Source organism: Bradyrhizobium sp. SEMIA (genome assembly GCF_014844175.1).
Taxonomy (GTDB): Bacteria; Pseudomonadota; Alphaproteobacteria; order Rhizobiales; family Xanthobacteraceae; genus Bradyrhizobium; species Bradyrhizobium arachidis.
The window spans coordinates 397,266-454,936 of the sequence record NZ_CP046601.1 but is presented as its reverse complement, the minus strand read 5'-3'; the positions used below and the strand labels follow the sequence as shown (position 1 = coordinate 454,936).

The 57,671-nt window shown below is 65.1% G+C and carries 42 protein-coding genes and 7 pseudogenes (2 of these 49 cut by a window edge); 19 read left to right on the top strand and 30 right to left on the bottom strand.

The window, feature by feature from the left end; all coding sequences use genetic code 11:
* Nucleotides 1-384, bottom strand: a pseudogene (locus tag FOM02_RS02185) (S1C family serine protease); it reaches 587 nt to the left of the window's first position.
* Between the two features lie 284 nt (nt 385-668).
* On the opposite strand from FOM02_RS02185, the gene FOM02_RS02180 reads away from it, so the two are divergent.
* From FOM02_RS02180 to FOM02_RS02155, 6 genes are all read left to right on the top strand, one after another.
* A complete protein-coding gene (locus FOM02_RS02180) occupies nt 669-2,087 on the top strand; it encodes a M20 family metallopeptidase (protein ID WP_027562123.1) in 1,419 nt (472 codons plus the stop codon).
* Nucleotides 2,088-2,349: 262 nt separating this feature from the next.
* Complete coding sequence (locus FOM02_RS02175) at nt 2,350-4,140, top strand: peptide ABC transporter substrate-binding protein (protein ID WP_027562124.1); 1,791 nt, start codon at nt 2,350-2,352, stop codon at nt 4,138-4,140.
* Between the two features lie 30 nt (nt 4,141-4,170).
* Nucleotides 4,171-5,130 carry an ABC transporter permease gene (locus FOM02_RS02170; RefSeq protein ID WP_027562125.1) on the top strand — a complete coding sequence of 320 codons (960 nt, stop codon included), beginning with the start codon at nt 4,171-4,173 and terminating at the stop codon, nt 5,128-5,130.
* Nucleotides 5,096-6,013: an ABC transporter permease gene (locus tag FOM02_RS02165; RefSeq protein WP_027562126.1), complete on the top strand. Its 918-nt coding sequence runs from the start codon at nt 5,096-5,098 to the stop codon at nt 6,011-6,013. The genes FOM02_RS02170 and FOM02_RS02165 overlap by 35 nt, the downstream gene beginning before the upstream one ends.
* Entirely contained in the window at nt 6,013-7,008 is a 996-nt protein-coding gene (locus FOM02_RS02160; protein WP_027562127.1) for an ABC transporter ATP-binding protein, read from the top strand. The genes FOM02_RS02165 and FOM02_RS02160 overlap by 1 nt, the downstream gene beginning before the upstream one ends.
* The gene (locus tag FOM02_RS02155) at nt 7,005-7,973 is read left to right on the top strand and encodes an ABC transporter ATP-binding protein (protein WP_027562128.1); all 969 of its coding nucleotides are present in this window, start codon (nt 7,005-7,007) and stop codon (nt 7,971-7,973) included. The genes FOM02_RS02160 and FOM02_RS02155 overlap by 4 nt, the downstream gene beginning before the upstream one ends.
* Before the next feature lie 59 nt (nt 7,974-8,032).
* Here FOM02_RS02155 and FOM02_RS02150 read toward each other — a convergent pair whose 3' ends face one another.
* On the bottom strand, nt 8,033-8,680 hold the full coding sequence (locus tag FOM02_RS02150; RefSeq protein ID WP_027562129.1) for an HAD family hydrolase: 648 nt from the start codon (nt 8,678-8,680) through the stop codon (nt 8,033-8,035).
* A 57-nt stretch (nt 8,681-8,737) separates the two neighbouring features.
* Nucleotides 8,738-9,769, bottom strand: a complete 1,032-nt coding sequence (locus FOM02_RS02145) for a helix-turn-helix domain-containing protein (RefSeq protein ID WP_027562130.1) — start codon at nt 9,767-9,769, stop codon at nt 8,738-8,740.
* Between the two features lie 311 nt (nt 9,770-10,080).
* On the opposite strand from FOM02_RS02145, the gene FOM02_RS02140 reads away from it, so the two are divergent.
* Complete coding sequence (locus tag FOM02_RS02140; protein ID WP_159073948.1) at nt 10,081-13,329, top strand: autotransporter domain-containing protein; 3,249 nt, start codon at nt 10,081-10,083, stop codon at nt 13,327-13,329.
* A 13-nt stretch (nt 13,330-13,342) separates the two neighbouring features.
* On the opposite strand, the gene FOM02_RS02135 is transcribed toward FOM02_RS02140, so the two are convergent.
* Both FOM02_RS02135 and FOM02_RS02130 read right to left on the bottom strand, forming a co-directional pair.
* The gene (locus FOM02_RS02135) at nt 13,343-15,247 is read right to left on the bottom strand and encodes a sensor domain-containing diguanylate cyclase (RefSeq protein ID WP_027562131.1); all 1,905 of its coding nucleotides are present in this window, start codon (nt 15,245-15,247) and stop codon (nt 13,343-13,345) included.
* A gap of 178 nt (nt 15,248-15,425) precedes the next feature.
* Nucleotides 15,426-15,647 carry a dodecin gene (locus FOM02_RS02130; RefSeq protein WP_027562132.1) on the bottom strand — a complete coding sequence of 74 codons (222 nt, stop codon included), beginning with the start codon at nt 15,645-15,647 and terminating at the stop codon, nt 15,426-15,428.
* A 171-nt stretch (nt 15,648-15,818) separates the two neighbouring features.
* Here FOM02_RS02130 and FOM02_RS02125 point away from each other — a divergent pair, with 171 nt between their 5' ends.
* The 3 genes from FOM02_RS02125 to FOM02_RS02115 all read left to right on the top strand — a co-directional run bounded on the left by FOM02_RS02125 (nt 15,819) and on the right by FOM02_RS02115 (nt 19,311).
* A complete protein-coding gene (locus FOM02_RS02125; RefSeq protein WP_027562133.1) occupies nt 15,819-16,700 on the top strand; it encodes a DMT family transporter in 882 nt (293 codons plus the stop codon).
* A gap of 167 nt (nt 16,701-16,867) precedes the next feature.
* Complete coding sequence (locus FOM02_RS02120; protein ID WP_027562134.1) at nt 16,868-17,869, top strand: family 16 glycosylhydrolase; 1,002 nt, start codon at nt 16,868-16,870, stop codon at nt 17,867-17,869.
* Nucleotides 17,870-17,871: 2 nt separating this feature from the next.
* Nucleotides 17,872-19,311, top strand: a complete 1,440-nt coding sequence (locus FOM02_RS02115; RefSeq protein WP_265441424.1) for a GH1 family beta-glucosidase — start codon at nt 17,872-17,874, stop codon at nt 19,309-19,311.
* 3 nt (nt 19,312-19,314) lie between these two features.
* Here FOM02_RS02115 and FOM02_RS02110 read toward each other — a convergent pair whose 3' ends face one another.
* The 6 genes and pseudogenes from FOM02_RS02110 to FOM02_RS02085 form a co-directional block, all read right to left on the bottom strand.
* The gene (locus tag FOM02_RS02110; RefSeq protein ID WP_231164152.1) at nt 19,315-19,503 is read right to left on the bottom strand and encodes a hypothetical protein; all 189 of its coding nucleotides are present in this window, start codon (nt 19,501-19,503) and stop codon (nt 19,315-19,317) included.
* Between the two features lie 440 nt (nt 19,504-19,943).
* Entirely contained in the window at nt 19,944-20,501 is a 558-nt protein-coding gene (locus FOM02_RS02105) for an HNH endonuclease (RefSeq protein WP_008543309.1), read from the bottom strand.
* A gap of 205 nt (nt 20,502-20,706) precedes the next feature.
* Nucleotides 20,707-21,683: pseudogene (locus FOM02_RS02100) on the bottom strand (peptidyl-alpha-hydroxyglycine alpha-amidating lyase family protein).
* Nucleotides 21,684-21,807: 124 nt separating this feature from the next.
* Nucleotides 21,808-23,571: an NAD(P)/FAD-dependent oxidoreductase gene (locus FOM02_RS02095; RefSeq protein WP_027562137.1), complete on the bottom strand. Its 1,764-nt coding sequence runs from the start codon at nt 23,569-23,571 to the stop codon at nt 21,808-21,810.
* Between the two features lie 78 nt (nt 23,572-23,649).
* A complete protein-coding gene (locus FOM02_RS02090; protein WP_027562138.1) occupies nt 23,650-24,735 on the bottom strand; it encodes a DUF2855 family protein in 1,086 nt (361 codons plus the stop codon).
* Between the two features lie 93 nt (nt 24,736-24,828).
* Nucleotides 24,829-25,475: pseudogene (locus tag FOM02_RS02085) on the bottom strand (DNA-3-methyladenine glycosylase family protein).
* Nucleotides 25,476-25,602: 127 nt separating this feature from the next.
* Between FOM02_RS02085 and FOM02_RS02080 the strand changes: the two are divergent.
* Nucleotides 25,603-25,869 (top strand): annotated as a pseudogene (locus tag FOM02_RS02080) (glutamate--tRNA ligase family protein); the annotation flags it as partial.
* Nucleotides 25,870-25,888: 19 nt separating this feature from the next.
* Entirely contained in the window at nt 25,889-27,499 is a 1,611-nt protein-coding gene (locus FOM02_RS02075) for a Na+/H+ antiporter (protein WP_092211937.1), read from the top strand.
* A 25-nt stretch (nt 27,500-27,524) separates the two neighbouring features.
* Here FOM02_RS02075 and FOM02_RS02070 read toward each other — a convergent pair whose 3' ends face one another.
* Nucleotides 27,525-28,340, bottom strand: coding sequence for an N-acetylmuramoyl-L-alanine amidase (locus FOM02_RS02070; RefSeq protein ID WP_027563266.1), 816 nt, complete (start codon nt 28,338-28,340; stop codon nt 27,525-27,527).
* Nucleotides 28,341-28,650: 310 nt separating this feature from the next.
* Here FOM02_RS02070 and FOM02_RS02065 point away from each other — a divergent pair, with 310 nt between their 5' ends.
* A complete protein-coding gene (locus tag FOM02_RS02065) occupies nt 28,651-29,490 on the top strand; it encodes an outer membrane protein (RefSeq protein WP_027563267.1) in 840 nt (279 codons plus the stop codon).
* A gap of 86 nt (nt 29,491-29,576) precedes the next feature.
* Here FOM02_RS02065 and FOM02_RS02060 read toward each other — a convergent pair whose 3' ends face one another.
* From FOM02_RS02060 to FOM02_RS02045, 4 genes are all read right to left on the bottom strand, one after another.
* Entirely contained in the window at nt 29,577-30,473 is an 897-nt protein-coding gene (locus tag FOM02_RS02060) for a TauD/TfdA dioxygenase family protein (RefSeq protein ID WP_027563268.1), read from the bottom strand.
* Nucleotides 30,474-30,717: 244 nt separating this feature from the next.
* Entirely contained in the window at nt 30,718-32,001 is a 1,284-nt protein-coding gene (ispG, locus tag FOM02_RS02055) for a flavodoxin-dependent (E)-4-hydroxy-3-methylbut-2-enyl-diphosphate synthase (protein ID WP_027563269.1), read from the bottom strand.
* A 12-nt stretch (nt 32,002-32,013) separates the two neighbouring features.
* Nucleotides 32,014-32,967 carry a DMT family transporter gene (locus FOM02_RS02050; RefSeq protein WP_027563270.1) on the bottom strand — a complete coding sequence of 318 codons (954 nt, stop codon included), beginning with the start codon at nt 32,965-32,967 and terminating at the stop codon, nt 32,014-32,016.
* A gap of 34 nt (nt 32,968-33,001) precedes the next feature.
* Nucleotides 33,002-33,496 (bottom strand): Fur family transcriptional regulator, encoded by a 495-nt coding sequence (locus tag FOM02_RS02045; RefSeq protein ID WP_027563271.1) that lies wholly within the window; start codon nt 33,494-33,496, stop codon nt 33,002-33,004.
* Nucleotides 33,497-33,653: 157 nt separating this feature from the next.
* Here FOM02_RS02045 and FOM02_RS02040 point away from each other — a divergent pair, with 157 nt between their 5' ends.
* Genes FOM02_RS02040 through FOM02_RS02030 form a run of 3 tightly spaced genes read left to right on the top strand, consistent with a single transcriptional unit; the run spans nt 33,654 to nt 36,865 of the window.
* Nucleotides 33,654-34,136: a MarR family winged helix-turn-helix transcriptional regulator gene (locus tag FOM02_RS02040; RefSeq protein WP_027563272.1), complete on the top strand. Its 483-nt coding sequence runs from the start codon at nt 33,654-33,656 to the stop codon at nt 34,134-34,136.
* The gene (locus FOM02_RS02035) at nt 34,129-35,304 is read left to right on the top strand and encodes an HlyD family secretion protein (protein WP_027563273.1); all 1,176 of its coding nucleotides are present in this window, start codon (nt 34,129-34,131) and stop codon (nt 35,302-35,304) included. Before FOM02_RS02040 ends, FOM02_RS02035 begins: the two co-directional genes overlap by 8 nt.
* Nucleotides 35,305-35,308: 4 nt before the next feature.
* Nucleotides 35,309-36,865: an MDR family MFS transporter gene (locus FOM02_RS02030; RefSeq protein WP_027563274.1), complete on the top strand. Its 1,557-nt coding sequence runs from the start codon at nt 35,309-35,311 to the stop codon at nt 36,863-36,865.
* 189 nt (nt 36,866-37,054) lie between these two features.
* On the opposite strand, the gene FOM02_RS02025 is transcribed toward FOM02_RS02030, so the two are convergent.
* The 6 genes and pseudogenes from FOM02_RS02025 to pcaF all read right to left on the bottom strand — a co-directional run bounded on the left by FOM02_RS02025 (nt 37,055) and on the right by pcaF (nt 43,797).
* Nucleotides 37,055-38,143: a phosphotransferase gene (locus FOM02_RS02025; RefSeq protein ID WP_265442286.1), complete on the bottom strand. Its 1,089-nt coding sequence runs from the start codon at nt 38,141-38,143 to the stop codon at nt 37,055-37,057.
* A 49-nt stretch (nt 38,144-38,192) separates the two neighbouring features.
* Nucleotides 38,193-39,881, bottom strand: a complete 1,689-nt coding sequence (locus FOM02_RS02020) for a methyl-accepting chemotaxis protein (RefSeq protein ID WP_027563276.1) — start codon at nt 39,879-39,881, stop codon at nt 38,193-38,195.
* Between the two features lie 229 nt (nt 39,882-40,110).
* A complete protein-coding gene (gene pcaG, locus FOM02_RS02015; RefSeq protein WP_027563277.1) occupies nt 40,111-40,713 on the bottom strand; it encodes a protocatechuate 3,4-dioxygenase subunit alpha in 603 nt (200 codons plus the stop codon).
* 1 nt (nt 40,714) lies between these two features.
* Nucleotides 40,715-41,416, bottom strand: a complete 702-nt coding sequence (gene pcaH, locus FOM02_RS02010; RefSeq protein WP_027563278.1) for a protocatechuate 3,4-dioxygenase subunit beta — start codon at nt 41,414-41,416, stop codon at nt 40,715-40,717.
* Nucleotides 41,417-41,543: 127 nt separating this feature from the next.
* A pseudogene (locus FOM02_RS02005) lies at nt 41,544-42,436 on the bottom strand (dioxygenase).
* 154 nt (nt 42,437-42,590) lie between these two features.
* Nucleotides 42,591-43,797, bottom strand: a pseudogene (gene pcaF, locus FOM02_RS02000) (3-oxoadipyl-CoA thiolase).
* Nucleotides 43,798-44,012: 215 nt separating this feature from the next.
* Between pcaF and mutS the strand changes: the two are divergent.
* The gene (gene mutS / locus FOM02_RS01995) at nt 44,013-46,751 is read left to right on the top strand and encodes a DNA mismatch repair protein MutS (protein WP_027563281.1); all 2,739 of its coding nucleotides are present in this window, start codon (nt 44,013-44,015) and stop codon (nt 46,749-46,751) included.
* Between the two features lie 98 nt (nt 46,752-46,849).
* On the opposite strand, the gene FOM02_RS01990 is transcribed toward mutS, so the two are convergent.
* The 7 genes from FOM02_RS01990 to FOM02_RS01960 form a co-directional block, all read right to left on the bottom strand.
* On the bottom strand, nt 46,850-48,526 hold the full coding sequence (locus FOM02_RS01990) for a PAS domain-containing protein (RefSeq protein ID WP_027563282.1): 1,677 nt from the start codon (nt 48,524-48,526) through the stop codon (nt 46,850-46,852).
* Between the two features lie 166 nt (nt 48,527-48,692).
* Nucleotides 48,693-48,896 (bottom strand): hypothetical protein, encoded by a 204-nt coding sequence (locus tag FOM02_RS01985; protein ID WP_141263456.1) that lies wholly within the window; start codon nt 48,894-48,896, stop codon nt 48,693-48,695.
* A gap of 14 nt (nt 48,897-48,910) precedes the next feature.
* A complete protein-coding gene (locus FOM02_RS01980; protein WP_027563283.1) occupies nt 48,911-49,720 on the bottom strand; it encodes a hypothetical protein in 810 nt (269 codons plus the stop codon).
* 187 nt (nt 49,721-49,907) lie between these two features.
* Nucleotides 49,908-50,417 carry an OsmC family protein gene (locus FOM02_RS01975; RefSeq protein ID WP_027563284.1) on the bottom strand — a complete coding sequence of 170 codons (510 nt, stop codon included), beginning with the start codon at nt 50,415-50,417 and terminating at the stop codon, nt 49,908-49,910.
* 54 nt (nt 50,418-50,471) lie between these two features.
* Entirely contained in the window at nt 50,472-51,257 is a 786-nt protein-coding gene (locus FOM02_RS01970) for an ABC transporter ATP-binding protein (protein WP_027563285.1), read from the bottom strand.
* Between the two features lie 4 nt (nt 51,258-51,261).
* Entirely contained in the window at nt 51,262-52,107 is an 846-nt protein-coding gene (locus tag FOM02_RS01965) for an ABC transporter permease (RefSeq protein WP_027563286.1), read from the bottom strand.
* A gap of 254 nt (nt 52,108-52,361) precedes the next feature.
* Nucleotides 52,362-53,324, bottom strand: coding sequence for an aliphatic sulfonate ABC transporter substrate-binding protein (locus FOM02_RS01960; RefSeq protein WP_416207806.1), 963 nt, complete (start codon nt 53,322-53,324; stop codon nt 52,362-52,364).
* A 213-nt stretch (nt 53,325-53,537) separates the two neighbouring features.
* Between FOM02_RS01960 and FOM02_RS01955 the strand changes: the two are divergent.
* Nucleotides 53,538-56,326 (top strand): annotated as a pseudogene (locus FOM02_RS01955) ([protein-PII] uridylyltransferase).
* A 48-nt stretch (nt 56,327-56,374) separates the two neighbouring features.
* Here the strand turns inward: FOM02_RS01955 and FOM02_RS01950 are convergent.
* A complete protein-coding gene (locus tag FOM02_RS01950) occupies nt 56,375-57,277 on the bottom strand; it encodes a LysR family transcriptional regulator (protein WP_027563289.1) in 903 nt (300 codons plus the stop codon).
* A 165-nt stretch (nt 57,278-57,442) separates the two neighbouring features.
* Here FOM02_RS01950 and FOM02_RS01945 point away from each other — a divergent pair, with 165 nt between their 5' ends.
* Nucleotides 57,443-57,671: the 5' portion of a nuclear transport factor 2 family protein gene (locus tag FOM02_RS01945; protein WP_027563290.1), read on the top strand. The gene runs 140 nt beyond the window's last position; only the first 229 of its 369 coding nucleotides appear in the window; the start codon lies at nt 57,443-57,445; the stop codon falls past the right edge of the window.

Sequence of the window (57,671 nt, the reverse complement as noted above, 5' to 3'; positions counted from 1 at the left end):
GACGCGGTCGCCGATGCGGGTGTCGGCCGAGCTGCCGAGCGGCAGGGGCTCGATATCGAGCTTGCCGAGCGCCTGCACGAGGCCGAAGCCGGTGACGGTATCGAAGCCGAGTACATGCCCTTCGACGACGCGCCCGTCGGCAAGATGCAGCCACACCGATTCCGCCTCGGTGATGAGATAGCCGATGGTCAGCACCAACCCGTCGTCGATCACGACGCCGTTGCCGGCGCGTTCGGTGCCCAATGTTTCGGCGCTGAAAGCGTCCGGCGGGATGATGGCGTGCAGGCCGACGACGGAGCCGAGCGTGCGGTCGAGATCGAAACCGTAATCGCTCGCACGCGGCTGGTTGGCCGGCGGCACTCTCCATTCGGTTAGAACGGCCATGGAGGTCTCCTGATCTGCGAGCGCGGTCCCGTCGCCGCCAAGCGAGGGCGCGCGAAGTACCGGTAATCTAGGCCGACGATGGTCATCTTAAAAGACTTGACCTCAACTATTCCGGAAAACGCGGCGTGAATTCTTCGAAAGGCACGGAAACACGGCTTGCACGCGACCGGTGGTGCGCTCCGGCACCGGCCGCATGGCTGCTGTCCGACGAGGTGCTAGGCGGCCTGCAATGAAGCTGATAACCATTGCCGCTTCGTTTGACCAAGGGATCACGGACCGAAGCAATGGACAACCGCAGCGACATCTGGCGTGGCATCGACACGATCAAGGGGCGTTTCATCGACCTCAGCGACAAGGTCTGGGGCATGCCCGAAGTCTGCTACACCGAGGCGCGGTCCGCCGCCGAGCATCTCGCCGAGCTGCGTCACCAGGGTTTCCGCATCACCGAGAACGTTGCGGGCATTCCGACCGCGCTGATGGGCGAATGGGGCGAGGGCGGTCCCGTCATCGCCTTCATGGGCGAATATGACGCGCTGCCCGGCCTCAGCCAGGAGGCGGGCGTTGCGGAACACCGTCCGATCGAAACCGGCGGCCATGGTCACGGTTGCGGACATAATCTGCTCGGCTCCGCCGCGCTGCTCGCCGCGACCGCGGTCAAGGACTGGCTCGCCGAGAACAAGGTGCCGGGCCGCGTGCGCTATTACGGCTGCCCGGCGGAAGAGGGCGGCGCGGCCAAGGCCTTCATGGTGCGCTCCGGCGCGTTCGAGGATGCCGACATCGCCATCACCTGGCATCCGCACAGCTTCTGGGAAGTCGCGGTGACGCCGTCGCTCGCAAACACCCGCGCCGACTTCATCTTCACCGGCCGCACCTCGCATGCTGCGGCTTCGCCCCATCTCGGCCGCTCCGCGCTCGATGCGGTGGAATTGATGAATGTCGGTGTGAACTACATGCGCGAACACATGCCGAGCGATGCGCGCGTGCATTACGCGCTGCTCGACACCGGCGGCATCGCGCCCAACGTGGTGCAGGCCCACGCACGCGTGCGCTATTCGATTCGCGCCCGCGATCTGCCCGGCATGAACGAGCTGGTCGGGCGCGTGAACAAGATTGCCCAGGGCGCAGCGCTGATGACCGAGACCAAGGTCGAGATGAAGATCATCTCGGCGGTCTCCAACATCCTGCCGAACGCACCGCTGGAGCAGGCGCTGCATCGGGTGATGGAGGAGCTCGGGCCTCCGCATTTCGACGATACGGACAAGGGCTTTGCCAGCCAGATCCGCGCGACGCTGAGCGACAAGGACATCGCTTCGGTCTATTACGCGATCGGCATGGACCCGACAGATCGGCCGCTGGCCGATTTCCTGGTGCCGCTCGATGCCAAGCGCAACCCGCTTGTCGGCTCGACTGACGTCGGCGATGTGAGCTGGGTGGTGCCGACCGTGCAGGTTCACGCACCGACGGTTGCAATCGGCACCCCGTTCCACACCTGGCAAGTCGTGGCGCAGGGCAAGAGCCCGCACGCGCACAAGGCCATGGTGCAGGCGGCCAAGGCGATGGCGGGCCTCGGCATCAAGGCGTTGACGGAGCCGGAGCTGATCAAGGCCGCGAAAGCGGACCTCACCAAGCGGACCACCAAGACGCCCTATGTCTGCCCGCTGCCGGACCACGTCGCGCCGCCGCTCGATATGTCCGTGGTGTAGAAAATTTCGTCTCGATACTTCGTCTGATCCGGCGAACAAATTTTTCGCAGTGCAACGTGGAATCCGGCGTATTTTGACGCCGGTTTGCCGAACGCCTGGGCTGTGGAACGCAGTTTTGCCCAACAGACAGCCAGAACACCGTTCGCATACACACAGTCGGAGTTGACGCGCAGCCTATTCGGTGTGCCATCTACCGCCAGCCAAACCCGGCGGCCGCTCGCGGTCGCCTGCATCCATACCGGGAACCAGACGGGGGACAACCATGCTGGATAAAGAACTGCGTTCGATGATCGGCGATGTGAAGGACGGGCGGATGGATCGCCGCGCCTTCATCAAGCGCATGGCTGCGGTCGGCCTCACCGCGCCCCTCGCCAACCAGATCCTCGCGCTCGGCGGTGTCGCCATGGCGGAAGGCCCGCAGGTCTACAAGCCGACCAAGCGCGGCGGCGGCGGAGCGCTGAAGCTGCTGTGGTGGCAGGGCCCGACCTTGCTCAATCCGCATTTTGCCACCGGCACCAAGGACCAGGATGGCTCGCGCCTGTTCTATGAGCCGCTCGCCTGCTGGGATCCGGACGGCAACATGAAGCTGGTTCTCGCAGCCGAGATCCCGTCGATCCAGAACGGCGGGCTGGCCGCTGACGGCAAATCGGTAACCTGGAAGCTCAAGCCCGGCGTCAAGTGGCACGACGGCAAGCCGTTCACCGCCGACGACGTCGTGTTCAACTGGGAATATGCCAAGGACCCGGCGACCTCCGCGCTGACGATCGGAACCTATCGCGACATCACCGTCGAGAAGGTGGACGATCTCACGGTCCGGATCCTCTTCAACAAGCCGACGCCGTTCTGGGCCGACGCCTTCGTCGGTGCTCCCAACACCATCATCCCGAAGCATCTTTTCGCCGACTACAAGGGAGCCAAGTCGCGCGAGGCGCCGACCAACCTCTCGCCGGTCGGCACCGGCCCCTACAAGTTCGTCGAGTTCAAGCCGGGCGATCTCGTCCGCGGCCAGCTCAATCCCGATTACCACATGCCGACCCGGCCTTATTTCGACACGGTCGAGATGAAGGGCGGCGGCGACGCCGTCTCGGCGGCGCGCGCGGTGATCCAGACCGGCGAATATGACTTCGGATGGAACATCCAGGTCGAGGACGACGTGCTGCTGCGGTTGGAGAAGGGCGGCAAGGGCAAGACCATCTACGCCGTGGGCGGCGATACCGAGTTCATCGCGCTCAACTTCACCGATCCGAACACCGAGGTCGACGGCGAGCGCTCGTCGATGAAGACCAAGCATCCGCTGCTGTCCGACCCTGCGGTGCGCAAGGCGCTGTCGCTGCTGGTCGATCGCGAGTCCGTCAAAAAGGCGATCTACGGCCGCGCCGGCCGCACCACCGCCAACTTCCTCAACGGTCCCGAGAAGTTCGTTTCCAAGAACACCACCTGGGAGTTCAGCATCGAGAAGGCCTCGAAGCTGCTCGACGATGCCGGCTGGAAGCCCGGCGCGGATGGCATCCGCGAGAAGGACGGCAAGAAGCTGAAGCTTTTGTACCAGACCTCGATCAACGGCCCGCGCCAGAAGACCCAGGCGATCGTCAAGCAGGCCTGCCAGAAGGCCGGCATCGACGTCGAGCTGAAATCGGTTGTCGCGTCCGTGTTCTTCTCCTCCGACGTCGCCAATCCCGATACCTATGCGCATTTCTACGCCGACCTCGAGATGTTCCAGATCCCGCTGAGCCAGCCGGATCCGGCGCAGCACATGCGCCGCTATCTGTCGACCCTTGTCGCTACCAAGGAAAACAAGTGGCAGGGCACGAACTTCCCGCGGTGGGTCAACAAGGACTACGACGCGACCATCGATGCCGCCGAAAGCGAGATGGATCCGGTCAAGCGCGCGGCGCTCTACATCAAGGCCAACGATCTCATGTACCAGGACACCGTGTTCATCCCGGTGCAGCATCGGCTGAAGGTGGAGGCGGCGGCGAACAATCTGCGTCCGATCATCAGCGGATGGGCCAACGAAACCGACAATCTGCACGACTGGTACCGCGAGGAATGATCACGCGCAGCTAGGCGGGGTCCTTCTTTCATGAGTCAGTATGTCCTGCGTCGCCTCCTGATCGCGATTCCGAGCCTGCTCGGAATCTCGGTCGTCCTGTTCGTGGTGCTGGCGCTGGCGCCGGGAGATCCCTTCTCGGAGCTGGCGACGAACCCGAACGTGCCGCCCGAAGTGCAGGCCGCGCTTCGGGCCAAGTTCGGCCTCGACGATCCGATCTACCTTCGTTACCTGAGCTGGCTCTCCGCCATGCTGCATGGCGACTGGGGTTTCTCCTTCGTCAGCCGGATGAACGTCGATCAGCTCATCCTCCAGCGCCTGCCGGCGACGCTCTACGTGATCGGCTCGGCGCAGATCTTGGCGCTGCTGATCGCGATCCCCGTCGGCGTCTACGCCGCGACCAAGCCCTATTCGCTGTTCGACCAGATCGCCAACACGCTCGCCTTCGTCGGCTTCTCGCTGCCGACCTTCTTCACCGGCATCCTGTTCATCCTGATCTTCTCGGTCACGCTGGACTGGCTGCCTTTCGTCTACACCACCGACATCAAGGCGACCGGCATCCACTGGGTGCTGGAGATGATCCGCCAGGCGATCATGCCGGTGGCGGTGCTCGGCCTGTTCCAGGCGGCATCGATGACGCGCTTCGTGCGCTCGGCGATGCTCGACGTCATCCGCCTCGACTACGTCACCACGGCGCGCGCCAAGGGCCTCGGCCAGACCAAGGTCATCGTCAAGCACGTGATGCGCAACGCCATGATCCCGGTCGTGACGCTGATCGCGTTGCAGATGCCGGCGGTGTTCGGCGGCGCCATCGTCACCGAGCAGATCTTCCGGATTCCCGGCATTGGCTCGCTGCTGATCTCCTCCATCCTTTCCAACGACACGCCGGTGGTGATGGCCGTCACCTTCGTCTTCGCGTGCCTCGTGGTGCTGTTCAACCTCATCGCGGACGTCCTGTATGGCTGGCTTGACCCTCGCATCTCCCTCCGCTGAGCGGGGCGTCTACTCGCCCTGGCGCGAGACGTGGCGGCGCTACAGCCGCCACAAGCTCGCCGTGGTCAGCGCCTTCCTGCTCCTCATCCTGATCCTGGCTGTCGTCGTCGGCCCCTTCATCTGGCGTATCAAGATCAACGAGATCGACATCGTGGCGGGTTTGCAGGGGCCCTCGCTCGCGCATCCCTTCGGCACCGACGATCTCGGCCAGGACATCCTCGCCCGCATGATCTATGGCGGGCGGATCTCGCTCGCGGTCGGGCTCGCCGCGATGCTGGTCTCGGTGGTCATCGGCACGCTGATCGGCGCGCTCGCCGGCATGTCCCGCGGTGCGCTCGGGCACGGGTTGATGTGGCTCACCGACCTGTTCCTGTCGCTGCCGCAGCTGCCCTTGCTGCTGCTGCTCATCTATCTCTTCCGCGACGGGCTGAAGTCGATGTTCGGTCCCGAGGGCGGTATCTTCATCCTGATCGTGCTCGTCATCGGCGGCCTGCGCTGGATGCCGGTCGCCCGCCTCGTGCGCGCGCAGTTCCTGTCGATCCGCGAGAAGGAGTTCGTGGAGGCGGCGCGCGCGCTCGGCGCGAGCCCGGTGCGGCAGGTGGTGCGACACATCCTGCCCAATGCGGTCGGGCCCGTGATCATCGCCGGCACGATCGACGTTGCGGCCGCCATCATCGCCGAATCGACGCTGTCCTTCCTTGGCCTCGGCTTCCCGCCGGACACCCCGACCTGGGGCCGGCTATTGTTCGACGCCAAGGATTTTCTCGACATCGGCCCGCACTGGGCGCTGTTTCCGGGCGGCGCGATCTTCATCGCCGTGGTCGCCATCAACTTCATCGGCGACGGTCTGCGTGACGCGCTCGATGCGCGACGGGTGATCTGATGGCGCCGCTGCTCGAAATCAAAGGGCTCAAAACTCATTTCTCCACCGACGACGGCATCCTCCAGGCCGTCGACGGCGTCGACATCTCGATCAACCGCGGCGAGACCCTCTGCGTCGTCGGCGAGTCCGGCTGCGGCAAGACCGTGACCGCGATGTCGATCCTGAAGCTGATCGCGATGCCGCCGGGCCGTATCGCGGCGGGCCAGATCATCTTCGAGGGCCGCGACCTGGTGCCGCTGACGAGCAGCCAGCTCGACGAGATCCGCGCCAAGGAGATCGGCTTCATCTTCCAGGAGCCGATGACCTCGCTCAACCCGGTGCTCACCATCGGCGAGCAGATCGCCGAGAGCCTGCGCCGCCATGAGGCGGTGACCAAGAAGCAGGCGCTCGAGCGCACCATCGAGATGCTGAAGCTGGTGCAGATCCCGAACGCCGAAGGCCGCGTGCACAACTATCCGCACCAGTTCTCCGGCGGCATGCGTCAGCGCGTGATGATCGCGATGGCGCTCGCCTGCAAGCCGAAGCTGATCATCGCCGACGAGCCCACCACCGCGCTCGACGTCACCATCCAGGCGCAGATCCTCGATCTGCTTCAGGACATGAAGGAGCGTTTCGGCATGGCGGTGATGCTGATCACCCATGCCATGGGCGTCGTCGCCGAGACCGCGCAGCGCGTTGTCGTGATGTATGCCGGCAAGGTGGTGGAGGAGGCTCCCGTCGATGATCTCTTCGCCGATCCCCGCCATCCCTATACGCAAGGCCTGATCCGCTCGATCCCGCGCATCGATCTCGACAGCGAGCACAAGACGCGGCTCGAGGCGATCGGCGGCTCGGTGCCGATCCTGATCAATCCGCCGGTCGGCTGCCGCTTTGCGCCGCGCTGCAAGTTTGCCATGAACGTCTGCATCGAGAGAGAGCCGCTGCTCCGCGAGGTCGCGCCCGGCCACCGCATGGCCTGTCATCTTGGGGATACACAGTTGGGAGGCGCGGCATGAGCGAGCCCTTGCTGCGCGTCAGCGGCCTGAAGAAACACTTCCCCGTGCTCGGCGGCCTGCTGTCGCGCCAGGTCGGCACCGTCTACGCGGTCGACGGCGTGTCGTTCTCGGTCAATCGCGGCGAGACGCTGGGGCTCGTCGGCGAATCCGGCTGCGGCAAGTCGACGACGGGACGCTGCGTGCTGCGCCTGATCGAGCCGACCGACGGCGAGGTCACTTTCGACGGCCAGGACGTGCGCCAGCTCGGCGGCAGCGATCTGCGCGCGATGCGGCGGAATATGCAGCTGGTGTTCCAGGACCCGTTCGCCTCGCTCAATCCGCGCATGACGGTCGGCGCCATCCTCGGCGAGGCCTTCACCATCCACAATCTCGCATCCTCCGCCAAGGAGCGCGAGGAGCGCGTCGCGGCCCTGCTCGTGAAGGTCGGCCTCAAGGCCGAGCACATGCGCCGCTATCCGCACGAATTCTCCGGCGGCCAGCGCCAGCGCATCGTGATTGCGCGCGCGCTCGCGGTCGAGCCGAAGCTGATCGTCTGCGACGAGCCGGTCTCCGCGCTCGACGTCTCGATCCAGGCCCAGGTCATCAACCTCTTGGAGGACCTCCAGGCCGAGCTGAACCTGACCTATCTCTTCGTCGCGCACGACTTGTCAGTGGTCGAGCACATCTCCGACCGGGTCGCGGTGATGTATCTCGGCCGCATCGTCGAGCTGGCGAAAGCCAGCGACCTCTACCGCCATCCGCAGCATCCCTACACCAGGGCGCTGTTGTCGGCGGTGCCGGTGCCCGATCCAAAGCTCAAGCGCGAGCGCATCCGCCTCAAGGGCGACGTGCCGAGCCCGATGAAGCCGCCGTCAGGCTGTCACTTCCACACCCGCTGCCCGATCGCCCAGCCGCGCTGCGCCGAAAGCGCGCCCGAGCTGAAGGAAGGGGCGGGCGGGCATTTCGTGGCGTGTCATCTTGCGTAGTGCGATGAACCCGTAGGGTGGCGCCAACGCGTACGCGCCCTTGCTCACCCTACGCAGATTCATCCATGAAGCAGGCCATATTCCGAAAGGAGCTGCCTGAACGCCTCCACCGACGTGTGATGATGCGCGAACAGGCCTGCCTCGCGCGCGCCGGCGACATTGGCCGGGAGATCGTCGACGAACAAGACTGCCTCCGGCTCCAGTTTGAGCTCCGACAGGCAGAGGCGATAGCAGCGCGGGTCCGGCTTCGCTGCGCCGAATTGGGCCGAGGTGTAGATCCGGGAGCCGAACAGCGGGCGCAATTCCGGCAGCAGCGTGTCGATATGGTCGGCGACCAGCGTGGTGTTGTTGGTCAGGACGGCAATGTCGGCGGTGTCGCGCAGACGGCGGACAATCTCCAGCATCGCGTGGTCGGCCTGCATCGAACGGCGCCGCGCCTCCACCCACTCCTCGAGCGACAGCGGATAGCCCATGCGTTCGCCGAAGCCTCGCAGATAATCCGTCGCATCGAGCGCGCCGGAGTCGCCGAGCGCCTCGAAGCCGCTGTCCCAGATCGCCTCGTGAACCGATTCGCTGCTGGTCCCCGCAAGCGCCGCAAGACATGCGACGCGCTTTGTCCTGTCGTAGTCGCAGAGGACATTGTCCATGTCGAACAGGACAAGCTTGATAACGTCAGCCACGGCAACACTCTCGGGTTGGCCGAGCATCCGGCCGTGATCGCTGTCATATCCCGACTACGCACAGGGGACAAATCCGGGCCGTCTCTACGGCTCCGAGCTGCTGCGCCGGGCCAGTTGGTGCAGCACCGTGTCGATGGCCGGGATCGCTCCGGTCTCGCGCAGCCATGTATCGGCCTGCTCCCTCAGTTCACCCGGCGTCAGGCCGAATTTGCGGCGGAATGCGCGGATGAAGGTGGAGTCGCTGCTGAAGCGCATGCCGACGGCTAGGTCGATCAGCCGGGTGTCCTCCGCGGACGGCGATATCAGCTGGCGGAAAGCGAGATTGAGCCGCTGCTCCCTCACGTAATGCGCAAGCCCGCCATCGGCCTCGAACAGCCGGTAGAGGGTCGCGCGTGAGATCTGGAAGTGGCGGCAAAGCTCGCCCGCGGTCAGCACGTCGGTCTCGAGATTGTCCGCGATGCGGCGCTTGATCACCGAAAGATAAAGATGCCGCTCGGCCCGTTCGACGCCTGCCGCGATGTCGGCCGCACCGCCGGCGGCCGCGGCAACGATGTCGGCGATCGCCTCGATCGTGGCCTCGGCGCTGCCGGCCTCGGGATCGGGCGGGAGTGCAAGCGCCGCGTAATGGCTGGCGAGCAGGCGTGCATGAGGATGGTTTGACGGCAACAAGGTTGCCGTGGCCGAATCCGGATGTGCGAGCCGCGGCGCCAGCATCGCGCGTTGCAGGATGATCGTCATCATGCGGGTCCGGCCGCCGCTGCCGCGAAGTACCGTTCGGTTGGGTTGCGCCATGTCGATCAGAACGATGTCGCCGGGCCGCAGCGTCACTTCGCGCCGGCCGGAGCCGAACTGCATCTCGCCTTCAACGCACAGGGTGATCTGAAAGTGATCCATCGCGCCGCGGGCGACGTGCGCGGGCGTCCGGTCGTATTCCTGGTCGCTCGCACGCGTATCGATCAGCAACGCGTTGCGGGTCATCATCGTCGCGGTGGTGACATGGAAATCGTCTTCCGCGGTGAGCGGAATGACGTCGCAGATGTCGGCCGTCATCGCACGCAACTGCTTCAGCGCGCTCGCCCCGCGCCCGGGGATGTCCGCCAGCATACTCTCGTTCACGTCCGTCCCGCCTGCATCATCCCACGACGAGGCAGGACCGCATAAATTCGATATTCGAAGACCGGCGGCACACCAACATCGCCCGCGATGTAGCCATTCGGAAATCGGTGCGCAAGCGACGTTGGCAAGGCCGCGCGACGGATTTGGCACAGGTCGTGCGGAATCCGCACCGATTTTATCGCCCTGAGACGTAGGGCACATCACGCCTCGGGCAGGCCTGCTAGGAGGTCCGTTCGCCGATTGAATGCCGGCGCCGCCACGCGGGGGCTGCGCCGTCCGGAATGGGGTGCCGCGTGCGGTTGGAAGTGGGAATGAAGGGCGTCGGTTGTTCGCAAGCGCGCCGGCGCAGACGAAGGCGCACCGGGCAAGCGCGCGCCTGGCGGGTGCTCGCAGTCGTGGTCCTGCCGTATCTCGGCGCGACCTCGGCGAGCCGGGCGCAGATCGACAATTACGGGATCTGGACCGCAATCAACAGCGCGCCCGGGCAGGTGCTTGAGTTCGACACCCTGACCAACGCTCCGATCGGATCGGCCATTGCGACCGGCTTATATCCCCAGAACGCCGTGTTCTCGCCCGATGGCCGTTTCGCTTATGTTGTCACATACGGAAGCAGCGAAGTCGCTGTCATCGACGTCGTCAGCCGGAATGTTGTCGCGACCATTCCCGTCGGTGGGGGCGCCACTGCGTTGGCCCTCAGCGCGGATGGCTCGAGCCTTTACGTGGCGTTCACCACAGGCAGTTCGGTCTCCGTCACCTCGACCGCGACCAATCACGTGGTCGGCTCCCCCATTGCGGTAGTTACGGATCCCCATGGGATTGCGGTCTCGCCGGACGGGACTCGAATCTATGTCGCCAATGCAGGCTCCAACAGCGTCTCGATCATCGATGCCGCGTCGAAAGCTGTGATAGGCACAATCGCGGTCGGACTATCGCCGTACGGCATTACCCCGTCACCCGACGGCAGCAGGATTTACGTGGCCAATCAATCCGGCAGTTCCGTTTCGGTGATCGACACGGGATCGCAATCGGTCGTCGCGACCGTTCCGGTCACCGGATTCCCGTTGAGCGTTGCGGTAAGCCCCGATGGTTCAAGGATCTATGTGACCACCCAGTCCAATCAGCTCGTGGTTATCAATGCGACGACGAACTCCGTGATCGCAACTGTGGCTTTGTCAAGCCCAAGTATCGGGGTGACCGTAACCCCCGACGGCAGCCGCGCATACATTACGACCGGGCTTGGGTTCTATGTGCTGGATACCGCGACCAACACGATTGTCACCTCGGCATCCATTCCCATTGTGGACAACGGCAATGTCGGTACCGCCTTTCTTGGCCCGAACGTCATCGTCGCGGCGGGTGGGGCACTCTCGGTGGCCAGCGATGCGGCGCTCTCGGCGCTGGGCTTCGGGCAATACATCAATTTCAATGGCGGTACGCTGCAATTCACTGGTGCTTTCAACAGCGCGCGGACGATCTCCCTGCTGGCCGGCGGCGGCACGATCGATACCAACGGCTTCAATGCGACATTGTCGGGCCAGATCATCAATACGGGATCGTTGACAAAGACCGGGCTGGGCACGCTGACGCTGACGGGCGCCAACACCTATACCGGCGGCACCATCATCAACGGCGGCACGCTCGCCCTGAGCGGCGCCGGCACGCTGGGCGACGTCGGCGGATCGACGACCGTCAACAGCGGCGCCACGCTGGACCTGGGCGGCACGACGCAAACCCAGAGCGCGGTCGGCCTCAATGGCGGTACGATCCGGAACGGCAACCTGAACGCACCCATCATCTCCACCGGCGGCATCCTCAACGGCGTCGGCGGCACTGCGAGCCTGACGACGACGGCCGGCCTCACCATGCTGCTCGGCACCAACGGTTATAGTGGTGCGACCACCGTGAACGGCGGCGTACTCGACGTCGAGGGAACGATCACCGGCACCTCGGCGGTGACGGTGAATTCCGGCGGCGTGCTGATGGGGGCTGGCACCATTGATCCGCTGACGGTGACGATTGCTGGCGGCGGCACATTCGCGCCGGGCAACGGCGCGCCGGGCAGTTCCACCGGCATTGTCGGCAACCTCGCCCTGCAATCGGGCGCGCTCTATCAGGTCCAGGTCAATCCGTCGACGGCGTCTCATGCGACGGTCACGGGGAGCGCGACGCTCGGCGGTGCCACCGTGAACGCGGTGTTCGCGGCCGGCAGCTACATCGAGAAGAGGTACACGATCCTCAGCGCGAGCGGCGGCATTTCCGGCACCTTCGCTTCGACGGTTGCCAATGGCAATCTGCCGGCGAACTTCAGGACCGATCTCGGCTATGACGCAAACAACGTCTATCTCAATCTGTCGCTTGCCTTCGTCCCGCCGCCGAACTCCGGCCTGAACGGCAACCAGCAGGCGGTGGCGAATGCGCTGGTCAATTCCTTCAACGTCAACGGCGGCATCCCGCTGGTCTATGGCGGTATGACGGCGACGGGCCTGACGCTAGCTTCCGGCGAGTCGGGAACGTCCTCGCAGCAGACCACGTTCAGCGCCATGGGCCAGTTCGTGGGCCTGCTCACCGATCCCCTCGCGCAGCGAGGTGGCGAGCCGAGTTCGGCGAATGGCGCGGCCGGCTTTGCCGAGGAGGATCAGGTGAGCGCCTACGCCGCACGCAGGCGCACCGATGCATTTGCGATGGTCACCAAGGCTCCGCAGACGTTCGCGCCGCGCTGGAGTGTGTGGGCTGCGGGCTTTGGCGGTTCGCAGTCGACGGATGGCAACGCGGTGACCGGCTCGAACGATATGACGAGCCGTATCGCCGGAACTGCGGTCGGTGCCGACTACCGGCTTTCGCCGAGCACGCTGCTCGGCTTCGCGCTCGCCGGCGGTGGCACCAGCTTCGGCGTGAACGGTCTCGGCTCCGGCCGCTCCGACCTGTTCCAGGCCGGCGCCTATCTGCGCCATGCGAACGGCCCGGTCTACCTCTCCGCCGCGCTGGCCTATGGCTGGCAGGACATCACCACCGATCGTACGGTGACGATCTCCGGAGCCGATCGTTTGCGCGCCGAGTTCAATGCCAATGCCTGGTCCGGCCGTGTCGAAGGTGGCTATCGCTACGTCGCGCCGTGGATTGGCGGCATCGGTATCACACCCTATGGTGCGGCGCAGTTCACGACGTTCGATCTGCCGGCCTATGCCGAGCAGGTCGTCTCCGGCTCGTCGGCGTTCGCACTGGGTTACGCTGCGAAGAGCGTCACCGACACCCGCAGTGAGTTCGGTTTCCGTACCGACAAATCTCTCGCCGTGCAGGGCGGCGTGCTGAGCCTCCGTGGCCGGCTTGCGTGGGCACACGATTTCAATCCGGATCGCGCGGTCGCCGCAACGTTCCAGGCGCTGCCGGGCGCAAGCTTCGTCGTCAACGGTGCGGCGCAAGCGCGAGAGTCCGCGCTCACCACCGCTTCCATGGAGATGAACTGGCTGAGCGGCTGGTCGGCGGCGGCGAGTTTCGAGGGCGAGTTCTCGAACGTCACGCGCAGCTATGCGGGCAAGGGCAGCGTCCGCTACGCTTGGTGAGCGGTCGATCCCGTCACGCGCTCTTCGCGGGCCAGGGCACGACCTTGCCCGTCATCACCAGCCGGTCACGGCCATTGTCCTTGGCGGCGTAGAGCGCGCGGTCGGCGGCCGCGACCAGCGCGCTACAGTCCATCGCGGTCTGGGCGGGCAAGCTCGTCGCGGCGCCGATGCTCGCGGTCACCAGCCGCGACGGCGGATTCTGCGCATGCAGAATGGCGAGATCGTGCAGCGCCTGGCGAATCCCCTCACCGACCTCGGCGCAGCCGTCCGGGCCGGTGTTCGGCAACAGCAGGGCGAATTCCTCGCCGCCGTAGCGCGCCGCGAGGTCGGCCGGGCGCCTCGCGTAGGCCGACAGAATCCGGCTCAGCGACCGCAGGCATCCGTCGCCCGCCAGATGTCCGTAATGGTCGTTGAACTTCTTGAAATGGTCGACATCGACCAGCAGGAGCGACAGCTGCGTGCCGTCGCGCCGGGCGCGCGCCCACTCCTCGGCGAGGCGTTCGTCGAACGCGCGCCGGTTGGCGAGGCCGGTGAGGCCGTCGGTTGTTGCCAGCGAGGCGAGCTTGTCCTGTAGATCCTTCTGCTCGGTGATGTCGCGCACCACCGCGACGACGCCGTCGATCTCTCCGCTATCCGACGCCAGGGTGACGTGCAGCGCCGCCTCGGCCCAGATCTCGCCCTTGTCGCGATGACGCTGGCGGTAGACGAACCGGGCCTCCTCGGCCTCGCCGCTCTTCAGTGCGGCGATGGCCTGCTCGACCCGTTCCATGTCGTCTGCGTGAATGCCGGCGAGCGATGAGGTGTCCAGCAGTTCCTCGGCGGACCAGCCGGTGATGCGCACGCACGCCGGCGAGACATAGAGCAGCCGGTTGTCCAGGCCGATCCGGGTCACCATGTCGCTCGATTGCTCGGCCAACAGTCGGAAATTCGCTTCCTTGGCGATCAGGGCCTGGGCCATGCGCTGCCGCTGCAGGAGCTGACGCACCAGGTAGACGCCGATCATCGCGATCAGCAGGACGAGGCCGAGGACGAAGGTCATGCGCGTGGCGGCCGCGCGCCACCAGGGCGCCAGCACGTCGTCCTGCGACTTGCTCGCCAGCACCATCAGGGGATAGCGGCTGCTGCGCTGGTAGTAGCTCAGCCGCTGCACGCCATCGAGCGGTGACTTGAAATAGTAGACGGCCGCGGCGGGACGGTTTTCCCAATCCCTGAACAAGGGAGTATTGGACAGGTCGCGTCCGACGTAGGCGCCGCTCTCGTCGCGGCTGCGCGCCAGCATGATGCCGCTATTGTTCAGCAGCGACGCCGAGCCGTTCGGCCCGAAGTCGAACCGCTCGTAGAACTTCATGAAATAGGCGACGTCGATCGTGAGCAGGGCGACGCCGGCGAAGCTGCCGTCGGGATGGTCGATCCGCCGCGAGGCCGTGATAATCCACTGGCCGCCGGCGCGGCTCTTGATCGGCCGCCCGAGCAGCGTGCCCTTGGCCAGGGAGTCGCGGTGCTGCCGGAAGTAGTCGCGGTCACTGTTGTTGAACCTGGAGAGATCGACATGCTCGGTCGTGGCGAGCCAGCGGCCGGTCTCGTCATAGACGAAGATGCCGCGGATGCGGTCCGATGATTTGCGGGTCGGCAGGTAGGTCTGGAGCTTTGTGATCGTGTCGGGGCCGGTTCCGTCGAGCTCGAGCCGGTGCACCAGCCCGACCAGGATCGTATCGGCGAGCTCGAAGGTATCGTCGGCATGCTGGATCAGCGAGTGCGCCAGATTGGCAACATCGATCTCGGCGTTCCTGAGCTCGGCATCGCGCGCCTCCCATTCGCGCCAGGCGCTCAAGCCGAGGATCGCCGCGCAGATCAGCACGACGAAGCCCGCCGCCCAGAGCGGAAGTCGCGTCTTGCCGAGTTCGCGGCTGGTGACCATCAGGTTTGCTCCAAATCGGCGCAAACCTCTCACCTTGGCCTTAACGGCCTGTTGCAACATCCATGATTGTGGGGAGCCGTATTCGACCGGAGACAATCTCCGACATTGCGACGGGTTGTGGTCGAACGATGTTAACCAAGCCGTCGCCGCGCAATGGCTCCGCCTCGTATCCGCTGCCTCATCCCTCCAGCGTGAAGCCGACGCGCAGCGTCACCTGATAATGACGCACGGTGCCGTTCTCGATGTGGCCGCGCGTCTGCACCACCTCGAACCATTTCATCTCGCGAACGGTCTTGGCGGCGCGGCTGACCGCGTTCTTGATCGCATCCTCGATCGAGGTCTCGGACGATCCGACCAGTTCCAGGATCTTGTAGACGTGATCCGTCTCGGCTGTGGGCATGGCGGTCTCCCCTTGTGTGGCGGATGGGCCGGTCCTCGCGGACAGTCGGGCTGTCGTGAGGCGTATGGCCTCTACCTGAACGGACACCGGCGCTTGCGGTTCCTTGCTCCGTGATGGCCCGCATGCGCCAGCGGCATTGGAGTGCCGGCGATCGCCTGCTAAGCGCTGTCCATGGATTCGACGCGGCGTGACAGGACAATCGGCTCTCTCTGCCTCTGCGTGACGGCGTTCGGCTGGGCGCTGAACTGGCCGCTGATGAAGCTGCTGCTCCAGCAATGGCCGCCGCTGTTCGCGCGCGGGCTTGCCGGTGTCTGCGCCTCGCTCATTCTCGGTACCCTGGTGCTGAGCCGGAAGGAATCCTTCGCGGTGCCGCGTGAGGCGATTCCGCGGCTGCTGTTTGCGACCCTCACCAATGTGTTTGCCTGGATGGGACTCGGCACGGTCGCGATGAAATACGTGACCGTGAGCGAGGGTGCGCTGCTCGCCTACACCATGCCGATCTGGGCGATGCTGTTCGCCTGGCCGGTGCTGCACACCCGGCCGACCCTGCGGGATGTTTTCGGGCTGGTCCTCGGTGTCGCCGGTGTCGCGTTGCTCTTGAGCGGCAACGGCTTTGCGTTCGGCGCCGACAAGCTGCTCGGCATTGCGCTCGCGCTGCTCTGCGCCATCCTGTTCGCGCTCGGCAACGTGCTCAACCGCAAGCCGTGGCCGATGCCGCCGCTGGTCGTCGTCGCCTGGCAGGTCGGGCTCGGCTGCGCCACGATGCTGATCCTTGGCATCCTGTTCGAGCATCCCAACGTCACCGCGATCACGCCGCGGGGCCTCGGCTGCTTCATCTACATGACGCTGGTGCCGATGGGCGTCTGCTACGTCACCTGGTTCGAGACGCTGCGCCGCCTGCCGCCGACCTCCGCCTCGACCGGGATGCTGATTGTTCCCGTCATCGGGGTAGTCTCCGCGGCGATCATTCTTGGCGAGCCGCTGGGCCTGCGCGAATGGATGGCGATGGCGCTGACGCTTGGCGGCGTGACGCTCGCCTTGCAGCGCGCGTAGCGGCGTCATTCGCGGCCGGTAGGTCGAAACCGTCGCGAAGCCAGCAGTCGGGCCGCGACCTCGATATTCCTTTCAAAAACGCCCGTCGGTGCAGGATCGCCAGCTTGCCCGTTTCAATGCGGGCGGGTTAATTTCTGCGCCTTTCCTGGCCTGTTCGATGTGCGGTGATGATCGACCGTTGGACGAGGGGCGCTCTGATTGCGATCGGTCTCTGTGGCATGCCTGCGCCAGGCATCGCGCAAGACGATCTCGATGTCGCGCCGGACAGCCTGTCGCTGCAAGTGACGACCGATCCTTCCATGATCGAATGCCGCCGGCTGGAGGCGGTCAATCCGGCCTCGCTCGCGTTCCTGCCGCTGCGCCGCACCTTCAACGACGATTTCGATCAGCATCCGCTCGCGAGCGGGCGCTGGGTACCGCATTACGCCGGCGGCGCGGCATGGCCTGAGGCACGTTATTGGGGCGGCGACGGCTCCGACTTCAAGCGCAAGACCAGCGCCAATGGCGAGCAGCAGATCTATGTCGATCCGCGCTACGCGGGGCGCGCCGCAACGCCGCTCGGGCTTGACCCGTTCAAGGTCAAGGACGGCGTGCTGTCGATCGTCGCCAGCCGCACGCCGCCGGAATTGAAGCCGGTGCTGTTCAACAACGAGTACATCTCGGGGATACTCACCACGCAGGGCAAGTTCGCGCAGAAGCACGGCTATTTCGAGATCCGCGCCAAGCTGCCGGTCGGCCATGCGGTGTGGCCGGCATTCTGGATGCTGGCGGACGACGGCGGCTGGCCGCCGGAGGTCGACGTGCTGGAAGGCCGCGGCGAGCGCCCTGGCGATCTCGTCATGACCACGCATTGGCGGATTCCCTCGACCCAGAAGATCCAGTCCTGCGGCTTCGACTTCGCGGTTGGCGATGCCTCCAGCGCGTTTCATAATTACGGCGTGCTGTGGGAGGAGGACCGGCTGATCTATTTCATCGACCGCAAGCCGGTCTCCGACATCAAGGTGCCGATCGGCTTCGACGATCCCATGTACATGATCGTCAATCTCGCGATCGGATCGAAATTCTTTCTCGGCGTCGGTCCCGTCGACGCGGAATCGCCCCCGAGCGTGGCCTTCGAGATCGACCGGATCTCGGTCTATCAGATCGACATGGCGCAGGCGCGGAGATAGGGATGCTCGCAAAATTCTCGCGGCGCGGTTTTGCAAAGCTCGCCGGCCTCGCCGCGCTCGGCGCTGCGGCGGGTGCCAGGGGCGCGGAGAACGATGCGCCGGCGGTGGACCGTCACGCGCCGGCACCGTTCCCGAAGGAGTTTCTGTGGGGCACGGCGACCTCGTCCTACCAGATCGAGGGCGCGGTCAACGAGGACGGCCGCGGCAAGTCGATCTGGGATATCTTCAGCCATACGCCCGGCAAGATCGAGGACGGCTCGACCGGCGACCGCGCCAACGAGCATTATCATCGCTACAAGGAGGACGTCGCGCTGATCAAGGCGCTCGGCGTCAAGGCCTACCGTTTCTCGATCGCCTGGCCACGGGTGTTTCCCGAAGGCACGGGCCAGCCCAATCCCAAGGGGCTCGACTTCTACAACCGTCTCGTCGACGAGCTGCTCGCGAACGGCATCACACCCTACGCCACGCTCTATCACTGGGACCTGCCGCAGGCGCTCCAGGATCGTGTCGGCGGCTGGCAGTCGAGTGACACCTCGAAAGCCTTTGCCGATTACGCCGCCTATGTTGCGGCGCGCCTGACCGATCGCGTGAAGACCGTCTTCACCGTCAACGAGGTCGGGCGCTTCGTGAATTTCGGCTATGGCTGGGGCATCGACGCGCCCGGCCCCAAGCTGCCGACCGCGCAGCTCAACCAGGCGCGCCATCACGTCGCGCTGGGGCACGGGCTCGCGGTGCAGGCGATCCGCGCGCGGCCGAGAACATCGCCGCCTGCGTGCCGGGCGATCGCGACGCCGGACAACATCCGCGCCGCCGAGATCGCGACGCGCGAGCTCAATGCCGGCTTCCTCGGCGTGGTGCTGGAGGGCAAGTACACCGACGGCCTTCTCGCCTATGCCGGCGCGGATGCGCCAAAGTTCACGCCTGACGAATTGAAGATCATCGGCACGCCGAACGATTTCGTCGGCCTCAACATCTACGCGCCGCAGTTCTACGTCACCGCGTCCGAGCGCGCGTCGGGCTTCCACGTGCTGCCGTTCCCGACCTCGTTCCCGCACATGAACTCGGAATGGCTGCGCATCGGCCCCGAGGTGATCTATTGGGCGCCGCGCCTCGCCGCAAAGGTCTGGAACATCGAGAACATCTACATCAGCGAGAACGGCACCTCGTCGGAGGACAAGATCGCCGCCGACGGCCAGGTCTACGACCTCGACCGCATCATGTTCCTGCGCAACTACCTGACCCAGATGCAGCGCGCCATCAGCGAGGGCGTGCCGATCCGCGGCTATTTCCTGTGGAGCCTGATGGACAATTTCGAGTGGATCTTCGGCTACGGCAAGCGCTTCGGCGTCTATCGCGTCGACTTCGAGACGCAGGCGAGGGTGCCGAAGCTGAGCGCGGCGTTCTATCGGGATGTCGTGGCGCGGAATGCGATCGGGGTGTGAGCATCAATGGGCGGTCTTGGGCAAATCATACGGCCGCTTGCGCCGCGGATGCTCGCGTTCAAGCCGTGAAATTTCCTCCGGAGATGTGGCAATCAGCTTTAGCTGCAGCCGCGAAAGAAAAAAGGTTCCGCAAGGACCCGACTCACCGTCGACCCGTCCATGGTAGACCGCTTTTCCGTCGATCTTCACCACGTCGGCGGCTGGAGAAGTTCCGATCGTAAGCAGTGCGCCGGGTATCCACGGCTGCCCTGTGGGACACGTCCCATCGCACCATCATGGTGCGCAATCACCGCCTTTCAGTCGCGCCTGCTCCGAGACAACTCGCCCCTTAGAATTTTAACGTCTTCGAATGTCAGGAGCTCGACGGGGGCCTGAACTTCAGAGCCGCCAAGGGAGCTGACCCCTGTAAGTCGACCGCTGAAAACTATCGGGCTCAGATTTGCGAGCGCTGCGCGTGCCTCAAGATCCTCGATCTTCCTTGCCGGATCGGCGCTGGCGTCGATCGACTCGAAAAAGCTCGGGAAGGCAGAAGGGCAATCCAAAGCACGGGCCGCAGCAGGCCATCCGATTCCGAGGACTGCGAAGAAAACAACCGATCGGGAGCCGCGAAGAGAACCGAACCGCATCCGACCCTACGGATCCAGCTCCGTATCCCAGTAGAGATAATCCAGCCAGCTGTCGTGCAGATAGTTCGGCGGAAACAGGCGGCCGTTGCGGTGGAGCTGGTGCACGGTCGGCGCGAATGCGCTCTGGCGCGGAAACATCTTGGCCTGCGCCGGCGTGAGATTGCCCTTGCGCAGGTTACAGGGCGAGCACGCCGCGACCACGTTCTCCCAGGTGGTCTGGCCGCCTTTGCTGCGCGGGATGATGTGATCGAAGGTGAGGTCTTCGGGCGAGCCGCAATATTGGCAGGCGAAACGATCGCGCAGGAAGACGTTGAAACGGGTGAAGGCGGGATGGGTGGTCGGCTTGACGAAGGACTTGAGCGAGACGACGCTGGGCAGCTGCATTTCCAGCGTGGGACTTCGAACCGCCTGATCGTAATGCGCGACGATGTTGACGCGGTCGAGGAACACCGCCTTGATCGCGTCCTGCCACGACCACAGAGACAGTGGGTAGTAACTCAGCGGCCGGAAGTCCGCGTTCAGGACCAGCACCGGCCAACTGCCTTGCGAGACATGTGCGTTCAAGTAACGCTCCCGGCCTCCAATGTACGCTGCGAAGCAGCATGTACTGACATACTACATGCAGCGTGACGGGATTGTGAAGCCCGTTGAGCGACTTATTCAGGCGCAAGCAATGCGGCGGCGGGGTGGCGAAGCGCTCAAAAACGCCGTGATTCGGGGAGCGATCATGCGGGGCGGCCCGGAACCGCCGCTGCGGGTCGCCGATGCCTCATTCCCGCACCCGCTCCAGCTTCTGCAGGCAGCGCGTGGCGCGCACCGCGGCCGGCATCTCCTCGTCGGGAAAGCTGGTTTTCCAGTTGGTGACGCCGACTTCGCCGACATAGATGTCGCCCCTCGAATCCAGCGCGATGCCGTGCGGGGCCAGGAATTTTCCGCTGGCAACGCCGGGCCTTGCTCGCCGCCGAGGCGCGCGATGCGCTTGCCCTGCGCGTCGACGATCGACAGCCGCGGGCCGAGATTGGGCACATTGCGGTTGATGTCGAGGCCGGGGCCGAGCTCGCCGATGACGAAGGTCGGGCTCTTGGCCCCGCCGCAGCAGCACAGCGCGCAGGGCCGGTGCAAATTGTTCCACTGCGTCTCGTACTTGCCCTCGCCGTTGAACACCTGCACGCGGTGGTTCTCGCGGTCGGCGACATAGACCCAGCCGTCGGCATCGGTCGCGATGTTGTGCACGATGTTGAACTGGCCGGGATCGGTGCCCGGCCCGCCCCAGCTCTTGATCAGCTTGCCGTCAGGGGTGAATTTGTGCACGCGCGCATTGCCATAGCCGTCGGAGACGTAGATCTCGCCTTTCGGTGACAGCGCAGTGTGGGTGCAGCGGTGGAACGGCTCGCCGCTCATGAACGGCGCCGGCTTTGCGGGAATGCCGATCGTCAGCAGCACCTTGCCCTCGGTGGTGCATTTGCGCACGGTGTGGTCGCCATCGTCGGTGCAGTAGAGATTGTCGTCGGCGTCGATGTGCAGGCCGTGCGCGCGCGAGAACAGGCCTTCGCCAAAACTTCGGAGGAAATTGCCTTCGCGGTCGAGCACCACCATCGGATGGACGCCGCGGTTGAAGACGTAGACGCGGTCCTTGCCGTCGACCGCGACCGAAGCGACGTCGGTGAGCTGCCAGCCGTCCGGCAGCTTTGCGAAATTGTCGACGACGCGGTAGCGGTGCTCGCCGGTGCCGAGAATGGCTGGCATTGATCTCTCCTCTTGTCATTCCGGGGCACGCGAAGCGTGAACCCGAAATCCATCGGGCCGCCCGTCCCGGAGTTTCCATGGATGCCGGGCTCGCGCTGCACGCGCCCGGGAATGACGAGTGTGGTTACGTCGGCTCCAAAATCCCTTCCTCGATCGCCTTGATCTGGAGCGCGAGATATTTCGAGTTGATGCGGCACTGCGCAAGGCTGCCGGCGATGAACCACAGGCCGGGCTGCTTGGTGCGCGCATACATGTTGCGCAATTCGAAGCCGTCGCCAAAGCCCCAGACCGGGCCGACGCGGTCGGCGATGGCATCGCCGAACAGTTTCCGCACGAGGTACTCCTGCGGCCTGTAGCCGGTCGAGAGCACGATGAGATCGGCCGCAACAGTCGTGCCGTCCTTCATCTGTGCGCCTGTGGCCGTAAAGCCTTCGATGTCGGAGAACTGCTTCAGCTTGATCGCGCCCTCGACGATCAGGTTGGAGCAGCCGACGTTGAAATAATAGCCGCCGCCGCGGGTGAGGTATTTGAACTGCCAGCCGGTGCCGGCCTCGCCGAAGTCGAGCTTGAAGCCGACGCGGGCAAGGCCGTCGAGCAGCTCCTTGTCGAGCTGCTTCGATTGCTCGGTCAGCATTACATGGGTCTTCTTCGCGAGCGGCGTCGGCATCGAGGCCGCGATGAGGTCGTTGTCCTCGAGCGTGCCTTCATTGTAGGTCGCGTAGGCGAGCTGTGCCGAGGGCTCGATATTGGTGACGAGTGTGGGCGAGCGCTGCACCAGCGTCACCTCGGCGCCGCTGGAATGAAGATCCTGCGCGATGTCGTGGCCGCTGTTGCCGGTGCCGACGACGATGGCGCGCTTGCCGGTCCAGTTCTCGCCGTCCTCGTAGCGGCTGGAATGCAGCAGCGCGCCCTTGAAATTATCGAGGGTCGGAATGTCAGGAATGTTGGCGATGCCGCTGACGCCGGTCGCCATGATCACATGGCGCGGATGCATGGTGCGCTGGCTGCCGTCGGCGCGGCGCAGCGTCACCGTCCAGTGTCCCTCCGCCTCGTCGTAGTCACCGCCCTCGAATTCGGTGCCGGTCCAGAAATTCAGCTCCATCGCATCGACATAGGCTTCGAACCAGTTGGCGAGCTTGTCCTTGGGGATATAGACCGGCCAGTTCGGCGGGAACGGCATGTAGGGGAGGTGATTGACCTGCACCTGATTGTGCAGTGTGAGCGCGTGATAGCGCTTGCGCCAATTGTCGCCGATGCGCGCCCCGCGATCGACGATCAGCGTGTCGATCTTCAGCTGCTTCAGCCGTGCCGCGATCGCGAGCCCGGCCTGGCCGCCGCCGACCACCAGCACGGTCGGATCGCGATCTGCATAGTCGCGCGAGGCGTTGCGCTGGTCGAGCCAGTTCGGTCCGCGAAAATCGCGCGAATAGGCCTGCCCGCGCGGCCGCGAGGTGCCGAGCTGTTCCTCGAAGCCTTTGAGCTCGTCGAGCGCGGTGAGCAGCGTCCACGCCTTCAGCCGGTCGCCGTCGGTGGTATCGGGCACGAGCCGTACGATGCCGTTGCCGCGGCCGAGCATGGTCTCGAAATTGAAGATGGCTTCGATGTTGTTGGTGCCGGCACGCATCACCCAGCGCGGAGGTGCGCGGTTCGGCGCGATTTTGAAGCTGGTGGGGGCCGCCTTGGGCGCGAGCACGGTCAGAGATTGCGCAACTGCATCGCGGCCGGTGATCGTCTGCAGGTTCCAGCTCAGTGCCAGCACGTCGCGCCAGAAACACTCGGCAACGAACAGGCGGTCGAGCGCTTCGCGGTCAGGCTTTCGCAGCGTGCGCTCGAATTCATCGAGCCAGGCCTGCGCGGCGACGGAAATATCCTGCGTCCTGTCCAGCATGCGCGACCTCATGGCCGTCTTCGCGGCGTTTCCTCGGAGATCGAACGCTATACTGGATCAGCCCATGCCAAAAGCGATTTACCCGAGCAGCGAGAGCATGTGGCCCTGCTCAGGCGGAATGCGCCCTTTCAGCGTGTCGAGATAGACCTGCCGCACGGCGTTCGGGCCGCGGCTCTCGATCACGGTCAGGCGCTGGTCGAGCGTCGGTGCGAAGCCCGCCCAGGCCCGGCCAAAACGCTGCTCGATGCCGCCCGGGCCCCAGTCCTTGGCGCGTTTGCGGATCGTCTCGGGCGCAGAGAACCAGCGCGGCTTGGCGCCGGGCAGGGCGGCTTCGTCGGCGTCGGTGGCGCGATGCGTCAAGCCGACGCGCATCGAGCATTTCATCTGGTCCCCAAAATGCCGGTGCAGTTCGGCGCGCAGCGCGCTGTTGCCGGCCATGTCGATGAAGGCGACCGGTGTGTCCGATGGCAGCGACGTCACGCGATCATACGTGACGACCTCGTCGTAGCAGCCGAGCGAGGTGACGAAAGCGGTGTTGCCTGACGAGGTCAGCCCGATCACCTTGCGGCCTCGCGCATGCAGGAGATGGCCGAGCCCGAACGCGGTCTTGCTCGATGCGCTCGAGAGCAGCACGGTGCGCGCGCCGAAATCGTCGTTCTCGGCGAGAAAATCGTCGACCAGGAACGACAGCATGAACAGCGGCCGCAGCAGCGCCTGGTAGTCGCCCTGCCGTCCGGCATAGGCGGGATCGCCGCTGACGCGCGCATAGGCGTTGTAGACGGGCGCTACGTTCTGCCGGTGCGCGGCACCGTCGCGCAGGCCCCGCTTGCTGACGTCGGCAGCTTCGATGACGAGATGCGTCGCCATCGGGAAATAGCCGAACAGGCGCTCGCCGACCGGCACGTTCGGATGCCTCGAGGCGATCACATCGCCAAAGCCCCACACCGGAATATTGCCAAAACCCTTTGGCGCGGGAAACAGCTCCCAGTATTTCACGGTGTCGCCGAGCACGGCATAGGTGATGTTGTTGGCGGTGAAGGCGAAGCGGTCGACCTTCACCAGCAGCGCATCCGGCGGCAACGCGTCGGCTGCGGGAAGCATCGTTGAGATCGTCTTGCAGGTTTCGAAATCGTCGCGCGCGACGATGAAGTCGGTGGCTGTCATCATGTCGATCCCGGCTTGTCCGTGCCGGCATCTCAATCGGTCACGCGCGCGAGCTTTGCAACAGCAACATAGTTTTAAACGCTGTTCGGCTGCTCATGCCGACAGCACACCTTCGCGCTTCTTCACTGCGCGGTAATAGCTCCACCACAGATGCGCCGCCGCGCCGCGCAGGGGGCGCCAGGGTTCGGCGAGCGGCGCCATCTGCTTTTCGGTTGGCCGCGCCTTCAGGCCGAGGCCAATCTTGATGCCTTCCTGCACGGCGAGATCGCCGGCCGCCAGGCATCGCCATGGCCGAGGCAAAACAGGAGATAGACGTCGGCGGTCCACGGCCCGATGCCGGGCAGCGAGATCAGCGTGTGATGCGCGGCGTCCGCGTCTTCCTCCGCGAGCACGTCGAGGTTCAGCCGCTGCGCATTGATCTCGCGCGCCAGGTGCTTCAGCGTTTTGATCTTGGCTGCGGAGAGGCCGAGCCGCCCGAGCCGGTCGGTGCGGGCGCGGCGCACGGCGTCATGGTCGAACGGATCGAACGCGGCCGACAGCCGTCCCCAGATCGCCGCGGCGCTCGCGGTCGAAAGCTGCTGCCCGCAGACGATGTGGGCCAGCCCCGTAAAGCCCGGCTCGCGCCGCCGTAGCGCCGGCATGCCCGCGATCTCGAACACGGGCTTGAGGCGCGAATCGCGCTTGACCAGCGCGTGGACGGCCTCTTCGAGATCGGACTGGCTTTCGAGGTGGATGGTCATCGCAGTTCGGCAAGCTCTTTCCGGCGTCATGGCCGGGCTTGACCCGGCCATCCATCTCCTATCGTAACAGAGTCATGGAGGATGGATTGCCAGGTCAAGCCCGGCAATGACGAATAGCTGAGAACTCATGCCACCCGTTTTCCGATTTGCCCCCAGCCCCAACGGCCTGCTGCATCTCGGCCACGCCTATTCGGCGCTGCTGAACTTTGACCGCGCGCGCGAGGCCGGCGGGCGGTTGCTGCTGCGGATCGAGGACATCGATGCGACGCGCTGCCGGCCGGAGTTCGAGGCGGCGATCTACGAGGACCTCGCCTGGCTCGGGATAGCCTGGGAGATGCCGGTCCGCCGGCAGTCGGAGCATCTCGCGGAGTATCGCACCGCGCTGGAAGAGCTCTTCCGGGCCAAGACAGGCCATGATCGCAGCGAAGTTCCAGACCTTTCTCATCCTGCTCGCGGTGCTGGCGGGCACCGCGCTGGTCGCCCGCCGCTTCAACATCGCGCCCGCCATTTTGCTGATGCTCTCCGGCGTCGGCCTCGCTTTCATACCCGGCATGCCGCCGGTGGAACTGCCGCCGGAACTGGTGCTGCTGATGGTGCTGCCGCCGCTGATCTACTCGGCGAGCGTTGCGATGAGCTGGCGCGAGTTCAAGAACAATCTGCGGCCAATCGTGCTGCTCGCGGTCGGCGCGGTGATCTTCACCGCGGCCATGGTAGCCGCCGCCACGCACTATCTGATCGGCCTGCCCTGGACCATCGGCTTCCTGCTCGGGGCGATCGTCGCGCCGCCCGACGTGGTGGCGCCGCTCGCGATCGCGCGCCGGCTGAACCTGCCGCGCCGGCTCGTGGTCATCCTCGAAGGCGAAGGGCTCGCCAACGATGCCACCGCGCTGATCCTCTACCGCTTCGCGCTCGCCGCCATCATGGTCGGTCACTTCTCGCTGCCGCTGGCGGCCGGTGAATTCGCCCTCATCGTCGCCGGCGAGATCGCGTTCGGCATCGGCGTCGGCTGGCTCTCCCTGCGTTTCCGCAAATGGTCCGGGGATCCGCAGGTCGAGCTGACGCTGTCGCTGATCACGCCCTACGTCTCCTACTGGCTGCCCGAGCATGTCGGCGGCTCCGGCGTGATCGCCACGGTCGCCTGCGGCCTCTATGTCAGCTGGAACGGCCCGCTGCTGATCTCGTCGGCGACGCGCCTGCAGGGCATCTTCTTCTGGGACCTCATCATCTACCTGATCGAGGGCCTGCTGTTCCTGCTCACCGGCTTCCAGATGCGCGCGCTCTACGAGAAATCGAAGACGTTCCCGCTCGACGACATTCTGATCGCAACTGCCCTGGTGCTGATGATCATCGTGATCGCGCGCTTCACCTGGCTCTATCCGGCGACCTATCTGCCGCGAATCCTCTCGAAGTCGCTGCGCGAGCGCGATCCCTCGCCGCCTTGGCAATGGCCGTTCGTGCTCGCCTTCACCGGCGTGCGCGGCGCGGTGTCGCTCGCGGCCGCGCTGGCGCTGCCGTTCACGCTGCCCGAGGGCGATGCCTTCCCGTATCGCGACCTGATCCTGTTCGTCGCCTTCGGCGTCATCTTCGTCACCCTGATCGGCGTCGGCCTGACGCTGCCGCCCGTGGTGCGCTGGCTCGGCGTCGCCGAAGCTGGCCGCAACGAGCACGTCGCCGAGCACGAGGCCGAGATCGCGGCGCGTCGCCAGGCGCTCGACGCCGCGCTGAAATCGCTGGACGAGCTCACCGCGGAGAAGGAAGTCTCCGACGAGGTGATGCGGCTCCTGCGCGCGCGCCACGAGATCCGCGTCAACCAGCTTCCGGACTCACTCGATCCCGCGCACCACGACGTCTCCGCCGCCGGCACCGCGCTGACCCGCGAGCTGATCGCCGCCGAACGCAAATTCATCCACGAACTCCTCCGCGACGGCCAGATCACCGACGAGACAAGACGGCGGATCGAGCGCGATCTGGACCTGGAGGAGGCGAGCCTGGCGAACCGGGAGTATCGGGGGGTGCCGCTGTAGCAGCCCGTCATTGCGAGCGCAGCAGCTACCGCCTCTCGCAGAACTCCCCGACCCCCGCCGCGACGGCCTCCGCAATCATCTCCTGCCGCTCGGACGAGTTCAGCTCCATCTCCTCGTCGCGATTGATGATCGAGCCGGCCTCGAGCAGCACGGCAGCACTCCGTGTCCGCGACAGCACGATGAGCCCGTCATAGCGGTAGACGCCGACCTCCTTGTCGAGCAGCTGGCGGCGGTAGCGGCCCATCACCGGCAGCGTGTACTGGCTGGCGTAGTGAAGGCCCTGCTGCTTGAGCTGCCTGCCGATCATCCGCGCCAGCATCAGGCTGGTGGCGAAGTGCGGATTCTGCTGCGACACGAACAGCGAGTGCCCCGAGAAGCGGTCGCTGAAATAGCTCTTCGCGCCGTCGAATTCCCAGGTCTCGAGCAGCTTATCCGGCACCGAATCGTGATGGATCGACAGGAAGAGATCGGTCCGGCTGTCATTGGCGGCACTGACGCGCTTGAACAGGCTCGGCCGCGCCTTGCCGTCCGTGACGAGCAGGCGGGTGGCGGCAAAACCTTCGGACTTGAGTTTGGCCGTGATCAGCTTTGCGAGAACGAAGTTGAAGCCGAACTCCGGATCATTGCGCGCACTGAGCGCGCCGTAGGCGTCCGGGGTATGCCCGACATCGACGACGATGCGGAATTTTGGCTTCTCACATTTGAACGGCGGCTGTGTCGACTGTGACTTGAGTTTCGTTGTCTTTCGCGTGGCGGCGGCTTGGCCACTGCCAACAGGCGCAAGCGACGATAGCAGGATGGACGCGACGAGCCCGGCGACGATGCTCCGCGCGTGCGACAAACCCTACTCCGCTGCCCAGAAACGCTGCAACAGCCCGCCCATTCGCGCTCCGAGGCCGGACTCGATCAGGAATTTGTTGTCCTCGGCGCGGAGCATGGCTGATCCTCCCGACTCCCTTTCGGGAAGATTGGCGCAGGCGACGCGGGGCGTCAACGCGTAGACTTGCGGCGCGCTGGCCCCTCCTTTTTCGTCATGGCGACCACGCTTTCGGGAAATTTCCCCGGTGTTGCAGATGGGTGACGGACTTGGGCGCGGCGGACGCCGTAACTTGTCGGCATATTGAAATCTGATTTGGCTGGGGGCCAAAGAGATGGTGAAGAGCGCGCTGAGGATCGCGGCTATTTCTGTTTCCGTGTTGATGCCCGGCGTCGTTTCCGCGGCCGACATGGCGGTGAAGGCTCGCCCCGCACCAGTCCCGGTTTTCTCCTGGAGCGGCTGCTATGTCGGCGGCAACGCAGGCTACTCGCGCGCCGAGGTCAGGTCGGATGGCACCCCCAACGCCATCTTTGCGGGCCTGACGCCGGTTGGCACCGCCGCGATATTGACGTCGGCATCCGCCGCAAAAGTTACGCCGGATGGCGTCACCGCAGGTCTCGGAATTGGTTGTAACTACCAAAAGGGCATCTTCGTCATCGGCGCCGAAGGCGATATCAACTACAGCGATCTTGGCGCACAACAAATTCGAGGCCCCTTTGCAAACGCGGCGCCCATCTCTCCCTACACCTGGGAAGAGCGTTTCCATTCCAATTGGTTTGCAACGGCGCGAGCGCGGGCCGGCGTCGTGGTCGCCGAGCGCAGTTTGTTGTACGTGACCGGCGGCGCGGCCTTTGCCGAATTCAATTGGCTCAAGGCACTCGATTTTCCGGGATTCGTAGGCTTCCGGTATCAAGCTAGCGCGTCTGACACCAAGCTCGGGTGGGTCGTGGGCGCCGGCTGGGAGTACGCGTTCAACAACAATTGGTCCGCCAAAGTCGAATATTTGCACATGGATTTCGGAAGCTCGTCCGGAATCACTCCGACGCCTCCTGCTCCCGCTGCCGGAGCAGGCGCAGGTGCGGCCTGGTCGATCTCGAATAATTTCCGTGAAGACGTGGTACGCCTGGGTGTCAACTATCGCTTTAGTGGCGGTGCGATCGTCGCGAAGTACTGACGGCCTGCGGACCAAAGGACTTCAAAAGCCTCGGCGTTGCCCGGTGCTTTCTTTGTTCATGCTGGGCTGCCCACATCGCAGCCCCTTCACACCGGCCTTTCCCCCTTCACCGTCACCCGCGTGCCCGAGCGCGTATGCGGCCAGTAGTCCCACATGGCGCGGTGCTGGGTGCAGCGGTTGTCCCAGAACGCGATGGCGTTCTCGGTCCAGCGGAAGCGGCACTGGAACAGCGGGTTCTCGGCGTGCTGGTAGAGATAGGCGAGCATGGCGTCGCTCTCGTCGCGCGGGATGCCGTTGATGTGGCGGGTGAAGCCGCGGTTGACGTAGAGTGCCTTTCTGCCCGTGACCGGATGCGTGCGCACCACGGGGTGCTCCGCGTTCGGATATGACGGACGGTCGGCGACGCCATAGTTCGCGTAGAGCCCGCGATAGATCGGCTCGCCGTCATGCAGCGCGGTCAGGCCGTCGAGATAAGCCTTCATGCGATCCGACAGCGCCTCATAGGCGGCGTACATGTTGGCGAACAGCGTGTCGCCACCGCGCGGCGGACACTGCTTGATGTAGAGGATCGAGCCCATCGGCGGCTCGAGATCGCAGGACACGTCCGAATGCCAGCCCTCGCCATTAGCGCGCGGCGAGTTCTTGTCGGCATAGATCTTCATCAGCGCCGGGTCTTCGTCCTCGTGGGGAGCTGCGGGATGGAAATGCAGTTCGCCGAACTTGCGGCCGAAGGCGAGATGCTGCTTTGGCGTGATTTGCTGGTCGCGAAAGAAGATCACGAGGTTTTCGGCGAGCGCACGATGGATCTCGTCCATCTGCCGGTTGGAGCGCGCGTCGCCCTCGACGAGCTGGCCGATATCGACGCCGGAGATTTCCGCGCCGATGATGGGCGTGAGCTTCTCGACCGCGATGGTCTCGTAAGGAGCGCCGTCGTCCGCGGTATGGCGATAGCGCGGACCTTGCTTGCCGGCGAGTGAGCTCATGGCGTGTCTCCCGATCATTGTTGATTGGGGGCCATCGTAGCGTGCGGAGACAGATACGCAATCTCCGCTGCAACCACAGCTGTCGTCCCGGGGCGCGCGTAGCGCGAGCCCGGGACCCATAACCACAGGATCAGGTTTGGCGAAGACTCGGAGTGGCAGCCTGCCGCAACCACAACGCCTTGTGGTTATGGGTCCCTGCTTTCGCAGGGACGACCGCGGAGTGTAAGGCGCTAGCGGAGTGAAATCACTCCGCCGCGGTCACGGGCACCTTGGCTCCCTGGCCATAGCGCTGGTCGATGTAGTCGATCACCAGCGCCTTGAAGTCTGCGGCGATGCCGGGGCCGCGCAGCGTGCGGAACTTCTTGCCGTCGACGAACACGGGCGCGGCCGGCGCTTCGCCGGTACCGGGCAGCGAGATGCCGATATTGGCGTGCTTGGACTCGCCGGGGCCGTTGACGATGCAGCCCATCACCGCGACGTTGAGCTCCTCGACACCAGGATATTTCGTTTTCCAGGTCGGCATCTCGTCGCGGATGAAATCCTGGATCGAGCGCGCCAGCTCCTGGAACGTGGTCGAGGTGGTGCGGCCGCAGCCGGGGCACGCCGCGACCAGCGGCACGAAGGTGCGGAAGCCCATGGTCTGCAGGAGCTCCTGGCCGACCTGCACCTCGCGGGTGCGGTCGCCGCCGGGCTCCGGCGTCAGAGAGATGCGGATGGTGTCGCCGATGCCCTGCTGCAAGAGGATGCCGAGCGCGGCCGACGAAGCGACGATGCCCTTCGAGCCCATGCCGGCCTCGGTCAGGCCGAGATGAATGGCGTAATCCGAGCGCGACGCGAGGTCCTGGTAAACCGCGATCAGATCCTGCACGGCCGAAACCTTGGCCGAGAGGATGATGCGGTCCTTCGGCATGCCGAGTTCCTGGGCCCGCGCGGCCGAGAGCAGCGCCGACTGCACCATCGCTTCACGCGTCACCGCACGCACGTCGCGCGGTGACGGCGACGCGGCGTTCTCGTCCATCAGCTTGGTCAGGAGCTCCTGGTCGAGCGAGCCCCAATTGGCGCCGATGCGCACCGGCTTGTTGTTCTTGTTGGCGATCTCGATGATGTCCGCGAACTGGGTGTCGCGCTTGTCCTTGAAGCCGACATTGCCGGGATTGATGCGATATTTGGCGAGCGCCTCGGCGCAGGCCGGATGCTCGGCGAGCAGCTTGTGGCCGATATAGTGGAAGTCACCGATCAGCGGCGTGGTGATGCCGCGCTTGGCGAGGCCGTCGCGAATGTGCGGAACGGCGGCTGCGGCCTCCTCACGGTCCACGGTGATGCGGACCATTTCGGAGCCGGCGCGCGCCAGCGCTGCGACCTGGGCGATGGTGCCGTCGATGTCGGCGGTGTCGGTGTTGGTCATCGACTGCACGACGATCGGTGCACCGCCGCCCACAGTGACGTCGCCGACCTTCACCTGGGTGGTCTGGTGCCGGGGCGCCGGGCCCGCGAGGTCGGAATCGATGGAGTTTTCGAGCTTGTTCATGGGGTCCAAATATCAGGTTTTGGTGGCATTCAGCAATGCATCGCGCGGCGCCGCAGCCTCTCGGCTCGGACGGTTAACCAGAAAAAGCCCAGCAATTACAAGGACGGCGGCCGCCCCGAAAGCAAGGCTCAGAGTGTCGTGCATGATGAAATAGCTACCCACCACGCCAAACAAAGGGGTGATGAAGGTAAAAGCCGACAATTTGCTGGCTGAATAGGCCTTCACCAGTGCGAACCAAAGCGTGAACGTGGTTCCGACCACCCAGATCGCCTGGAAGGCCATCAGGCCGAGCGACAGCGGCGACGGCGTATGAGTGATGGTCTCCCCGAACAGATACGCCGCCAGCCCGAGGATCGGGATCGAGGTTGCGACCTGATAGCCGAGCGCCTTCTCGGGAGCTGCGAAGCGCAGCCGGGTGCCCTTGGCCACCAGCGTGGTCGCGGCCCATAGCGCGGCGCCGCCGACGATCAGGAGATCGCCGAGCAGGACATGCGCGTCGACATTGGGCTGCGGCACGCCGATCGCGAGCGCGACACCGGCAAAGCTGATGGCAAGGCCGAGCCATTGCGAGGCGCCGAGCCGCTCGCCGAGCACCTGATACGAGCCGAGCGCCACGAAGAACGGCGCGGTGTAGAGGAACACCACCGCGCGGGAGGCGGAGGTGAGGCGCAGGCCCTGGAAGATCAGCACGAACTCGATGCCGAACATCAGTCCTGCGATCAGGCCGGGCTTCCAGGTGCCGTCCCGTTCGAAGAATTTCACGCCGCGCAAGGTGCCGATGATGAACAGCACCGGCAGCGCGCCCATCGAGCGGATCATCGCCTGGAGCATCGGCGGGATATCCGGCAGCACCAGCTTCACCGCGATCTGGTTGAAACCCCAGGTCAGGCACAGCATGAGCATCAGGGCGATGGCGCCGGCACTGAGGGGACGACCGGCGGACGGGATGGCTTGAGGTGTGGGCATGTTTCCTGTGATCCGGCTTTGCGCCGTTGTTGCTTTATGCAGCTTTCTGACAATGGGTGCAGACGCCCGTGATCTCCACCACGGACAATTTGGGGGCGAAACCTGAGCTGCGCGCCGCGGCGTTGAGATTCCCGGCGAAGGATGCCGAGGGTATCTCGCCGACGAGGCCGCAGCGCTCGCAGATCAGGAACGCCACCGCAGAGGTCGAATCGTGGTCGTGGGCGGCGCAGGCGAGATAGGCATTGCGGCTTTCGATGCGGTGCACGAGGCCGTTGGCCATCAGGAAATCGAGCGCACGGTAGACCGTGATCGGCGCCGGCCGCGCCATCGACTTGGCGAGTTCGTCGATCACCTCATAGGCGCCGAGCGGGCGATGGCTGGAGAGCAAGGCGCCCAGCACCTGACGGCGGATCGGCGTGAATTTCTGCGCGCGCTGCTCGCAGACCGCCTCGGCATGCGCCAGCGCGTCCGCAGTGCAGCGGCCGTGATCGTGGTCGGGCGCAGGAAAGGCCGGCTTTGCGAGGGTCATGCCGGCAGCGTTCTAGCATTTCGGTGAGGGAACCCAAAGCGCGACACCGAACGCGGCTGCCAGCCATGCTCCCCCCGCGGGACAGCATCCCGGCAATCCGCCATGAAATAATCATAAGCTTGCTTATTATATGCCAAGCTTATTGGAGACCAAGCTTATGACCCGCGGGTCTGTCGACCAGAACTTCCTGTTCACGCTCGGCGAGCTCTACCGCCTCTTGCGTGTCTACGCCGACAAGGAGGCCTCGCGCTTCGGCATCACCCGCGCGCAATGGGCCGTGCTGGCCAAGGTCGAGCGCAGCGAGGGCATGAAACAGTCGGAACTCGCCGAGTTGCTGGAGATGCAGCCGATCACGCTGACCCGGCTGATCGACAAGCTGTGCGACAACGACTGGATCGAGCGCCGCAGCGATGCCTCGGACCGCCGCGTCAAGCGGCTCTATCTGAAGAAAGCCGGGCGGCAATTGCTCGGCCGGATGAGCGGGCTGAAGTCCGAGCTCACGGCCAATGCGCTGGACGGCATCAACCCGGCGGACGCCCACCGCCTCCTCACCCAACTCGAAACAATCAAGGAAAACGTGCGTAACGCGATCCAGAATAGCGGAGCGGAACAAGCGCGTAAGGAGCAGCGCTATGGCTGATCAAGTCCTCAAGTTCCAGCCCGAGCAGAAGATCGACAGCGGCAAGCCGACCAAGAAGGCCGGCACCGATCCGCGCCGCCGGTTCGTGGCGGGCCTGCGGCGCTATCGCCGCTTCCTGCTGATGGTCGTGCTGCCGATCGTGGTCGCCGTCGGCGGCCTCACCTTCTATCTCAATGGCGGCCGCTATGTCGGCACCGACGATGCCTATGTCGGCGCGCAGAAGGTGCTGGTGACGCCCGACATCTCCGGCAAGATCGAGAAGGTCGTGGTCAAAGAAGGCCAGCTCGTCCACCAAGGCGACGTGCTGTTCGAGATCGACCCCGTGCCGTTCCGCCTCGCGGTGGACGAGGCCAAGGCGCAGCTGATGCAGGCGCAGAGCACCTACGACAACCTCCGCGCCAACATCAAGATCTACGGCGACATGCTCAACCTCGCCCAGCAGGGCGTCGACCTCAAGCAGCGCGATGTCGAACGCAAGCAGGCGCTGGTGAAGAACAGTTACGGCTCGCAGCTCGACCTCGACAACGCCGCGAACGCACTGGTCACGTCGGGCTCGATCGCGCAATATGTCAAGCAACAGATCTCGACCGCCAAGACGCAATTGCTCGGCGACACCGACCTGCCGCTGGAGAAATTCCCGCCCTACGCGCAGGCCAAGGCCAAGCTCGACAATGCCGAGCGCAATCTCGACCACGCCGTTGTGCGCGCGTCGATGAGTGGCGTGGCGACGCAGGTCGAGCAGATCCAGCTCGGCCGCTACGTCAGCGCCGGCACGGCGGTGTTCTCCATCATCGACGTCGCCCATCCCTGGGTCGACGCCAATCCGAAGGAGAGCGACCTCACCTATGTCACCGAGGGACAGCCCGTGACCCTCGAGGTCGACGCGTTCCCGAACCACGTCTTCAAGGGCAAGATCGGCTCGCTCTCGCCCGGCACCGGCGCGCAATTCGCGATCCTGCCGCCGCAGAACGCCACCGGCAACTTCGTCAAGGTGGTGCAGCGCGTGCCGATCCGCATCTATTTCGACGAGACCGACAAATATGTGAGGAAGCTGAAGGCCGGCATGAGCGTCTATGCCACCATCGACACCGGCCACAAGCGCTCGCTCGCCGGACTGTTCGGCCTGCCGGCGACCGCAAGCCAAGACAAAGACCACGACAAGGACTGATCCGATGTCCGGCCCCAATGCCAGCCTGATGGTCCCCGGCCTGCGCCGGAACATGGTGACGATCTGCGCCATGACCGCGACCATCATGCAGGCGCTGGACACCACCATCGCCAACGTCGCCCTGCCCTACATGCAGGGCACGCTGTCGGCCTCGCAGGACCAGATCAACTGGGTGCTGACCTCCTACATCGTCGCCGCGGCGATCATGACGGCGCCGGTGGGCTGGATCGCCAACCGCTTCGGCCGCAAGCGCATCTTCATCATCTGCTCGGCCGGCTTCACCATGGCCTCCGTGCTGTGCGGCCTCGCGCAGGACATCAACCAGATGGTGCTGTTCCGCCTGTTGCAAGGCGTGTTCGGCGCCGCGCTGGTGCCGCTGTCGCAGTCGGTGATGCTCGACTATTACACGCTCCAGGAACGCGCCAAGGCGATGTCGATCTGGGGCATGGGTGTGATGATGGGCCCGATCATGGGCCCCTCGCTCGGCGCCTGGCTGACCGAGACCTATTCCTGGCACTGGGTGTTCTTCGTCAATCTGCCGTTCGGCGCGATCACCGTGATCGGGCTCATCGTCTTCATGGACGAGACCAAGAAGGACCTCACCCTCAGATTCGACTGGCTCGGCTTTGCCGCGCTGGCGATCGCGATCGGCGCCCTCCAGCTCGCGCTCGACCGCGGCGAGCAACTGGGCTGGCTCGAATCGAACGAGATCATCGCGGAATTCATCGTCTCGGCCGTTGCCTTCTATTTCTTCCTCGCGCACTCCTTCACGACCTCGACGCCGTTCATCCGCTTCGCGCTATTCCGGGATCGCAATTTCGTCACCGGCTGCATGTTCATGGTCGTGATGGGCCTCGTGCTGTTCTCGACCATGGCGCTGGCCTCGCCCTACATGCAGAACGTGATCGGCTATCCCATCATCACTGCCGGCCTGCTGCTGGCAAGCCGCGGCTTCGGCACCTTCTTCGCCATGATGCTGGTCGGCCGCATGATGCGCTATTTCGAGGCGCGCACGCTGATCATCACCGGCCTCACGCTGACCGCGGGCTCGCTGTTCCAGATGACGGGCTGGACCGACCTGACCCAGGTGCCGGAGATCGTGACCGTCAGCGTGATCCAGGGCTTCGGGTTCGGCCTCGTGTTCGTGCCGCTTTCGACGGTGGCGTTCCTGACGCTGCCGAACAATTTGCGCACCGACGGCACCGCGATGCTGACGCTGATGCGTAACGTCGCGAGCTCGGTCGGCATTTCCGTCGTCATCGCCGAGCTGACGCAGGGAACGCGGCGAACCTATGCGATCCTCTCCGAGCACATCAACCCGTTCAACCACGCGCTGCAGATGCCCGACGTGCGCGGCATGATCAATCTGTCGACCGATGCCGGCCGCGCGATGGCCGACAGGATGGTCAGCGTGCAGGCGCAAATCATCGCCTTCGCGCACGACTACCAGCTGGTGATGTTCTTCATCCTCTTCACCATCCCGCTCGCCCTGCTGATCGGCTCGACCAAGGCCACGCTGCGCAAGCAGGCCGCGGGGCCAGAACATGCGGTGATGGAGTAGACGCGTTATCGCGGCGTTGCCTCATACTCCCCCGTCGTCCCGGACAAGCGCAGCGCCGATCCGGGACCCATAACCACAGGGAGTGGTTTGGCGAAGACTCGGAGTTGCCGGCTCGCGCCGCAACTGCTTCCTGTGGTTATGGGTCCCCGCGTCGCGGGGACGACAGCGAGAATGTTGAAGCAGCGCCGGCTACAACGACTCCTCACACCCCAAATCCTCGACCGCCATCATCACCCGCTCAAGGTTGTTCCACCAGATCAGCGGAGGAATGTTGATGCTCCATTGCCAGACCGGCTTGGTGATCTGCCAGAGCACCGACAGGCGATAGTCCTGATCGAGCGCGCCGCGCGTGTAGCCGGTGACACCATTGGCCATCAGCGTCTCGTGATAATGATTGAGCAGCGGCCGCTCGAGCGCCTGCCGTTGCTGCGGATACCATTGGGTCGCCATCATGTAGGCGAGATCGGTCGTCGGCACGTTGATGCGCCACTGGTCGAAATCGAAGATGCGCACGGTGTCTGCGACGCCGGGACGCGGCAGCAGGAAATTCCAGATATGGGCATCGCCATGGGCGATGCTGATGTGACGCCGTGACTGATAGCGCTGGGACAGCCGGGCCGAATGCTCGATCAGACGGCGATAGAGGGTGCGGCGCTCTTCGCTGAGGCGGTCGCCGAGCAGATCGGCAAAACGGTCGTAATGGCCAGCAAAGGTCTCCATGTGCTGCGCGCGGTCCTCGGCGCTCGCCCAGCTGCCGACGGTGTCACCAAGACCGGGATGGTCCCACCATGCCGCATGCCAGCGCGCCAGCGTCGTGACGATGGCCATCGCCTGCTCGCGCGACGGCGGCAGAGGCCACTGGGTCGCGATCACATGGCTGTCGGTGAGATCCTCGAGCAGGAGATGCCAGGCCCGGCTCTCCTCGTCGAAGCTCCCGTCGAAGCAGCGCGGCGCGAGCCCCCGCGGCATGCTCGGCGCAAGTTGCGTGTAGAAAGCCACCTCGTGGCGGCCGGCATCTGCGAGCGATTTTGCGAAGGCGGCATGCGCGGTCTTCAGGATCAGCGATTGCGGCGCGCCGCCGGATTCTCCGACATAGCGCAGGCCGAGGCGGATGATGTGCGACAAGACGGTGTCGCGCTGGTGCAACACCTTCACCTCTCGGACAGCGCCAGCATCCAACACGCGCCCCTTGCGCAGCGCCGCGGTCAGTTGGGCGGGCTCAACGACCGCCGGCAGTTGTGGAAGTGTCATGACCACGATGCCCCTGTCCCGCGCAATACTGCACGATCGCAATTCCGGGCACCAGCGGCAGAGCTGATGCCGGGCTTCAGGCCGCGGCGGTCGAGTCCCGCACGGTCCGGACCACGACCGACCGCAGCTGTTCGAGATTGGCCGCCATGCCGGCGATCGCCTTCCTGACCTCCGCGGCGCGTTCATCCACGGAGGCGGCGTCGCGGCTGACATTGTCGATCTTGGCAGAGACCTCCTTGGCGGCGGACGCCGATTCGGAAATCGACCGGGCGATCTCCCGCGTCGCGGCGTCCTGCTCTTCCATCGCGGCGGCAACCGAGGTGGCGACGCCGTCGATCTCGACGATGTGGCCTCCCATGCTCTCGACGGCATCGACGGCGGCCTGGGTCGAAGCCTGGATCTCGGCGATCAGCCGCGTGATCTCCTCGGTGGATTTGGCGGTCTGGTCCGACAGCGACTTCACCTCGGCGGCGACCACCGCGAAGCCGCGACCGGCCTCGCCGGCGCGCGCGGCCTCGATCGTGGCGTTGAGCGCCAGGAGATTGGTCTGGCCGGCGATGCCGCCAATGAGATCCGAGACTTCGGCGATCTTCTTCACCGCGCCCGCCAGCGCCTGGATGGTCGAACGCGCCTGCTCGCGGCCGGCGACCGCCGATTTGGTGACGGTCGAGGTCCGCGCCACCTGGGTCGCGATCTCCCGGATCGAGGCGCTCAGCTGTTCGGCTGCGGCCGAAACGGTCTGCGAGCTGCCCAGCGCCTGGGTGGAGGCCGCGGCCACCGCCTGCGATTCCGCCGACAGCGACCTCGCGATCTCGGCCAGGCTGGAGGCGGCCCGCTCGACGCCCTGGCTCGCCGCGCTCGCGGTGTCGACCGAGCGGCCGGTCTCGCGCTCCACGGTCTCGGCCATCTGGTGCAGGGCGCCGCGCTTGGCGAGCGCGGCCTCCTGCTCCTGGCGCAGTTGCTCCTCGCGCAGGCGAGAATTCTCGATTGCCCCCTGCTTGAACACCTGCAGGGCTCCGGCCATCGAGCCGACCTCGTCCTGACGGTGCGCGAAAGGAATATCGGCGGCGAGATCGCCGGTTGCGAGCTTCTGCATCGCCCCGGTCATGCGCACGATCGGTCGCACCACGCCGAGGGCAACGCCGAGCAGACCCGCGGCAATGAAGGCGAGAACGGCGGCGGAGACGCCGAGAAGGATGTAAAGCATCGAGCTGTCGCGGTCCGCGGCCAGCTTCTCCATGGCGGCGTTCTGCTTGTTGGCGTTCTCGACGATGCTGTCGATGACGGCGCGATGCTCGGTGTAGGCATCCTTGAGCTGCGCATAGGCGCGCTCGGCGGCAGCCGTGTCCTTGGCCTTGAGGGCCGGCAGCAGTTGGTCGGATGCCTTCCAGAATTTCTGCACCTCGGCATCGGATTTCGATACCAGAGCCGTCTTCAGGTCGGCCGAGAGGCTGGAGGCGACCCAGTAAGCCTTGCGCTCGTCGTAATCCTTGCGGAGCTGGACCAGGCGCTCGCCATGGGCCGCCAGTTGATCCGGCTCGCGCATGGCGAGGGTGGCTTCGAGATAGGCCTCGATGACATATTCCGGCGGCGGCAGGATGTCGGCGATGAGGTCATTGCCGAGCTTGATGTCGGAATAGAGCGGACCGCCGACCTTGAGCTCGCGCAGCGCATAGAGGCTGGTGGAGACGACCGCAGTGAAGCCGATGGCAAGCACGATCCCGAACGCAATAATCGCGGACGACAACGACAGGCGAATTTTCATGAGGCAATCCGGGCGCGAATCAAATCTGCACTGACCCTAGACCGCTACGGTAAATACGGGCTTTCCTCGCGGAGAGGTTGCCGAAGAAAAGCTCCGCATAACTACGGGAATGGGATGTCGGTCAATCGGTTTGCGTCAATGAACTGATGCTCAAACGCGCGGCACTGGCTGCGATTGCGCTGAATGAGAAGCGCGTAGCGGCGACCGGGAATCGCCGCTCCGCATTGCCTTAGACGTCGAAGAACACCGTCTCGTTGTCGCCCTGAAGGTGCAGGTCGAGCCGGTAGAGCGGCTTGCCGGCCTCGCGCACCGCGGTCAGCGTGGCGCGGCGATCGGCCGGCACCAGCGCCAGCACGGGGTCGGCGGCATTGCCGGCCTCGTCGCTGAAATAGATCCGGGTGTAGAGATGCCGCAGCATGCCGCGTCCGAACACCGCAAGCACGATGTGCGGCGCCTGCGGCTTGCCGTCGGGGTCGGGCACAACGCCGGGCTTGATGGTGTCGAAGGAATAATTGCCGTCCTTGTCGGTGCCGCAGCGGGCAAAGCCGCGGAAGCTGGCGTTCGGCAGCGCGCGCTTGTCCTGCGGGTCGGCAAAGCGGCCCTGCGCATCCGCCTGCCAAATCTCCAGCATGACGTCGGGCACGACGACGCCGTCGCCGTCGAACACCCGGCCCTCGATGCGGATGCGGTCGCCGGAGACGTCGGGCGTCAGCGTCGAGTTGGTGAACGCGTCGTTCCAGGCGTACTCGCCGTTCGGCGTCAGGCCGTATTTGAAGAACGGACCGACGGTCTGCGATGGGGTGATCCCGTTGGGCTTCACAGAATCCTGCACTTTAGTGGTTCTCCATGGGAGTGGCGTTCTTGCCGCGCAGCACGATGTCAAAGCGGTAGCACAGCGCCCATTCGGGCTGGGTGTTCTCGAGGTCGAACGACGACACCATCCGCGCCCGCGCCTTCTCGTCCGGCACCGAATTGAAGATCGGGTCGAACGGGAACAGCGGGTCAGCAGGAAAATACATCTGGGTCACGAGGCGCGTGACGAAGGAATGGCCGAACACGGACAGATGGATATGCGCGGGACGCCAGGCGTTGTGGTGGTTGCCCCAGGGATAGGCGCCGGGCTTGATGGTGACGAAGCGGTAATAGCCGTCGGCATCGCTCACGGTGCGGCCTGCGCCGGTGAAATTCGGATCGAGCGGTGCCGGGTGCTGGTCGCGGACATGGACATAGCGGCCGCAGGCATTGGCCTGCCAGATCTCGACCAGCGAGTTCGGCACGCCGCGGCCGTCCTCGTCGCGGACATGGCCGTGCACGATGATGCGCTCGCCGATCGGCTCGCCCACATGCTGGGTGGTGAGGTCGTTGTCGCCCTCGCGCACGGTCTCGTGGCCATAGACCGGACCGGTCAGCTCCGACAGGGTGTGGCGCATCGGGATCAACGGCTTGTTCGGCGCGCGCTTGATCGAGCTCTTGTACTCGGGCGACAGCGGCAGCGGATGCGCCTTGTTGCTGTCGGTGGGATAGATGAATGTCATTGGCGAACTCCTCCCCGGCCATTTTGGTCCGGCCGGTCAACGCTTCCGCCAATCATTATAGGATATAACTAATTGGGGGAAGCGGGTTTAGTTGCGTTCCTGCGCCCGGCAGCGGGCCTATGTGCGCCTATTTGATCGGCGGCCGCGGCAACACGGCTTCCCCGGCCTCGAGCCGATAGGTGTGGTCGAGCGAGTACCAGGGCGCCACGACGTCGGATGCGGTCGCATGCGGCGTATCGTGGCGCTCGAACTTGCCGATCAGCGCCTGCGTCACCCCAAACTGCACGTCACTGTCGATATGAGGATCGGCGGGATCGTAGACCTGCGAGATCAGCGTCTTGAATCCGGGCTTGAAGATCAGCGCGTGCAGATGCGCCGGTCGATAGGGATGCCGGCCCTGCGCCTCGAGCAGGCGGCCGACCACGCCGTTGGTCGGAATGGGATAGCCGACCATCATCACCGAGCGGAAGGCAAAGCGCCCACCCTGGTCCGTCGTGAACTTTCCGCGCAGGTTCATGTCGGCCTGATCGGGGTCCTGGTTCTCGTAGAGACCAACCGGCGAAGCGTGCCAGACATCGACCTCTGCGCCTGCGACGGGACGACCCTCCTTGTCGACGACACGGCCGCTGACGAACAGCGCGCGCCCGGCGTCTCCGAGCGCACGATTGATCCGCCGTTCTCGACCCGCGGCGAGTTCAGCCGCCAGAAGGGCCCGAGCAGCGACTGATCGGTTTCGGTGTTGCCGTCGTCGCCGTTGTTGAGCAGGCACACCAGCGGGGAGACACCGAGCGAGCCGGCCATCAGCACGACCTCATTATGCGTGTCGGTGGTCAGCTTGCCGAGCTCGGCCACGATCGCGGTGGCATCGCGGAATTCCTGCTCGCTCAGGCGGACGTCGCGGACGAAGGCGTGCAGATGCTTGACCAGGGAGACCATGATCTGGCGCAGCCGCGGATCGGCCGTCCGCTCCATCACCGCCAGTGCCGCGGCCGTGACGTCCTGCTCGCGCTCGATGATCATGGGACGGTCCCTTCACCTTGCGTCATGGCCGGGCTCGTCCCGGCCATCCACGACCTTCCTCTCGCGGCACCAAGAACGTGGATGCCCGGGACAAGCCCGGGCATGACTAGTCTGTGGCACACCGCCCCGGGATGACGGGACGCTGCGCGTTTCGTCAATTCAGCTTCTCGATCGCGACGGCCACACCCTGGCCGACGCCGACGCACATGGTGGCGAGCGCGAGCTTGCCGCCGCGCTTTTCCATGCCGTGCACGGCGGTGAGCGCGAGGCGGGCGCCGCTCATGCCGAGCGGATGGCCGAGCGCGATGGCGCCGCCATGCGGATTGACGTAATCGGCGTCGTCGGCGACGCCGAGCTGACGCATGCAGGCAATGCCCTGCGAGGCGAAGGCTTCGTTGAGCTCGATCAGGTCAAAGTCGCTGATCTTCTTGCCGAGCCGCTCCATCAGCTTGCGGGTCGCCGGCACCGGGCCGATGCCCATGATGCGCGGCGGCACGCGCCGAAGCGAGGCCGAGGATGCGCGCGCGCGGCGTCAGGCCATGCTTCTTCACCGCGGCTTCCGAGGCGAGGATCATGGCGGCGGCGCCGTCATTGACGCCCGACGCGTTGCCGGCGGTGACCGTGCCGGGATTGCGCACGATCGGCTTCAGTTTTGCCAAGCCTTCCAGCGTGGTCTCGGGGCGCGGATGCTCGTCCTTGTCGACCGTGATGGGGCCGGCCTTGCCGCCGGGAATGGTGATCGGGGTGATCTCTTCCGCGAAATAGCCGGCCGCGATCGCCTTGCCGGCGCGCTGCTGCGAGCGGATCGCGAAGGCGTCCTGGTCGGCGCGCGAGACCTGGAACTCCTCGGCGACGTTCTCGCCGGTCTCCGGCATCGCATCGACGCCATACTGCGCCTTCAAGAGCGGATTGATGAAGCGCCAGCCGATCGTGGTGTCGAAGATCTCGGCCGAGCGCGAGAAGGCTTCCTGCGCCTTGCCCATCACGAACGGCGCGCGGGTCATGGATTCGACGCCGCCCGCGATCGCAAGCTCGACCTCGCCGGAACGGATCGCGCGGCCCGCGGCACCGACCGCATCGAGGCCGGAAGCGCAGAGGCGGTTGAGCGTCTGGCCGGGAACCGAATCCGGCAGGCCTGCCAGCAGCAGCGCCATGCGCGCGACGTTGCGGTTGTCCTCGCCGGCCTGGTTGGCGCAGCCGAAGAAGACTTCATCCACCTGGGCCCAGTCGAGATTGGGGTGCTTGGCCATCAGCGCCTTGATCGGGGCGGCGGCGAGGTCGTCGGCGCGCACCTTGGCGAGCGAGCCGCCGAAACGGCCGATCGGGGTCCGCACGGCGTCGCAGATAAAGACATCACGCATCGTTGTTCTCCCTGAATGCCGCGATCCGGCCAAATTCTTCAATGTCGGCGGAGTTTTAGGAGGGCGCCCGCGGCAGGTCAATTGACGGTTTCACGCGGGATTCGAGGGGCGCACACGCCGGCAGCGCATGCCGTGGTGCGGACAACGTGGAAAACCTCCCCTCCCCGGCCAAACCGATAGGAGCAGGAGGCGAAATTTTGTAGGTTGCGCCGCCCATGACGATGCAACAGCCGATACCCGTACCGCCGCCCGACGAAGCACCCGCAGCGCCGGCGGAAGCCGCCGCGCGCGTCACACCGATGATGGAACAGTACCTCGAGATCAAGGCTGCACATCAGGGCCTGCTGCTGTTCTACCGGATGGGCGATTTCTACGAGCTGTTCTTCGAGGATGCCGAGATCGCCTCGAAGACGCTCGGCATTGTGCTGACCAAGCGCGGCAAGCATCAGGGCAACGACATCCCGATGTGCGGCGTGCCGGTCGAGCGCTCCGAGGATTATTTGCACCGCCTGATCTCGGCCGGCCACCGGGTCGCGGTCTGCGAACAGACCGAGGACCCCGCGGCGGCGAAAGCGCGCGGCAACAAGAGCGTCGTGCGCCGCGGCGTGGTGCGGCTGGTCACGCCGGGCACGCTGACCGAGGACACGCTGCTCGATGCGCGTGCCAACAATTACCTGCTGGCGATCGCGCGCGCGCGTTCATCCGCCGGCGGCGACCGCTTCGGCCTCGCCTGGATCGACATCTCGACCGCCGAATTCATGGTCACCGAGGTTTCGGGCGGCGAACTCGCCGCGACGCTGGCGCGCATCAACCCGAACGAGGCGATCGTCACCGACGCGCTCTATAGCGACAACGAGCTCGGCCAGACCTTGCGCGAATTGCCGGCGGTGACGCCGCTCACCCGCGACGTCTTCGATGGCGCCACCGCCGAGAAGCGCCTCTGCGACTATTTTGCCGTCGCGACCATGGATGGCCTCGCGCAGCTCACGCGGCTGGAAGCAACGGCTGCGGCCGCCGCTGTCACCTATGTCGACCGCACCCAGGTCGGCAAGCATCCGCCGCTGTCGCCGCCTGCGCGCGAAGCATCCGATGCGACCATGGCGATCGATCCGGCGACGCGCGCCAATCTCGAACTGACGCGGACGCTCGGCGGCGAACGCCGCGGCTCGCTGCTCGATGCCATCGACTGCACGGTGACCTCCGCCGGCTCGCGTCTGCTGGCGCAGCGTCTGGCGGCGCCGCTGACGGATGCGCCGGCGATCGCACGGCGGCTCGACGCGGTCAGCACTTTCGTTGCCGACTCGGCCGCACGCGAGGACATCCGCAGCATCCTGCGTGGCGCGCCCGACATGTCGCGCGCGCTGGCCCGCCTCTCGGTCGGTCGTGGCGGCCCGCGCGACCTTGCGGGCCTCCGCGACGGTATCATCGCCGCCGATCAGGTGCTGACGCGGCTTTCCGAGCTCGACCAGCCGCCGCAGGAGATTGCGGCGGTGATGGCGGCCTTGCAGCGACCGTCGCGCGAGCTCGCGGCCGAATTCGCAAGCGCTCTCGACGAGCAATTGCCGCTGATCAAGCGCGACGGCGGCTTCGTCCGCCAAGGTTACGAACCTGCCCTCGACGAAGCGCGAAACCTGCGCGATGCCTCGCGCCTCGTGGTCGCCTCGATGCAGGCGCGCTACGCCGACGCGACCTCCGTCAAGGCCCTCAAGATCCGCCACAACAACGTGCTCGGCTATTTCGTCGAGGTGACCGCGCAGCACGGCGACAAGCTGATGTCGGCACCGCTGAACGCGACCTTCATCCACCGCCAGACGTTGGCGGGCCAGGTCCGCTTCACCACGTCGGAGCTCGGCGAGATCGAAGCCAAGATCGCCAATGCCGGCGATCGCGCGCTCGGCCTCGAGCTCGAAATCTTCGAAAAGCTCTGCGCCAAGGCGCTCGAGATCAGCGACGACCTGCGCGCCGCAGCGCAAGGCTTTGCACTGCTCGACGTTGCGACCTCGCTCGCAAAGCTGGCGATCGACGAGAACTATGTGCGGCCGGAGGTCGATTCGTCGCTCGCCTTCGCGATCGAGGCCGGCCGTCATCCCGTGGTCGAGCAGGCGCTCAAGCGCAATGGCGAGCCATTCATTGCCAATGCCTGCGATCTGTCGCCTGCGCCCGCGCAAAAATCCGGCCAGCTCTGGCTGCTCACCGGTCCCAACATGGCGGGTAAATCGACCTTCCTGCGCCAGAACGCGCTGATTGCGCTGCTGGCGCAGATCGGCAGCTTCGTGCCGGCGACGCGCGCGCGGATCGGTATCATCGACCGCCTGTTCTCGCGCGTCGGCGCTGCCGACGATCTCGCCCGCGGCCGCTCCACCTTCATGGTGGAGATGGTCGAGACCGCGGCGATCCTCAATCAAGCGGGCGAACGCTCACTCGTGATCCTCGACGAGATCGGCCGCGGCACCGCGACCTTTGACGGCCTCTCCATCGCCTGGGCCGCGATCGAGCACCTGCACGAAAGCAACCGCTGCCGCACATTGTTCGCCACGCATTATCACGAGCTGACCGCGCTCTCGGCCAAGCTGCCGCGGATGTTCAACGCGACGGTGCGCGTGAAGGAATGGCAGGGCAATGTCGTGTTCCTGCACGAGGTGCTGCCGGGCTCGGCCGACCGCTCCTACGGCATCCAGGTCGCCAAGCTCGCCGGCCTGCCGCCCGCCGTGATCACGCGCGCAAAATCCGTGCTCTCCAAGCTGGAGGCGCAGGACCGCGGCCAGACCGCGCGCGCCTTGGTGGACGATCTGCCACTGTTCGCCGTCCCCTCCCGCGCCGCCGCAGAAGCCGCCCCGCCGAGCGAGGCCGACCTGCTGATGGACGCCGTGAAGGCGCTGCACCCCGACGAGATGTCCCCGCGCGAGGCGCTCGATGCGCTCTATGCGTTGAAGGCCAAGCTGCCGAAGCAGTGAAATCGGCCGTCATTTCCGCGGCGATGCGAAGCATCGAACCCGGAATCTCGAGATTCCGGGTTCGCCTCTTCGAGCGCCCCGGATGACAGTGTGCTTGCCTACGCCCTTGCCGCGATCGCCGCGGCTTCCGCGGCGGCGCGCTGCATGCTGGTCGACATCTCGTTCGTCACCGTGCTCTGCTCCTCGACCGCGGCGGCGGTTGACGTCACGTATTCGCTGACGTTGTTGATCGCCTGCTTGATCGAGCCGAGCGCGCTGACGACGTCGCCGGAGATGCCGTTGAGGCTGCCGATCTCCTGGCCGATCTTATCGGTCGCCTGCTTGGCCTGGTTGGCGAGGCTCTTCACTTCGGATGCCACCACCGCGAAGCCGCGACCGGCCTCGCCGGCGCGGGCGGATTCGATCGTGGCGTTGAGCGCGAGCAGGTTGATCTGCCCGGTGATGCTGTTGATCATCTCGACGATGCCGCTCATCGCCTGCGCCGCCTCGGTGAGGCGCTGCGCCTGCGCGTCAGCAGCGGCGACCTGATCGACCGCGCTCATCGCGGTCTCGCGCGACTTGGTCATCGCCTCGGAGATCTCGCGCACCGAGGCGTTGAGCTCCTCCGAGCCGGCGGCAACCGATTCCATCATGCCGCGGACGCGCTCGTTGCCCATGCGGACCAGCACCTGCCGCGTGGTGTCGGTGGCGTATTTCACCACCTTGAACGGCTTGCCGTTGAGATCGAGGATCGGGTTGTACGAGGCCTGAATGTAGACCTCCTTGCCGCCCTTGCCGATGCGCTTGTATTCGGCCGCCTGGTACTGGCCGCGATTGAGCGCGGCCCAGAACTCGCGATAGGCCGCGCCGTCGCGCTCCGTGGGCTCGACGAACATGCTGTGGTGATGGCCCTTGATCTCGGCCAAGGAGTAGCCGAGCGTGGCTAGGAAGTTGGCGTTCGCCGTGATGATGGTGCCGTCCATGTTGAATTCGATCACGGCCTGGGCCTTGTCGATCGCCGCGATCTGACCGGCGAGATCGGCGTTCTTCAGCTTCTCCGCGGTGACGTCGGTTGCGAATTTGACGACGCCGTACGGCTTGCCGCGCTCGTCGAGCAACGGATTGTAGGAGGCGAGAATCCAGACCTCGCGACCACCCTTGCCGATCCGCTTGAACTCGCCGGCCTGGTAGTCGCCGCGGTTGAGCTTGGTCCAGAGATCGCGATAGGCCACGCCGTCGCGCTCGGCAGGAGCGACGAACAGGCTGTGATGCCGGCCCTCGATCTCGGCCAGCGAGTAGCCGAGCGTCTTGCAGAAATTCTCGTTGGCGGTGACGATGGTGCCGTCGAGCTTGAACTCGATCATGGCCTGGGCACGGCCGATGGCGGCGATCTTGGAGGCCTCGGTCATGCCGCGAATCTTCTTCGCGGTGATGTCGGTCGCGATCTTCACGACCTTGACGGGCTTGCCGGCGGCGTCGAGCACCGGATTGTAGGAGGCCTCGATCCAGACCTCGCGGCCGCCCTTGGCGATCCGCTTGAATTCGGAGACCTGCGGCTCGCCGCGATTGAGTTGCGCCCAGAACGCCTGGTACGCGGCGTCCTCGCGCTGATTGGCCGGCATGAACATGGCGTGCTTCTTCCCCTTGATCTCGCCGAGGGAGTAGCCGAGCGCCGTCAGGAAATTCTGATTGGCGTTGAGGATCGTGCCGTCCATCGCGAACTCGATCACCGCCTGCGAGCGGCCGATGGCGGCAATCTCTGCGTCCGCATCGCTGCGGGACCTGCGACCAAACATCAAAGAATCTCCATCTCGAAATAAGCAGCGAGGATACGCCAGTCGGGATGTGCCCGTGCGGCGACTTACAAACTTCAATCGGCAAATCCCGCAGGTCCGCACAATCGGCTACAAATCGGACAAGTTTCACGCCGGCGACGGCGGAAGCGGGTACGCAAACACGATGCTAGGCGAAAAGGTCGAATAAAGTTCTAATAGAGTTGTCGGAAATCAGCAGCGGCAGTACTGCAAAACCATCGCGATTTTCCGGGAAAATTCGGCAAAAGTCGCGACGCGATCTGAAATGACGCTTGTCATTCAACAGCTTGAAGACGTGGCGCGCATCGAATGATGGCGACACGCCGATTGGGCATTCGCGGCGTGATGTCACCAACGCCCGTCGTCTCACGGCGCGTGCCGCATCCTATGCTTCGCGCGACGCCCGATCGTCCACAGCGTCAGGTTCCAGACGATGCAGGTTGCGAGTGCAAGGCACAGGCCGATGGCGGAGCCAAACCACACGACCGCGACGTGCATGACAGCAATCGCCATGCCGAATCCGAGCAGCCCCCAGGCTGAATTGGCGAGCACGGCGGCGGTCGGCGGACCGCCGATGCGCGGATGCAGGATCACCATGATGCTGGTGAACACGATCGGGTAGAGCGCGATGACGCCGCTCACCCGCGGGCCGACCCAGCCCGAGGTCGAGACCACGATCGCAACCAACGTCGCCACCAGCGAGGCGCGGAACGGGATGTCGTACCAGCGGCGCGTCACCAGCGGCATCTTCGCGTGGCGGTACTTTGCGAGCAGAGGAATGCAGATGCCGAAGGCGACCAGGTTCACGGCAAGGCCGGCCGTCAAGCTCCAGTCGAACAGGCGAATGATGGAGGCCAGCACGATCCACACCGCGACCGCGCTTCCGACACTCACCAGCAGATTGTTCCGCTGCGCCAGCACGACATAGGTGAGCCCGAGGACGATCGTCGCCGCGTTGACCGGAAGGCTCGCCAGCGCGCCTTGCGCGATGAAGGCTGCGTCATGGTCGATCGCGAGGAAGACATAGGACGGCCCGGCCGAGATCGGCAGCGTCGCCACCAGCGCGCCGATCACCGGACCGGAACGTTCGGTGATGATCGACGCCGACACGACGAACGCCGCCGCGATCGCCATGCGCAGGAGAAGAATGAGAATGAAGTGGAGGTCGAGGGACATTTTTTTGTTTTTTGTCGTCGCGGACAAGCGAAGCGCGAGCCCGGAATCCATAGCCACAGGCCGTGGTGGTTGAAGAGCTGGAGCTACGACCCGTCTGAAGTCACTACGGCCTGGGGTTAGGGGTCCCAGGCTCGCGCCAAGCGGCGCGCCCCGGGACGACGCCGATTGTTGGGTTAGGGCCCTCGCGTCACATCCGCTGCATCGACACCGAAACCTTCGGGCCGTTCTTGATGGTCTGGTAGACCACGCAATAGCGCTCAGTGAGCTTGAGCAGGAGGTCGAGCTTGTCCTGCGGCGCATCGGTGTCGACCTCGAAGCGCAGGCGGATCTCCGCGAAGCCGACCGGGGTCTCCTTGTCGACGCCGAGCGTGCCGCGGAAATCCAGATCGCCCTCGGCATAGACATTGCCGGTTTTCAGCGGCACCTCGATCGCGGTCGCCACCGATTTCAGCGTGACGCCGGCGCAGGCGACCAACGCTTCCAGCAGCATGTCGCCGGAGCAGAGTTCGAGGCCGGAGCCGCCGGTGGCGGGGTGCAAACCGGCCATCGCGATGGCGCGGCCGGTCTCGACCTTGCAGGCGATGCCTTCGCTGTCGGTGGAGCCCTTGGCCTTCAGCGTGATCATCGCGGCCTTGGGATCGGTCTTGTAGCGTTCCTTGATCGGGGCCTGCATCTGGCGCAGTTCGGCGGCGTCCATGTTGTTCTCTCCCGGAAAATACGCCTGCCGATGTACCGGCTTAAGGAGCGAATGTCACCACCACATGGCCTGACCGGGACCCTGGGTTGCGTCACGGTCGGGCACGCTGCGGTCGAGCGAGCGGTCGAGTGACGTCAGCACACTCCGCTTGAAGGTCTCGAACAGCGGCGAATTGCGGTCGCGCGGCCGGCCGAGATTGATCTCGATCTGGTCGAACAGCCGGCCCGGCCGCGGCCGCATCACCAGCACGCGGTCAGCCAGCACCACGGCCTCGTCGACGTCATGTGTGACGAGGATCAAGGTCGGGCGCGTGTCGGCCCAGAGGTCGAGCAGATGATCCTGCAGATCCCTGCGGGTGAAGGCATCGAGCGCCGAGAACGGCTCGTCGAGCAGCAGCACCTCGGGCTGCGGCACCAGCGCCCGCGCAATCGCGACGCGCTGCGCCTGTCCGCCGGAGAGCTCGCGCGGCCAGGCCTGCGCCTTGTCGGCGAGGCCAACACGATCGAGCGCGCGCGCCACTTTCTCGCGCCGCTCGGCCGCGGGCAGATCCGCAAGGCCGAAACCGATATTGTCGGCGACGCTGAGCCAGGGCAGCAGCCGCGGCTCCTGGAAGATGATGCCGATCTTGGCGTGCGGCGAAGAGATCGCTTCGCTGTCGAGCGTCACTGCGCCGGAGCTGGCGCGGTCGAGACCGGCGATGGCGCGGAGCAGCGTGGACTTGCCGCAACCGGAGCCACCGATGATGGCGATGATCTCGCCCTGCCTGATCTGGGCGGAGAAGCGCGCCAGCGCCTCGACGCCGTTGGGATAGGTCTTGCTGACCCGGTCGAGCGCTAGCATCGTGTTACGCTCCCTTCGCGCGGGAGAAGGCGTCCTGCCAGCGCAGGAACGGCGCAGCTGCGACCTCGATCAGCCAGTCGGTGAGCTTGCCGAGGATGGCGAAGATCACGATGGCGGCGAGTATCTGCGCGGGCTTGCCGAGCTGCTGGCCGTCGAGCAGGAGATAGCCGAGGCCTTCGGAGGCGCCGATCAACTCGGCCGCGACGACGAACATCCAGCCGAGACCGAGGCCGACGCGCAGGGACACGACATAGGCCGGCAGCACCGCGGGCAGCAGGATGCGGCGGATCATGGCAAAGCCGGAGAGGCGGAAGGTGCGGCCGACCTCGACGATCTTGCGATCGACCGAGAGGATCGCACCCATCACGCCGAGATAGACCGGGAAGAACACACCGGCCGCGATCAGCGCGATCTTGGAGGTCTCGAAGATGCCGAGCCAGAGGATGAACAGCGGCACCCAGGCGAGCGAGGGGATCGCGCGCAAGGCTTGTACCGTGGGATCAAGAAGCCGCCGCGCCAGCGACCAATAGCCGGAGATGGCACCTAACAGCGTGCCCGCGACCACGCCGAAGGCAAAGCCGAGACCGACGCGCCACAGCGTCGCGGCGATATGGCGGACCAGCTCGCCGGAGCGGGCGAGCTCGCTGATGGTGGCAAAGACGCGCGAGGGCGGCGGCACCAGGCGCCCGTTGGACCAGCCGGACCAGACCACCAGCTCCCAGCCGAGCGCGAGTGTCAGTGGCAGCAGCAGTCCCAGCATCGGCCGCCCGTAGCGCGACAGCCGCGAAGGCGCGGCGGCACGTTCGGCGGGTTCCGAAGTTTGTTGCAGGACTGGCGCGTCGGAGATCATGGCCGGTAGGAAGCGCGTCTGGCCGGGGAATGCAAGGGCGCGAGGCAATCTCCGCTGTCGCCCCGGGCAAGCGAAGCGCAGATCCGGGGCCCATAACCACAGGACGATGTGGTTACGGGGACTCGGAGTGACGCCTGCGCACCACAACCACTCCCTGGGGTTATGGCGACGAGCGCAAGCGCTCGCGTGGGGGTCCCGGGTTCGCTTCGCGCCCCGGGACGACGACGGAATGTGCTGCGCCGGCGTGCCGCTTACTAATTCGTCGGCAGCGGGACCTGGTCGTCGATCAGCGCATCCAGCGTCGCCTTCACGTCGACCTTGGCGTCGACGACGCCGGCTTGCTGGAGCGCGAGGCCGGCGGCGAGGATCGACTCGCGCTGGGGCGCGCCGATGCGGCTGTGGGTCAGCTCGGTGCGCTCCTTGAGCTGCTTGTCGACGACCGCCTCGGGCAGCTTCGTCACCGCGATGAAGGTCTTCTTCAGCTCGTCGTAATTCGCCAGCGAATATTTTCGCGCCTCCTCATACACCGCGAGCACGCGACGGGCGGCGTCGGGATAGTCCTTCAAGAACTGCTCGCGCACATTGAGGATGCCCCAGGTGTTGGCGTCGGCCTTGCGATAGAACAGCTTTGCACCTTCCTCGACCTCGGCCTGCGCCATCATGGGATCGAGACCGGCCCAGGCATCAACGTCGCCGCGGATCAGCGCGGTCTTGCCGTCGGCGTGCTGGAGCAGCACCGGCGTGATGTCCTTCTCGGTGAGACCGGCACCGAGAAGTGCGCGTACCAGGAAGATGTGCGGATCAGTGCCGCGCGTCACCGCGACGCGCTTGCCCTTCAGATCAGCAACGCTTGCGATCTTGGAATCCTTGCCTGTCACCAGCGCGGTCCACTCGGGCCGCGAATAGACATAGATCGACTTGATCGGGTTGCCGTTGATGCGTGCGACCAGCGCCGCCGAGCCCGCGGTCGAGCCGAAATCGATCGAGCCGGCGTTGAGGAATTCGAGCGCCTTGTTGGAGCCCGCCGACTGCACCCAGGTGATGGTGATGCCGTCCTTGGCGAACTCCTTCTCCAGCAGCCCCTTCTGCTTCAGGACCATCGACACCGGGTTGTAGGTTGCCCAGTCGATGCGGATCTCCTTGAGCGGGTCCGCCGCCTTTGCCACGGGGGTCGCGGCGAGCGCAATGGCTCCCGCGAGCAGAATGCGTCGTGTCATCCAGGTCATGCCCAGCCTCCTCCAAAACTTCATTGTTTTTCAATGAGTTATATCTAGAGGTCAACGAGAAAATCCGACCCTTGAAAGCCTGCGGCGCGAGAACAATTTGCTCCCGGCCGGCCTTTTCCAGCATGGAACGACTATTGCCTGAGAATGGCGGGTGACAGCGCGGGTCACCTCTTATATCCGATGAGACCCCATATTCGGTGAGACATGGATAGCGTCGCGACTGAGCAGAAGCCTGAGGTGGACGATCGCTTCGATACCGCGCGGATCACAGCCGCGGTCGATGCGCTTGCCGAAAAGCATGAGGGACGCGAGGACGCGTTCCGCACTGCCGTCGCGCAGTTGCTCAAGGCCGAGCTGATCGCGGCGCGCGCCGCGGCGCAGGCGATCCTGCTCAAGGACCGCCACGGCCGCCGCTGCGCCGAGCGACTGTGCCATGTCCAGGACGAGATCATCCGCATCCTGTACTCCGCGGCGACGCGCCATCTCTACCGCTCGCCGATCCCGAGCGGCGCCGAGCGCATGGCGGTGGTGGCGACCGGCGGCTATGGCCGCGGCCTGATGGCGCCCGAGTCCGACATCGATCTCTTGTTCATCCTGCCCTACAAGCAGACCGCCTGGGGCGAGCAGGTCGCCGAAGCGATCCTCTACTGCCTGTGGGACATGGGGCTGAAGGTCGGCCACGCCACGCGCTCGGTCGATGAATCGATCCGCCAGGCGCGCGGCGACATGACCATCCGCACCGCGATCCTGGAGACGCGCTTTCTCACCGGTGATCAGCCGCTCTACGACGAGCTGGTCGCGCGTTTCGACAAGGAAGTGGTGCAGGGCACCGCGTCCGAATTCGTCACCGCAAAGCTCGCCGAGCGCGAGGAGCGGCATCGCCGTGGCGGCCAGTCGCGCTATCTGGTCGAGCCCAACGTCAAGGACGGCAAGGGCGCGCTGCGCGACCTGCACACGCTGTTCTGGATCGCCAAATACGTCTATCGCGTGCGCGACACCGACGAATTGGTCGAGCGCGGCGTGTTCGACGCGCAGGAATACCGCAGCTTCCGCCGCTGCGCCGATTTCCTCTGGTCGGTGCGCTGCAATCTGCATTTCTATTGCGGCCGCGCCGAGGAGCGTCTCTCCTTCGACCTCCAGCGCGAGATCGCGATCCGGCTCGGCTACACCTCGCATCCCGGCATGCAGGATGTCGAGCGCTTCATGAAGCACTACTTCCTGGTCGCCAAGGAAGTCGGCAACCTCACCGCCATCCTCTGCGCCAAGCTCGAGGACCAGCAGGCCAAGCCCGCGCCGGTCCTGAGCCGGATGATGGCGCGGCTGCGCCCGACGCCGGCGAAGCGGCGCGTGCCTGACAGCGACGACTTCATCGTCGACAACAACCGCATCAACGTGGCCGCGCCTGATATCTTCAAGCACGATCCGGTCAATCTGATCCGCATCTTCCGCCTGGCGCAGAAGAACAACCTCGCCTTCCATCCGGACGCGATGCGCGACGTGACGCGCTCGCTCGGCCTGATCAACGCGCAGCTGCGCGAGAATCCCGAGGCCAACCGGCTGTTCATGGAGATCCTGACCTCGGACAACGCCGAGATCGTGCTGCGGCGGATGAACGAAACCGGCGTGCTCGGCCATTTCATTCGCGCCTTCGGCAAGATCGTCTCGATGATGCAGTTCAACATGTATCATCACTACACCGTCGACGAGCACCTGATCCGCTGCATCGGCTTCCTCCAGGACATCGAGCGCGGCGGCATCGAGGAGTTCACGCTCGCCAGCGACCTGATGCGCAAGACCCGCCCCGAGCACCGCGCGGTGATCTACATCGCGACACTGCTGCACGACGTCGCCAAGGGTCGGCCCGAGGACCACTCGATCGCCGGCGCCAAGGTCGCGCGCCGGCTGTGCCCGCGGCTCGGCTTCAGCCCGGCCGACACCGAGCTGGTGGCCTGGCTGATCGAGGAGCACCTCACCATGTCCACGGTTGCACAGTCGCGCGACCTTTCGGATCGCAAGACCATCGAGAATTTCGCCGCGGTCGTGCAGTCGGTCGAGCAGATGAAGCTGCTCACCATCCTCACCACCGCCGACATCCGCGGCGTCGGTCCGGGCGTGTGGAACGGCTGGAAGGCGCAGCTCTTGCGCTCGCTGTATTACGAGACCGAGCCGGTGCTGACCGGCGGCTTCTCCGAGGTCGATCGCGGCAAGCGCCTCACGGCCGCCTACGCCGAATTCCGCAACGCCTTCGCCGAGTGGCCGGTGGACGAGCTCGATGCCTATATCGCCCGGCACTATCCGGCCTACTGGCTCAAGGTCGAGCTGCCGCGCAAGATCCGCCACGCCCGCTTCGTCCGTTCCAGCGAGCAGGCCGGCCACAAGCTCGCGATCAATGTCGGCTTCATGAGGTGCGCGGCGTCACTGAGCTGACCATCTTCGCCGCCGACCATCCCTGGCTGCTCTCGATCATCGCCGGCGCCTGCGCCTCGGCCGGCGCCAACATCGTCGACGCCCAGATCTACACCACGACCGACGGCCGCGCGCTCGATACGATCTCGATCTCCAGGGAATACGACCGCGACGAGGACGAGGGTCGGCGCGCCACGCGCATCGGCGAGATGATCGAGGACGTGCTGGAGGGCAAGCTGCGCCTGCCCGAAGTGGTGGCGCGGCGCACCGTGCGCAGCAAGGCGCGCCCCTTCGTGATCGAGCCGGAAGTGACCATCAACAACCAATGGTCCGACCGCTACACCGTGATCGAGGTCTCAGGCCTCGACCGGCCCGGTCTGCTCTACGAGCTCACCACCGCGATCTCGAAGCTCAATCTCAATATCGCCTCGGCCCATGTCGCGACCTTCGGCGAGCGCGCCCGCGACGTGTTCTACGTCACCGACCTCCTCGGCGCACAGATCAACGCGCCGACGCGGCAGTCCGCGATCAAGAGCGCGCTGACGCATGTGATGGCCGGCGACAAGGCGGTTCAGCCGGCGGCGTGACTCTCGTCATTGCGCGCTCGCGGCTAAGGGGCCCAGACCGCTTACCAATCATCGTGCCGGCTTTTGTTCAGAGTGCCGTAGCGCTTTCACCAGTGCTGACAGCGCGGCTGGTTGATGCTGGCGACTGGGATAATACATGAAGAAGCCGGGAATTGGCGGCGTCCAATCCTCCAGCACCCGAACAAGGCGGCCCTTCGCAATATATCCGGCGACCTGCTCTTCATAGGCGAGCCCGATACCAACTCCAGCGAGCGCTGCCTGAATCACCAGATGAGTATCGTCAATTATCAGTGGGCCGTTGACGTTGATCGTGACCGACTTTCGACCTTGCTCAAACTCCCACCGATATGGACCGCCGGCAAGACGCAGGGTAATGCACCGATGATCGTTGAGATCTTTTGGCTTTTCGGGGATGCGTCGTGAAGCGAAATATCGTGGCGACCCCACAACCGCCAATCGCAGTTCGGGCGTGACACGAACCGCGATCATGTCCTTTTGAATGTACTCGCCGAGCTGGATACCGGCATCGAACTCGCCTGCAACGAGATCCACGGGGCCAGTGACGGTGATCACGTCCAGAATGATGTCAGGATAGGCCTCAGCGAAAGCTCTGAGCCGCGGTAACAAGACCATCACCGCAGCTGATCGCGACATTACAATTCGAAGGCGACCTTCGGGTCTGCGCCGAATGCTCCGGGCTTTGTCGAGGGCATGACGAATTTGCTCGAGCGCCGGAGACAAGTCTTCCAGGAGCGCAGCCCCCGCGGCGGTTGGCGCAACGCTCTTGGTTGTTCGAGCGAGCAGCTGTAGCTCAAGCCGTTGCTCAAGCCTCCGGATCGTATGGCTCAAAGCAGACTGAGACACACCCAGCCTTATCGCAGCGCGTGTAAAGCTTCGTTCACGGGCCACAATTGCAAACGTCGCGAGATCGTTCATTTCGCTTGTCATCATCATGAATATCACTCATGAGGCCATGCCAATCAAGACGTCTATTCTCATAAGTTAGCCTGCCGTAGGTTTTGCGCGAGCACGGAGACGACCTGCCGCAGCTTTCTGCGAGACAGGTAGACGCCGGGCCGCATCGATGAGTTCGATGCAACAGCTTTGAGGATGACAATGGATACGGACGTTCCCGCCTTGCGCTCCCTTGCGCAGACCTATTTCGATGCCGCCTATGAAATGGACGCTGAAAAATTTGCATCCATCTTTCACCCCTCGAGTTCCGTGACAAAGGTCGCCGAGGACGGCAACGTGGGCGTGACGCCGATTGCGTCATGGCTAGCAGTGGTCCGCAACACGAAGGCTCCGAAGCAACTGGGCTTCGAGCGAGAAGATCAGATCCTGT

What these genes read in the sequence shown, in the direction of transcription:
- FOM02_RS02180 (WP_027562123.1), top strand. Translation starts at nt 669, where the DNA reads ATGGACAACCGCAGCGACATCTGGCGTGGCATCGACACGATCAAGGGG.
- FOM02_RS02175 (WP_027562124.1), top strand. Translation starts at nt 2,350, where the DNA reads ATGCTGGATAAAGAACTGCGTTCGATGATCGGCGATGTGAAGGACGGG.
- FOM02_RS02170 (WP_027562125.1), top strand. Translation starts at nt 4,171, where the DNA reads ATGAGTCAGTATGTCCTGCGTCGCCTCCTGATCGCGATTCCGAGCCTG.
- FOM02_RS02165 (WP_027562126.1), top strand. Translation starts at nt 5,096, where the DNA reads ATGGCTGGCTTGACCCTCGCATCTCCCTCCGCTGAGCGGGGCGTCTAC.
- FOM02_RS02160 (WP_027562127.1), top strand. Translation starts at nt 6,013, where the DNA reads ATGGCGCCGCTGCTCGAAATCAAAGGGCTCAAAACTCATTTCTCCACC.
- FOM02_RS02155 (WP_027562128.1), top strand. Translation starts at nt 7,005, where the DNA reads ATGAGCGAGCCCTTGCTGCGCGTCAGCGGCCTGAAGAAACACTTCCCC.
- FOM02_RS02150 (WP_027562129.1), bottom strand. Translation starts at nt 8,680, where the DNA reads ATGCTCGGCCAACCCGAGAGTGTTGCCGTGGCTGACGTTATCAAGCTT.
- FOM02_RS02140 (WP_159073948.1), top strand. Translation starts at nt 10,081, where the DNA reads ATGAAGGGCGTCGGTTGTTCGCAAGCGCGCCGGCGCAGACGAAGGCGC.
- FOM02_RS02135 (WP_027562131.1), bottom strand. Translation starts at nt 15,247, where the DNA reads ATGGTCACCAGCCGCGAACTCGGCAAGACGCGACTTCCGCTCTGGGCG.
- FOM02_RS02130 (WP_027562132.1), bottom strand. Translation starts at nt 15,647, where the DNA reads ATGCCCACAGCCGAGACGGATCACGTCTACAAGATCCTGGAACTGGTC.
- FOM02_RS02125 (WP_027562133.1), top strand. Translation starts at nt 15,819, where the DNA reads ATGGATTCGACGCGGCGTGACAGGACAATCGGCTCTCTCTGCCTCTGC.
- FOM02_RS02120 (WP_027562134.1), top strand. Translation starts at nt 16,868, where the DNA reads ATGATCGACCGTTGGACGAGGGGCGCTCTGATTGCGATCGGTCTCTGT.
- FOM02_RS02115 (WP_265441424.1), top strand. Translation starts at nt 17,872, where the DNA reads ATGCTCGCAAAATTCTCGCGGCGCGGTTTTGCAAAGCTCGCCGGCCTC.
- FOM02_RS02095 (WP_027562137.1), bottom strand. Translation starts at nt 23,571, where the DNA reads ATGCTGGACAGGACGCAGGATATTTCCGTCGCCGCGCAGGCCTGGCTC.
- FOM02_RS02090 (WP_027562138.1), bottom strand. Translation starts at nt 24,735, where the DNA reads ATGACAGCCACCGACTTCATCGTCGCGCGCGACGATTTCGAAACCTGC.
- FOM02_RS02075 (WP_092211937.1), top strand. Translation starts at nt 25,889, where the DNA reads ATGATCGCAGCGAAGTTCCAGACCTTTCTCATCCTGCTCGCGGTGCTG.
- FOM02_RS02065 (WP_027563267.1), top strand. Translation starts at nt 28,651, where the DNA reads ATGGTGAAGAGCGCGCTGAGGATCGCGGCTATTTCTGTTTCCGTGTTG.
- FOM02_RS02060 (WP_027563268.1), bottom strand. Translation starts at nt 30,473, where the DNA reads ATGAGCTCACTCGCCGGCAAGCAAGGTCCGCGCTATCGCCATACCGCG.
- ispG (WP_027563269.1), bottom strand. Translation starts at nt 32,001, where the DNA reads ATGAACAAGCTCGAAAACTCCATCGATTCCGACCTCGCGGGCCCGGCG.
- FOM02_RS02050 (WP_027563270.1), bottom strand. Translation starts at nt 32,967, where the DNA reads ATGCCCACACCTCAAGCCATCCCGTCCGCCGGTCGTCCCCTCAGTGCC.
- FOM02_RS02045 (WP_027563271.1), bottom strand. Translation starts at nt 33,496, where the DNA reads ATGACCCTCGCAAAGCCGGCCTTTCCTGCGCCCGACCACGATCACGGC.
- FOM02_RS02040 (WP_027563272.1), top strand. Translation starts at nt 33,654, where the DNA reads ATGACCCGCGGGTCTGTCGACCAGAACTTCCTGTTCACGCTCGGCGAG.
- FOM02_RS02035 (WP_027563273.1), top strand. Translation starts at nt 34,129, where the DNA reads ATGGCTGATCAAGTCCTCAAGTTCCAGCCCGAGCAGAAGATCGACAGC.
- FOM02_RS02030 (WP_027563274.1), top strand. Translation starts at nt 35,309, where the DNA reads ATGTCCGGCCCCAATGCCAGCCTGATGGTCCCCGGCCTGCGCCGGAAC.
- FOM02_RS02020 (WP_027563276.1), bottom strand. Translation starts at nt 39,881, where the DNA reads ATGAAAATTCGCCTGTCGTTGTCGTCCGCGATTATTGCGTTCGGGATC.
- pcaH (WP_027563278.1), bottom strand. Translation starts at nt 41,416, where the DNA reads ATGACATTCATCTATCCCACCGACAGCAACAAGGCGCATCCGCTGCCG.
- mutS (WP_027563281.1), top strand. Translation starts at nt 44,013, where the DNA reads ATGACGATGCAACAGCCGATACCCGTACCGCCGCCCGACGAAGCACCC.
- FOM02_RS01990 (WP_027563282.1), bottom strand. Translation starts at nt 48,526, where the DNA reads ATGTTTGGTCGCAGGTCCCGCAGCGATGCGGACGCAGAGATTGCCGCC.
- FOM02_RS01980 (WP_027563283.1), bottom strand. Translation starts at nt 49,720, where the DNA reads ATGTCCCTCGACCTCCACTTCATTCTCATTCTTCTCCTGCGCATGGCG.
- FOM02_RS01975 (WP_027563284.1), bottom strand. Translation starts at nt 50,417, where the DNA reads ATGGACGCCGCCGAACTGCGCCAGATGCAGGCCCCGATCAAGGAACGC.
- FOM02_RS01970 (WP_027563285.1), bottom strand. Translation starts at nt 51,257, where the DNA reads ATGCTAGCGCTCGACCGGGTCAGCAAGACCTATCCCAACGGCGTCGAG.
- FOM02_RS01965 (WP_027563286.1), bottom strand. Translation starts at nt 52,107, where the DNA reads ATGATCTCCGACGCGCCAGTCCTGCAACAAACTTCGGAACCCGCCGAA.
- FOM02_RS01960 (WP_416207806.1), bottom strand. Translation starts at nt 53,324, where the DNA reads ATGACACGACGCATTCTGCTCGCGGGAGCCATTGCGCTCGCCGCGACC.
- FOM02_RS01950 (WP_027563289.1), bottom strand. Translation starts at nt 57,277, where the DNA reads ATGATGACAAGCGAAATGAACGATCTCGCGACGTTTGCAATTGTGGCC.